We start from the raw sequence: 47,957 nt of genomic DNA, 5'->3' as shown, positions 1-47,957 counted from the left end.
GGTCATGGCCGGGGGCCGGGGGCCGGGTGCCGGGGGCCGGGGTCCGGGGGCCGGAGGACTGGGGGACTGGGGGACGCATGTGGGACGGCCCGTTCTACCGCGTGCGCGGGCAGGGGTACGAGATCTGCTTCGTAGCGGGCGAGGGGGAGGACCTCGACGAGGTGTGCGGTAACGACATGTGGGTGACCTTCCCCGACGGGCAGCGCTGGTCGGGGAGCGTCGTCACGCTCGACGAGGCGCGCCGCGTGATGGACCACCGGCAGGACACGGGGGAGTGCCTCGACGGCCGGTACTACTACGGCTGGGACAACCTCCTGGTCCGCCACCCCGGAATCCCGGCGATGACCGAGGTCATCGACCATCTCGTCGCGACCGGCGCCTACCGATCGGCCCTGCGGCCGATCGGGTGGGAGGACGACGGGGACGAGGACTGATCGGGAAACGCGCACCGGCTTCAGCGGCACCCGAACGCTTACCCCGAGCAGGTCCGTGAGGACGAAGCGCGGGGTGCCGTCAGGGCCAACCGCCGGGCGTCGGCGGACGGCGCGGCGTTTCCCCCGTCCCGCCCACCCGCCGGCACTCACGGTGTGATGATCGAGACCGTGATCGGCACGGGGAGCGGGCGAGCCGGGCGGAGTTCGTGGGCCGGGATAGCGGCGGCCGCGCTGCCGCTGTACCTGACGATGATCGCCGCGTCGGCCGGGGCCCTGGTCGACACCGCCCTGCTGGGCAACCACGCCACGGCAGCCCTGGCCGCCTTCGCCGTCACCCTGGCCGTGTTCAGCCCGGCCACCGCCACCGTGGCGGGCGCGCTGCGCGGGGTGATGCCGTTCGTCGCGCCCCGCAAGGACGATCCGGACCGGCTCCTGCCCCTGGTGCACAGCGCGATGTGGCTGGCTGTCCTCGTGGGTGGTCTGGGTGCGGCGGCCGTCGCGGCGGTGCCGCTGATCGGTCGGGTGGCCGGGGTGCCTCGCGCAACCCTCGAAGCGTTGGGGTGCTTCCCCTACCTGCTGGCGGCCGGCGTGCTCGCCATAGCGGTCACCTCAGCGGCGACGTCCGTCCTGGTCGCCCTCGGACGCTCGGCGTCGGTGATGCGGGCCGGACTGCTCGGCACCGCCGCGTCGGCCACGCTGCCCGTCCTCCTCGTGGGCGGGCCGGGCCCGTTGCCGAGCCTCGGCCTGACCGGAGCGGGCATCGCGATGCTCGCCTCCAGCCTCATCACCGCCGTCGCCAACCAACTGGCTCTCCGCCGGTGCGCCGCGCTGTCCGGCCGCTCACTCCGTCCGGGCCGGCCGGACCCGCGGCAGGTCTGGAAGGTGGGTGCCGTGGGCATCCCGCTCGCCGGCACCGTCCTCGTCAAGTTCGCCGTCCTCGGCGTCCTGACCTTCGCCGCGGCCCGGATCGGGACGGACGGCGCGGCGGCGCACAGCGTCGGGATCTCCCTGGTGAACCTCATCTTCACCGCCGCCGTGGCGGTCGGCCAGGCCACCGTCCCCCTGGTCTCCACGTACGCGGAGGAGCGCGACGGCGCGAACATCCGGCGCAGCGTCCGGGCCGGGACCTGGCTGGCCCTGGCCGTCGTGGGGTGCATCGGGACGGCGGTGATCGTCTTCAGCGCGTGGGTCGTCCCGCTGTTCACCGGCGACGCCGCCGTACGGCCGCGGATCACCGACCTCCTGCCGTGGGTGCTGGCCGTGGTGGTCACCGACGCCGCGCAGGCGGTCGTCGGCTTCGGGCTGATCGGCCTCAAGCGCACGGTGCCGAGCTTCGTGACGACCGCCGTCTGCTACGGAGTGCTGGCGGCGGTCGCCGCACCGCTCGCCGCAGCCGGGGGCCTCACCGCCCTCTGGGCGGCCCTGGCCCTCGCCAACTTCCTCCAGGCCGCCGGAAAGGCGTACTCCTTCCACCGGCACAGCGCATACGACGGCACGCCGCACGGTGCAGCCGATCCCAAGGTCCCGACGGGCCGGTGATCCGCCGCCGCGCACTACGATTCCCCCCATGATCCAGGACGGTGAGTCGGTGCGCGGTGGCCTTTCGACGGTGCGCCGGGCCGGGGAGACCATTCTCAGGCCGTGGCGCGTCTGGACCCCCGCGGTGCGGGAACTGCTGCGGCATCTGGAGCAGGTGGGATTCGCGGGCGCGCCCCGCGCTCTCGGCGACGGTCCCGTGGACGGCCACGAAGCCGTGTCCCTGCTGCGCGGCGAAGTCGGCCTGTACCCGTGGCCGCGGGCGCTCCTCACGGACGAGGGCGTCACCGCGCTCGGGAGGTGGCTGCGCGAGTACCACGACGCCGTACGCGACTTCCGGCCCTCGCTGGATGCCGTCTGGTGCGACCCGGAGGCCCGCTGGCGGCCCGGCCTGATCATGCGTCACGGCGACCTGACGACCTGGAACTCGGTCTGGGAGGACAACCGTCTGGTCGGCTTCATCGACTGGGACCTGGCCGTCCCCGGCCACGCGGTGGACGACCTCGCGCAACTGGCCTGGTACAGCGTGCCGTTGCGGCTCCCCGAACGTCAGCGCAAGGTCGGTTTCGGCCCGGACGGCGCCCCGTTGGCACGACGGCTCCGGCTCCTGTGTGACGCCTACGGCGCGGACCCGGCCGACGTACTGGACGCCCTGGCCCGGCTGCAACGCGACGAGACCGACCGCATAGCCCGCCTGGGCCCGCTCGGCGAAGACCCCTGGGCGTCGTTCCTGCGCCAGGACTTCATCCCGGACATCGAGGAGGAACGCACCTGGGCACTGTCCCACCGCGGGGAACTCCTCGGGCCCGCCTGACACCCCCGTCCGCCATGAGGCGGCCCGGCGTCGAACCGCCCCCCTCAGTCCGCTGAAGTCTCCTCGCGCTCCGCGCCCTCAGTACCCGACCACGGCTGTGGCGCGTTGAGGCCGGAGGAGCAGCTCCGCGCTGAAGCTGTCCGGGGGCGGGTGCCCCGGCGCTGCTGGACGCGGGAGGAGCCCGTCGAGCGGGAAGCGGCCCACGACGAGGGCACCCAGCCCTGTGACCTGGGCCCGCCTCAGTACCCGAAGAAGTGAAGGGCCGGGGCTCTCACCTGCGGCCGTATGACCGATCAACGCTGCGACCTGCGACTTAGCTGTCGGCGGTTGTCAGCGTTGGTCGTCGTTGAGCACCCTCCGACGGCCCCGGGACGGCCCGAACCGGGCCCGTGGCCGCCACGATGCGACTCACGGACGGGGAAGTCATCGAGGTCTGTCGAGCAACAGCTGCATAGTCCCCGCCAGCAAGCTGATGGGGACTATGCGCAACAACCGAACGCCAGGGTGGTCCTACGTGGACGCGGCCATGCTCTCTGAGGTACGCAAGGCGTGCCCGTACCTTCGTCCTTACGTGGACTTGGTGATGAACGCGGCCGACTTGAACTTGGTCAGGGCCGGGCAGAAGACCTGCGACCAGCCGCTGGTGCGCCAGCGCGGAGCATCGACGACGACGGTACCGCCCCCGTCCAGGCGCAAGCAGTTGGCGCTGGCCTTGTAGTGGCCGCCATTACTGTTCTTGCATTGAGCCATCGCGCCGTTGCTCCAGTTGGTCTGGGCTTCGCAGCCCGTTGGCCAAGCCCTCGCCCCCGTGGGCGCTGCGGAGGCTGCTCCCTGGACTCCGAGGGAGAAGGCGGCTATCACGCCACTCGTGACGAGAATCGACCATTTCTTCATCGACGTAAGTCCCTTCGCTGAATGATCATTTCGGAGGAGCGCTATGTACGGGAGGTGGCTGCCCCGAATTCAGGTCACCTTGGTTTCGATTCCAGCACTCTGAACTGCCGTAGCACCTTGGCAGTAGGCCTTGGAAAACGAGCCGTTGTTCCGCCAGTCGCCATCGAAGAGATAAACGCGACCATTGTCTGGGTCCTTGCATACCGCGACGGCGCGGTAATGGCCACCGTGCGAGTTGCTGCACTTCGCCACAGTCATTCGCACGTTTACTACCTGTTGTGTGCACCCTGTCGGTCGCGCCTGAGTGGCGGCCGCTGCCGCTGACGCCGCAGCGGGCATCGAGAATAAGAGGCCGATCGTGGCGGATCCTGCGAGGATAACTTTCGCTGCCGTGTGCACTCAGTTCCCCGTTTGTTGAATGCTGTCCCTTTGTTGGGCTGACACGCTTAACCTATGAGGCAACTCAAAAGCGTGTCAATTGAATTCGAAAAATTGAGGATCATTTGAGGTTCTATTTCGAGAGTGGCGAGATTCGGCCACTGACCTAATCGCATTGCCGGTCTGCGATTTTCCTCCAGGTGGGGGCGGCAATAGATCCGACTGTGATGGGGTGGGGGGTAACGTGCAGGCTGCTGTCCCCCAGAGCAGTGGAAACAGTTGCAGCGACGGAACGGTCAACACCGGTCGGTGGAGCGGCTTTGGGCTGGAGCTGCTTTGGGGCGAGTGATCATGGCCCCGTAAGCTTCCGGCGAGTCGGGCAGTCTGTGGACCTGCCCGTTGAAGCACGACGTTGGGGCCATGATCTTAGAGGCTCGCCCCAAAGTGGCTGCCTAAAGCCGTGGAGCCGACCGCCCCAGCCACGACGTGTTCTGACCTCATGCTCCGTCTGCCTGCCTCTTGGGCGGGAGTGGGCGGCCGGCGGTGCCGAGCGGGGCGGAGACATGAGCGCGGGCGCCGCCGGCCGCCCGCGCCCGCCCGGAGGAGCGAAGCGACGACGGGTGCTTGATGAGGTAGAGAAACCTGTAACTCGTGCCCTGTGGCGTCGTGCTCCCGGCTATGAGTGGTCCAGCTCCGATTGCAGAGTCTTGAGTACGGACTCGGGGTCCCCGTCGTAGACAAGGTGCGGTTCGTCGGGCTTCGGGGCGACGAATCGCTTCCGGTAGCGGATCAGGTCGCTCTCGGCGAAGTAGATCGAGTTCGGGTCGTCCTCGTGCCGGGCGTTGCGCTTGTTCACGCGGGACCACAGCTCCTCGTGGCTGGCCTCCAGGTAGACCAGTACCGAGACTGCGCCACCTTCGGCGGCGACGGATCGCCAGTGAGCGCGGTCTTCCGGCGTCCAGAAGCCGTGGTCCACCACTACGTCGTGTCCGGCCTGGAGCTGCTCGCGGAGCTGGACTGAGGTCTCTTCGAGGATCGGTCGCTCAAGCGTCGGGAAGGTCCCTCGGGGGAAGTCGACGCCGTATACGCCGTGTCGGCGGAACATCTCCTCGTCCGGGCAGAGCCTGAGGAAGCCGCGCGCTGTCAGCTCACGGGCAAGAGTGGTCTTCCCTGAGCCGGGCAGTCCTGCCATGAGGACGCAGAACGGTTGGCGAGCGGTGTTCACGTCCGTCACTGGGTGACTTCCGATTCCGTCTGCCACGTACGGCCGGGGCCGCCGAGGTCCACGCCGTACTCGACGACGGTGCCTTCGCTGTCGACGAACTTCGCGGTCATGACGACCACCGGTTCCCGCGGGGCCTTCGCGGGGTCCAGCTCCAGGAGCTCCGCGTCCTCGGGGGTGAGCAGTCGCGCGGATGCGGTGTCGAACCGGTGCGTGATGGGTCGGCCGGTGGCCTGCGCGATGAGTTGCAGCGACGTTCCGCCCGTCAGCCGCTCACTGCTGGTGAGTTGCGGGATCAGCTCTCCGTACCGGACCGGAATCCATGACGTCGAGTGGGCGACGATCCCGTGCCGGTCGCGGTAGACCCGGCTGCGCCGGATCACCTCGGAGCCCGGCTTGATGTCCAGTGCTTGTGCCACTTCTGCGGGCGCCGGCACAACCGATGCCCGGTGGGAGTCGGACCGTTCGCCGGTTCCCCAACTGGAGCCGGTGCGGCGCCCTCGGTCCTGGCGCTGCGATCCGGAGGACATCGGCGACGGGCGGTCCAGGACCTCGGTGCCGATGCCGTGAATGCCCCGGACAAGACCCTCGTTGCGCAGCTTCCGCAACGCCTTCTCGGCGGTCGCGGCGCTGACGTTCCACTCCTGCGAGAGGTTCTTGATGCTCGGCAGCAGCGAGCCGGGCTGGAGCTGCCCAGACGTGATCAGCTCCGCGTAGTGGGCGGCAATCTGCGCGTAGGGCGCCCGATTGTCTGCCTGGTCCGCCATTGCGTCGGCTCCCTTGTCTCTGTGACTACTTCCCTAGCGTACCGCTTGACACCCTAAGGTGCCCTAGGGAACCTTAGGGATGTACCGCCGCACGGATGAGAGAACTCGGCACGACCTCCGTCTGCCCAGGGACGGCGCCTCAACCGCCAAGAAGATTCGCCGCCCCTGGCTCCCTCGAAGGGAAGTCCCATCATGCCCGTGACGCTTGCTGACGCGCACCCGGCGCCGTTATCCGCCCCGCTCTCCCGCCACGATGACGCCGTAGTCCTGCCCTCGCCGTGCTGGGCCTGCGGCACGCTCCGAGGACTCGACTGGATCAACGTCGACGGCATCGGCGTCCTGGTCCACGGCCAGGAACGCTGCCCGGTGGCTATGCCCTTCATCTGGGAGACGGGCCAGCCGGTCACCTCGCTCACCGGGGCGGTGGCCGCATGACCGCCGCAACGCTCACCGGGAACGAGCGGCTGCGTGCCGCCATGGTCGCCGCGAACGTCACCATCGAGGGCCTGGCCGACCACCTGGGCATCGACCCGAAGTCGGTGGATCGCTGGCTCAACACGGACCGGACCCCACACGCCCGCAACGCCGAGGCCGCCGCCAAGTACCTGCGGGCGGACGCCTATCACCTGTGGCCCCGGCTCGGTGAGCGTCACCGCTCCGCGCCGACCGCTCAGGATGAGGTCGTCGCCTGCTACCCGATGCGCTCCACCGTCCCCTACGGCCTGTGGCGCTCCACCGTGGCTGGTGCCGCGACGGTGATCGACCTGGCGGTGGCCAACCTGCTGTTCCTGGCCGACGCGGTCTGGGACCTGCCGACCCTGCTGGCCGAGAAGGCATCGGCCGGCGTCCGCGTCCGCATCGTCACCCCAGAAGATCCGGCCGGACCGGTCACCGGACTGGGCGACGTCTTCCCCTCACTGCTGACGGTCCCCGACCTGCGCCTGTCGACGCACCCCGGGCTGCGGGCCGACGTGATGCGCGTGGACGATGACCTGTTGGTCACGACACCGGTCGACGGCCTCACCCCGGCTCTGGCTCCGGTCCTGCACTTGCGCCGGTTAGGCCCCGCCCCCATGACCGGCGGCTACCTGGCCACCCTGGACCACCTCTTCGCCACGGCCACCCCTACCCGGCCGGTCGCGCACCTGCGGGCGGTAGCCGCATGACCCACCTGCCCGTTCCCCCGGCTGCCGTCGCTGACGTGGCGGCAGCCGTGGGCACCGATCCGCTCACCCTGGCCGACCTGCTCCGGGTCGCCAACACGCCTGGCTTCGACCGCTGGCAGGAGCAGATCCGCCGCACGGGCGGCTGCTCCAACCCGATCCACCTGCAAGGCCAGACGGTCACCCGTGACGCCAAGACCGGCGACGTCCTGTACTCCTACAGCACCGACCAGGAGCCCGGCGGACGCCTGCGCGTGGCCTGCGGCAACCGGCGTGCCTCGCGGTGCCCGGCCTGCGCCTGGACCTACGCCGGGGACACCTACCACCTGATCCGCGCCGGGATCACCGGTGATGAGGGCAAGGACGTGCCCACGAGCGTGCGGGATCACCCGCGGGTCTTCGCCACCCTCACCGCCCCCTCCTTCGGCCCGGTCCACAACCGCCCCGCCTCGGGGCGCTGCCGCTGCGGTGTCCAGCACGCCGAGACTGCCCCGGCCCTCGGCACGGCCCTCGACCCGGAGCGGTACGACTACACCGGGGCGGTGTTGTGGAACAACCACGCCGGGGACCTGTGGCGCCGCTTCACCATCTACCTCCGCCGGGAGATCGCCGCCCGCGCGGGCATCACCCAAGCCGCCCTGCGCGAGGAATGCCGGGTCTCCTTCGGCAAGGTCGCCGAGTTCCAGAAGCGTGGCGCTGTCCACTTCCACGCCGTGGTGCGCCTCGACGGGCCGGACGGTCCCGAGGCCACCCCGCCAGCATGGGCCACCGTCGCTCTCCTGGATGCTGCGATCCGGGCCGCCGCCGCTCGCGTCGCTGTACCGATCCCGGCCGCTGGGGACTTCTCCGCTCGCACCCTGCGCTGGGGAGAGCAGGTCGATGTGCAGCCCATCGGCGCCCTGGGCCACGAGGAGCTGACCGAACAGGCCGTCGCCTCCTACGTCGCCAAGTACGCCACCAAAGCCCCGCCGCATCGGCGAACTGGCCGAACTCAACAAACTCGACCTGCCCGCGCACACCCGGCGGCTGATCGAAGCCTGTTACCAGCTCAACGACGCCTACCCCGACCGCCTCTTAGCTCGGTGGGCTCACATGCTCGGCTTCCGCGGGCACTTCTCCACCAAGTCCCGCCGCTACTCCACCACCCTCGGCGCCCTGCGCCAGACCCGCGCCGACTACCGCGCCCGCCAGGAACGCCGCGAACGCGGACTCCCCGAGGACCTGGACGACACAGACGGCTCGACCCTCGTCCTCGCCCACTGGACCTACGCCGGACACGGCCATAGCCCCGGCGAATCCTGGCTCGCCGCCAGCATCGCCAGGGACCTGCGTCTGAACCGGGAGACAGCACGCGAAGCACTCGCTGATCTGCACGACATGGACGACATGGAGGTGTGGGCATGAAGCGCTCGCTGCCCGACCGCTACCTGACCCCGGTCGACCTGGCCGACCTACTGGGGGTCCCGGTCGAGACCGTCTACCAGTGGCGCCGCAAGCACACCGGACCGCGCGGGTTCCGCGTCGGCCGGCACCTTCGCTTCGACCCCGAAGACGTCCGCGTCTGGGTCGAATCCCAGATGGAAAGGGCCGCCTGATGGCTGGACACGTCCAAGACCGCTGGTACAAGGTCGAGACCGGCCCCAACGGCAAGACCGTCAAGGTCAAGACCGAGCGCTTCGGCGTCGGCCTGCGCTACCGCGCCCGGTACGTCGGGCCCGACGGCTCCGAGAAGTCCAAGAGCTTCCCTGACAAGCAGAAGCGCAAGGCGGAGCAGTGGTTGGCCAACATCGAGGCCGACATGTCGCGCGGCGACTACGTGGACCCCGTGGCTGGCAAGGTCACGTTCGAGCAGTACGCCAATGAGTGGATGGCCTCGCAGGTCACTGACCCGCTGACCCGTGAGTCGGTGGAAAGCCGTCTCCGCCTGCACGCGATTCCGTACCTGGGCTCTCGGCCACTGGCCTCCTTCACACCGTCGCATCTGCGGGTCTGGCTGCGCACGCTGGAGGATCGTGGGCTCTCCGCTGGCTACCGGCGCGGCATCTTCGCCCACGTGTCCACGGTGTTCACCTCTGCCGTGGAAGACCGGATCATCCGCGCCAACCCGTGCCGTGCTCGGTCCGTGCGCGCGCCCCGTCTGGAACCTCGCAAGGTCAAGCCGTGGCCTGCCGAACGGATCATGGATGTGCGCTCGGCCCTGCCGGACCGCTATCAGGCGCTCGTCAACGTCGCGGCCGGATGCGGGCTGCGCCAGGGGGAGGCCTTCGGCCTGGCGGTGGAGGACGTCGACTTCCTCGGGGGAGTGGTCCACGTCGTTCGGCAGGTCAAGCTACTGCGCCTGCATCGGCCGGTGTTCGCTCCGCCGAAGGGTGGCAAGGAGCGTGACGTGCCTCTGCCGCAGTCCGTCGCCTTCGCCCTGGCCGCTCACCTCAAGCGCCACCCCGCGACGCGGATCACGCTTCCGTGGAAAAACCTCGACGGTCCACCGGTCACGGCATCGCTCATCTTCACCGGCCCTGCCGGGCTGCCGCTCGACCGGAACCGCTTCAACGATCGTGTGTGGCGGCCGGCGCTTCGGGCCGCGAGTGTCGAGACCGGTCGGGACAACGGCATGCACGCACTGCGGCACTTCTACGCCTCGGTGCTGCTGGACGCGGGGGAGAGTATCAAGGCTCTCAGCGAGTACCTGGGGCACCACGACCCCGGTTTCACGCTGCGGACGTACACGCACCTGATGCCGTCGAGCGGGACCCGCACCCGGGCCGCCGTCGATCGCGTCTTCTCCCACGAGGAGCCAGCCGCTGACGGCCCGGAGACGGCCCACGAGGGTGCTTAGCCGTCTGACCTGCGATTATCTCAGTACCCGAAGTCCTGCGTCCACCAAGGACCCCCCGCGCCCATGTGGACGCCTACTCCCAGGGTCTTGAAGTCGCAGTTCAGGATGTTGGCCTTGTGGCCGGGGCTGTTCATCCAGGCTTCCATGACCGCCGCCGCGTCCGCCTGGCCGCGGGCTATGTTCTCGCCGCCCAGGTCCGTGACGCCGGCCTTCGCCGCGCGGTCCCAGGGGGAGGCGCCGCTCGGGTCGGTGTGGTCGAAGAAGCCGCGCTGGGCCATGTCCTCGCTGAAGTCCTGGGCCAGGTCGGCCAGCGCGCTGTTGGCGGCCAGCGGGGTGCAGCCCACCTGGGCGCGCTCGTCGTTGACCAGCCGGAGGACCTCGGCCGCGGCGGCCGCCTCCGCGGAGACCGTCACCGGGGCGCTGGTGTGCTCCTCGGCCTTCGGGGGCTTCGCCGGCTTCTGCGGCGTCCTGGTCGCCGTACGCGACGGCGTGTCCTTCGGCTTCTCGCTCGGCGTGGCCGACGGCTTCTTCGACGGCGTCTTCGTCGGCGCGGACGACGTGGTGGACGGAGCGGGCGAGGAGGGCGAGGCGGGCCGTTCGGCGTCACGGCTCGTCGTGCCGCCGCTCTCGTGGCCCTCGGCGCTGCCCGACGTGCCGCCCAGCTCGTTCGGCGCGTTGGTCGGGCTGTCGGCGGACTGCACCCGGTCGGTGCCGTTGCCGCCGCCGAGCTGGTAGTTGTCGATGCCGGGAACCACACCGGTGGCGACCGCGACCGTACCCAGGGCCACCGCGGCCGAGACGCCCAGCAGGCCCGTCTTCACCGGGGCCGGGCCCTTCTTCCTGCGGCGGCGGTGCGAGCCGCCCGGCAGCCGGCTGCCGGCGTCGGGCGTGAAGCCCTCGCTGTGGAAGGCGGTGGTGTCGTCACCGGGGAAGGTGGTGGCCGAGGTGATCCGGTCGTAGCCCTCGTCCGTCGCGAAGAGGTAGGCGTCGCTCGCCGCGTAGGCCTCGGCGTACGCCTCCGGGTTCAGGTAGGGCGCGATGCCCATGGCGGGCCGGTCGCCCTGCGGGTTCAGCGGATCGTCGCCGTGCGTGTACGAGCCGTCCGTGTGTGTGCCCCCCGCGGCGCGGCCCGTGGCGGCGCGGCCGGCGGCGGAGCGTCGGTGGCGTCCCATGTCCTGGCCTTCCTGGTCCCTGCGGTCTTCATGCCCTCACGGAACTCACACGATCAGGTGAGTTTCAAATGAGATTCATTGGGTCGGGACGGTACCGCATGGCGTCAGGGGAGGACGTGCCCCGAGGGACATTGGCCCGTTAGGTTGCAGTCATGAGCGAGGATGTGCGGTTGGTCGCCTGGGTGCGCGGACGGGTCCAGGGTGTGGGTTTTCGCTGGTTCACGAGGGCCAAGGCGCTCGAGATCGGCGGCCTGAGTGGTTTTGCTCTCAATTTGGAGGACGGTCGGGTCCAGGTGGTCGCCGAGGGCCCCCGGAAGGGCTGCGAGGGACTGCTCGACTGGCTCCAGGGAGCCGACACGCCCGGGCGGGTGGACGGCGTCACCGAGATCTGGGACACACCTCGCGGCGGCTACGACGGATTCGCCATCCGGTGACACGAGGGCCGCGCGTCGGCCCCGCGGAAGCGGAGGGACATGCCACCGGCATCTGCCCGAAGCAGAAATGGGCAGGTGGTTGCCAAGAAGAGCATGGAGTGGCAAGCTCCGCTCTCACGGTGATCGTCACGCCCCCAGGGCCCCGCAGGAGTCGCCGCGTGCCGCCGTCCGGCCGTGTGCCCCCGGGTTCGCCCGCCAATACGGGGCGTGATCGTGTTGACCGTCAAACTTTTTGGTGAGACGCTGAAAGTCCCCGCGCACCTCGGCTGTTTGGCGTGGCTGAACGGCAGTACAACTCAAGCCCGTCAAGCATCCACGGGTGCGAATCCCTCACGACCCACACCGCATCGGTCGGTCACTCAGTGTGGAGGACCATCCATCATGGCAAAGGCGCTTCTCGGTTACGTCGGCGGCTCCGACCCGCGACTCCTCGCCGAGATGCGACGGCTCCAGCAGCGTGTCCAGGACCTGGAATCCGAGCTCGTACGGATCCAGGCCGAGAACGAGGCGCTGACGGCTGCCGCTTCTCACGACAGGATCATGGAGAGCATCGACGCACACCAGGCGGAGCCTGCGCTCACCTGATCACTGCATCGCTCCACGAAAGCACGGCAGTGGTCGGGCGGCCCGTAACCAACCGCTCGGCAGTTGTCGGACGACTGGGCTTCCAGTTGTCAGAAATTGCAAGGGACGCTTCGGCGTCCCTTCTTTCTTTCCCCCCGCCTTATTGCCCCGCGCATCCTTTCACCTTCTTCAACGTCTGGTGTGCCCTCAGCGTTCACCGGCGAAACCGCACGTTCATGGAGCGAGACATCGCCGGACGGTAGAGTCCGGCGGCGTGCACCTCAAGGCCCTGACCCTCCGCGGGTTCAAGTCGTTCGCCTCGGCGACCACGCTCCGGTTCGAGCCGGGGATCACGTGTGTCGTCGGGCCGAACGGCTCGGGCAAGTCCAACGTCGTGGACGCTCTCAGCTGGGTCATGGGCGAGCAGGGCGCCAAGTCGCTGCGCGGCGGCAAGATGGAGGACGTCATCTTCGCCGGCACCACCGGCCGTCCGCCGCTGGGCCGCGCCGAGGTGTCGCTGACCATCGACAACTCCGACGGGGCCCTGCCCATCGAGTACGCCGAGGTCACCATCACGCGGATCATGTTCCGCAACGGCGGCAGCGAGTACCAGATCAACGGCGACACCTGCCGCCTCCTCGACATCCAGGAACTGCTCTCCGACTCCGGCATCGGCCGCGAGATGCACGTCATCGTCGGCCAGGGCCAGCTCGACTCCGTGCTGCACGCCGACCCCATGGGCCGCCGCGCCTTCATCGAGGAGGCCGCCGGCGTCCTCAAGCACCGCAAGCGCAAGGAGAAGGCGCTCCGCAAGCTGGACGCGATGCAGGCCAACCTCGCGCGTGTGCAGGACCTCACCGAGGAGCTCCGCCGCCAGCTCAAGCCCCTCGGCCGCCAGGCCGCCGTCGCCCGTCGCGCCGCCGTGATCCAGGCCGACCTGCGCGACGCCCGGCTGCGCCTCCTCGCCGACGACCTCGTACGGCTGCGCCAGGCGCTGAACGCCGAGGTCGCCGACGAGGCCGCGCTCAAGGCCCGTAAGGAGGCCGCCGAGCAGGAGCTGAAGAAGGCGCTCCAGCGGGAGGGGGCCCTGGAGGACGAGGTGCGCCGGCTCGCCCCGCGCCTCCAGCGCGCCCAGCAGACCTGGTACGAGCTGTCCCAGCTCGCCGAACGCGTACGCGGCACGATCTCGCTGGCCGACGCCCGGGTGAAGAGCGCCACCTCCGCGCCGCCCGAGGAGCGCCGCGGCCGCGACCCCGAGGACATGGAGCGGGAGGCAGCCCGCATCCGCGAGCAGGAGGCCGAGCTGGAGGCGGCTCTGGAGGCGGCCGAGCGTGCCCTGGAGGACACGGTCGCCCACCGGGCGGAACTGGAGCGCGAGCTCGCCCAGGAGGAGCGCCGCCTGAAGGACGTCGCCCGCGCCATCGCCGACCGCCGCGAGGGCCTCGCCCGGCTGAACGGCCAGGTCAACGCCGCCCGCTCGCGCGCCGCCTCCGCACAGGCCGAGATCGACCGGCTGGCCGCCGCCCGCGACGAGGCGCAGGAGCGGGCCGTCGCCGCACAGGAGGAGTACGAGGCCCTGAAGGCCGAGGTCGACGGGCTGGACGCCGGCGACGCCGAACTCGGCGAGCGGCACGAGACGGCCAAGCGGGACCTCGGCGAGGCGGAGGCCGCGCTGACGGCAGCGCGCGAGGCCGCCACCGCGGCCGAACGCCGCCGCGCCGCGACCCAGGCCCGGCACGAGGCGCTGGCCCTGGGCCTGCGCCGCAAGGACGGCACGGGCGCGCTGCTGGGCGCACGGGAACGCCTGACGGGACTGCTCGGCCCGGCCGCGGAGCTGCTGACGGTGGCACCGGGACACGAGGTGGCGCTCGCCGCCGCGTTCGGGTCCGCGGCGGACGCCCTCGCGGTGACGTCCCCGTCGGCCGCCGCGGAGGCGATCCGGCTGCTGCGCAAACAGGACGGCGGCCGGGCCTCTCTCCTGCTGGCCGGCGACCCCGCCCCGGCACCGGAGCAGGCACCCGCGCCCGCCGGACGCCACGCCGCCGACCTCGTCACCGGTCCCGCCGAGCTCATGCCCGCCGTACGCCGCCTGCTGCGGGGGATCGTCGTCGTCGGCACCCTGGAGGACGCCGAGGACCTCGTGTACGCCCACCCCGGGCTGACGGCGGTCACCGCCGAGGGCGATCTCCTCGGCGCCCACTTCGCGCACGGCGGCTCCGCCGGCGCGCCCAGCCTGCTGGAGGTGCAGGCGTCCGTCGACGAGGCCGCCGCCGAACTGGACGAGCTGGCCGTGCGCTGCGAGGAGCTGACCGAGGCGCAGCACGCGGCCGCCGAACGGCGCCGGGAGTGCGCCGCGCTGGTCGAGGAGCTGGGGGAGCGGCGCCGGGCCGCCGACCGGGAGAAGTCGGCCGTCGCCCAGCAGCTCGGCCGGCTCGCCGGACAGGCGCGCGGTGCCGCCGGGGAGGCCGAGCGGTCCGTGGCCGCCGCCGCCCGCGCCCAGGAGGCGTTGGACAAGGCGCTCCAGGAGGTGGAAGAGCTGGCGGAGCGGCTCGCGGTCGCCGAGGAGATGCCGGTCGAGGAGGAACCGGACACCTCGGTGCGCGACCGGCTGGCCGCCGACGGCGCGAACGCGCGCCAGACCGAGATGGAGGCCCGCCTGCAGGTCCGTACGCACGAGGAACGCGTCAAGGGGCTCGCCGGACGGGCCGACTCGCTGGACCGGGCCGCCCGTGCCGAACGCGAGGCACGCGCGCGCGCCGAGCAGCGGCGGGCCCGGCTGCGTCACGAGGCGGCCGTCGCCGAGGCCGTCGCGTCCGGCGCCCGGCAGCTCCTCGCCCATGTGGAGGTCTCGCTGGGCCGCGCCGAGCAGGAGCGGGCCGCCGCCGAGGCCGCCAAGGCGCGCCGCGAGCAGGAGCTGGCGGCCGCCCGCACCGAGGGCCGGGATCTCAAGGCCGAGCTGGACAAGCTCACCGACTCCGTGCACCGCGGCGAGGTCCTGGGCGCCGAGAAGCGGATGCGGATCGAGCAGCTGGAGACCAAGGCCCTGGAGGAGCTGGGCGTGGAGCCGGCGGGGCTCGTCTCCGAGTACGGCCCCGACCAGCTCGTACCGCCGTCGCTGCCCGCCGAGGGGGAGCAGTTGCCGGAGGACCCCGACCATCCGCGCAACCGGCCCAAGCCGTTCGTGCGCGCCGAGCAGGAGAAGCGGCTCAAGACCGCCGAGCGCGCCTACCAGCAGCTCGGCAAGGTCAACCCGCTCGCCCTGGAGGAGTTCGCGGCGCTGGAGGAGCGGCACCAGTTCCTCAGCGAGCAGCTGGAGGACCTGCGCAAGACCCGCGCGGACCTGCTCCAGGTGGTCAAGGAGGTCGACGAGCGCGTCGAGCAGGTCTTCACCGAGGCGTACCGGGACACCGCGCGGGAGTTCGAAGGCGTCTTCAGCCGGCTCTTCCCGGGGGGTGAGGGACGCCTGGTCCTCACCGACCCCGACAACATGCTCACCACCGGCGTCGACGTGGAGGCCCGGCCGCCCGGCAAGAAGGTCAAGCGCCTGTCCCTGCTGTCCGGCGGTGAGCGCTCCCTGACCGCGGTCGCCCTGCTGGTGTCGATCTTCAAGGCCCGGCCGAGCCCGTTCTACGTCATGGACGAGGTCGAGGCCGCCCTCGACGACACCAACCTCCAGCGGCTCATCCGCATCATGCAGGAGCTGCAGGAGGCCTCGCAGCTCATCGTGATCACGCACCAGAAGCGCACGATGGAGGTCGCCGACGCGCTGTACGGCGTGTCCATGCAGGGCGACGGTGTGTCGAAGGTCATCAGCCAGCGCCTGCGCTGAGCGCTCTCCGCCTCCTGGCGAACCCCTCGCTGCCGCAGTTCATCCTCAACTCTTCAAGAAATGAACACATCGCGCCCGCAAGTGGTCTTCGAAGTCACACTCCTCAGCCTATTGACTTCGGAACTTGAAGGCATAGGGTCACCAGCGTTGCTTTTTCCTTCAGGTATCACGGCCTGAAGGGGCTGACCCCCCATCCGGCAGCGTTGCCGAGGGCCCGAGGAGTTACACGTGACCAGCACAGCGCAGGCGCAGCCCGCACGAGCCAGAACGGCTCACCCCGAACATCTCGGGCACGTCGTCTTCATCACCGCGGCGGCCGCCATGGGAGGCTTCCTCTTCGGCTACGACAGCTCCGTCATCAACGGGGCCAACGGTGGCATCCAGGCCCGGTTCGACCTCAGCTCCGGCGTCACCGGAACCGTCGCCGCCAGTGCCCTGCTCGGCAGCGCCCTGGGCGCCGCGATAGCCGGCCGCATAGCCGACCGCATCGGCCGTATCCGCGTCATGCAGATCGCGGCGGTGCTGTTCGCCGTGAGCGCCGTCGGGTCCGCGCTGCCCTTCGCCGCCTGGGACCTCGCCGCCTGGCGTGTGCTCGGCGGTATCGCCATCGGTATGGCATCGGTCATCGGCCCGGCCTACATCGCCGAGGTCGCCCCGCCCGCCTACCGCGGCCGGCTCGCCTCGTTCCAGCAGGCCGCCATCGTCATCGGCATCGCCGTCTCCCAGCTCGTCAACTGGGCCATCCTCAACATGGCCGACGGCGCCGAGCGCGGGCAGGTCGCGGGCCTGGAGGCCTGGCAGTGGATGCTCGGCGTGATGCTGGTGCCCGCCCTCGTCTACGGGCTGCTCTCCTTCGCCATCCCCGAGTCCCCGCGCTACCTGATCAGTGTCGGCCGCATCGCCGACGCCAAGAAGGTCCTCGCGGACGTCGAGGGCGACATCGACCTGGACGGCCGCGTCGCCGAGATCGACGACGCCATGCGCAGCGACCACAAGTCCACGTTCCGGGACCTGCTGGGCGGCCGCTTCGGCCTGCTGCCGATCGTGTGGATCGGTATCGGCCTGTCCGTCTTCCAGCAGCTGGTCGGCATCAACGTCATCTTCTACTACTCGAACCTGCTGTGGCAGTCCGTCGGCGTCGACCCGTCGAGCTCGTTCTTCTACTCGTTCGAGACCTCGATCATCAACATCCTCGGCACCGTGATCGCGATGATCTTCGTCGACCGCCTCGGCCGCAAGCCGCTCGCCCTCATCGGCTCCATCGGCATGGGTGTCTCGCTCGCGGCGGCCGCCTGGGCCTTCTCCTTCCAGCACGGCAACGACCCGCTGCCCACCGCGCAGGGCTACGTGGCGCTGATCGCCGCCAACGCGTTCGTCCTGTTCTTCGCCCTGTCCTGGGGTGTGGTCGTCTGGGTCATGCTCGGCGAGGTCTTCCCGAACAAGATCCGCGCCGCCGCCCTGGGTGTGGCCGCCTCGGCCCAGTGGATCGCCAACTGGCTGATCACGATCACCTTCCCGGACCTGGCGGAGTGGAACCTGTCGCTCACCTACGTCATGTACGCGGTGTTCGCCTTCCTCTCCATCCCCTTCATCCTCAAGTTCGTGCCCGAGACCAAGGGCAAGAAGCTGGAGGAGATGGGCTGACCGCCCCCGACCCGGGGGGAAGGGCCAAGTCCCCGCCGCCCCTCTCCCCGTAACCCGCCGCCGTCCCGGCTCGGCCACTGCCCGAGCCGGGGCGGCGCCGTCGTGTCCGGCCTCAGTCACCGAGGGCGGGCAGCACCCGCTCGCAGAACAGGGTGAGGCTGCGCCACCCCTCCTCCGGCGGCATCCCGCCGGCCAGGGGGTGCAGGACGTGATGGCCGAGGCCCAGCGCCAGGCACTCCTCGGGCGTGACGATCCGGTACACGCCCTCGGCCCGCAGCTCGGACACCGTCGTCGCCGCCGACCGCACCGCCGAGCGGATGTCCCCGGACTGCCAGGAGGCGTAGGTGCGGGCCTCGTGCAGGAAGTGCCGCCCGTACTCGGCCCAGGCCCGGTCGGGGTCCTCGGCGAGGTGCAGCAGCGGCGTCCCGGCCGCGGGCATCATCACCCAGCCCTCGGTGCCGTACTCCGCCAGCCGCTCGGTGTAGTACGTCTCCAGCTCCGGCAGGTGCGCGCTCGGGAAGAACGGCAGTCCGAGCCGGGCGGCCCGGCGCGCGGCGGCCTTCGAGGAGCCGCCGACCAGCAGCAGGGGGTGCGGCTCGCTGAGCGGGCGCGGGGTGACCCGGACCGTACGGCCCCGGTACGCGAAGGGCTCGCCGGTCCACGCCCGCGGCAGCGTCTCCAGCAGTTCGTCCTGGAGCCGGCCGCGCCGCTTCCACTCCACGTCGAACATGGCGTACTCCTCAGGCCGGTACCCGATCCCGGCCACCGTGACCAGCCGGCCCCCGCTCAGCAGGTCCAGGACCGCGATCTCCTCGGCGATCCGCAGCGGATCGTGCAGCGGGCCGATGATCGCGGAGACGGTGACGGCGATGCTCCGGGTGGCGCCGAAGACCGCGGAGGCGAAGGCGAACGGGGACGGCAGCCAGTTGTTCCCGGCGCCGTGGTGCTCCTCCGTCTGGACGGTGGTCACGCCGTGCGTGTCGGCGTAGGCGGCCATCTCCAGGGCGGCCCGGTAGCGGGCGGACAGCGAGGCGGGGGTCGCATGGGGCTCGACCAGGTTGAAACGCACGACCGTGACGGGCATGGGGGACCCCCTTCGCCGGGCGGGTGGCAGGGCGGACCCTAGCTGACGGTGTGTCAGACATCCATAGGGGTGTCGCGGCACTCCATGGCCGATACTGGTCGGGTTATGGACATCGTCATCCTTGCTGTAGTCATCGCCGTGGTCGTGCTCGGCGCGATCAGCGGGCTCGTCATCGGCACCCGCCGCAAGAAGCAGCTGCCCCCGCCGCCGCCCGCCGCCCCCGACATCACCGCCCCACCGGCCGAGCCGCACGTCGGCGACGAGGCCGAGACACCGCGCGACGAAGAGCGCCGGACCATAGAGGAGGTGGATCTCCCGGGCGGCGGAGCGACGGCCGTCGAGGAACCGCCCGTCGTCGAGGAGCTCCCGCCGACCGCGATCGAGGTGCCGGAACCGACCGCCGGCCGCCTGGTCCGGCTGCGCGCCCGGCTCTCCCGCTCCCAGAACGCCCTCGGCCAGGGGCTGCTCACGCTCCTGTCCCGCGAGCACCTGGACGAGGACACCTGGGAGGAGATCGAGGACACCCTGCTCACCGCCGACGTCGGCGTGGCCCCCACCCAGGAGCTGGTCGACGGCCTGCGCGAGCGCGTCAAGGTGCTCGGCACCCGCACCCCCGACGAGCTGCGCGGACTGCTGCGCGAGGAGCTGCTCAAGCTCGTCGGCACCGACATGGACCGCACGGTCCACACCGAGCCCGAGGCGAGCAAGCCCGGCATCGTGATGGTCGTCGGCGTCAACGGCACCGGCAAGACCACCACCACCGGCAAGCTCGCCCGCGTCCTCGTGGCCGACGGCCGCAGCGTGGTCCTCGGCGCCGCCGACACCTTCCGGGCCGCCGCCGCCGACCAGCTCCAGACCTGGGGCGAGCGCGTCGGCGCCTACACCGTGCGCGGACCCGAGGGCGGCGACCCCGCCTCCGTGGCCTTCGACGCGGTGAAGGAGGGCAAGGAGATGGGCTCCGACGTCGTCCTCATCGACACCGCCGGGCGCCTGCACACCAAGACCGGTCTCATGGACGAGCTCGGCAAGGTCAAGCGCGTCGTGGAGAAGCACGCCCCGCTCGACGAGGTGCTGCTCGTGCTCGACGCCACCACCGGGCAGAACGGCCTCGTGCAGGCCCGTGTCTTCGCCGAGGTCGTCGACATCACCGGCATCGTGCTCACCAAGCTCGACGGCACCGCCAAGGGCGGCATCGTCATCGCCGTCCAGCGTGAGCTGGGCGTCCCGGTCAAGCTGATCGGGCTCGGCGAGGGCGCCGACGACCTGGCGCCGTTCGAGCCCGAGGCGTTCGTCGACGCCCTGATCGGGGAGTGACACCACCGGCCGCGGACCCGCCGCGCCGCGCGAAGAAGCGCCCGCCACCCAAGGTGCAGTTGGGGGCGGGCGCTTCGCTGTGTACGGCGAGGTGCCGTGCCGGGCAGCGGGCCGGACGGGACTTCCCGAGCACGCCCTACGCGCGCGAGCGGTGGGCCACGTAGGCCAGCGTGCCGAGGAGGAGGCGGGCCGCCGGCGGCTTCGTCGCCGTGTCCAGGGACGGCGGCCGCAGCCAGCGGGCGGGGCCCAGGCCGCCCCGGTCGGAGGGGGGCGCGGTCACATGGCTGCCGGGGCCGAGGCCGTGCAGATCGAGGTGGGTGCGGTCGTCCCAGCCCATGCGGTAGAGCAGGTCGTGCAACTCGTCGGCCGCTCCCGGGGCGACCAGGAACTGGGCGCGGCCGCCGGGGGTGGCGACGACCGGGCCGAGGGGGAGACCCATGCGCTCCAGCCGGGTCAGCGCCCGCCGGCCGGCCGGCTCGGCCACCTCGATCACGTCGAACGTGCGCCCGACCGGGAGCAGGACCGAGGCGCCGGGGTACTCCGACCACGCCTTGCTGACCTCGTCGAGCGTGGCCCCGGCCGGGATGACGGGGGCGAAGTCCAGGGGGTGCGCGCCGGGGGCCTCGCAGCCGGAGCGGCCGCACGAGCAGACGCCGCCCGTGGCCCGCGTGCCGGGCACCACGTCCCAGCCCCACAGTCCGGTGAACTCGGCCACAGTGGTGCACTCCGAGGAGCGGCCGCGCCGACGCGCCCCGGATCGGATCTCCCGGATACCGCCGATCGTGAAACCCATGCCCCCTCCAACGGGTCCAGCACACCGCTGGTTACGGCGTGAAAGCGGATCGTGACCCTCTGTGTTCCCAGGATGGCCGGATGTCCCCGGCGTCGCGTCGTCCATTGCGGCGCACTGGAGTGTGCGGGGTGGTGGAGCGCGTGATGCGCGCCCCTGAGTGCTCCGCTCCGCTACTTCCGGCCGTCCTATGTCAAGTGAATCGCGTTGTGGCGTCCGTGAGTTCATTCGAAGGGGTGGCGAATGGTGGCGATTCCGCGAACGCCATGGCTGCGCCAGTGATCGTAGGATTACCGTGTGTGCACGGAGCCTCGGGGCACATGCACTTGTGGGTATGCCGCGGGCAAGTCGGCTTTCCGTTCGAAGGGTGACAACTGCCGGACGAGCGACAGTGTTTACCGGCATTCTGATAGGGCTTGGCGCACTCGGTGACAAGTGGTCCAAGGGATGGGGGCGTTCCAGTGAGCGGCAACGGCGGAAGCGGTACGAGTGCCACCGGCGCGTCGCACGCTGACAAGCGCCCGAACGACCTCCTCTCGTCCTGGTTCGTGCGCAGCGGCTGGTCCAAGGGCGAGCTGGCCCGCCAAGTGAACCGCCGCGCCCGCCAGTTGGGCGCCAACCACATTTCGACCGACACCTCCCGCGTCCGCCGCTGGCTGGACGGCGAGAATCCTCGCGAGCCGATCCCGAGGATCCTGTCCGAGCTCTTCTCCGAGCGGTTCGGCTGTGTCGTCTCCGTCGAGGACCTCGGCCTGCGCGCCGCCCGCCAGTCACCGTCCGTGTCCGGCGTCGACCTGCCCTGGACCGGCCCCCAGACGGTCGCCCTGCTCAGCGAGTTCTCCCGCAGCGACCTCATGCTCGCGCGGCGCGGCTTCCTCGGAAGCTCGCTCGCCCTGTCCGCGGGCCCGGCGCTGATCGAGCCGATGCAGCGCTGGCTGGTCCCGGCCCCGGCCGCCGAGCGCGAGTCCCGTGCCGTCCCGTCCTCCCGGGCCCGCGGGCGCCTGTCCAAGCCCGAGCTGGACCTGCTGCAGTCCACCACCGTGATGTTCCGGCAGTGGGACGCCCAGTGCGGGGGCGGCCTGCGCCGCAAGGCCGTCGTCGGGCAGCTGCACGAGGTGACCGACCTGCTCCAGGAGCCCCAGCCCGAGGCCACCACGCGGAAGCTGTTCAAGGTCGCGGCCGAGCTGGCCGAGCTGGCCGGCTGGATGTCGTACGACGTCGGGCTCCAGCCCACCGCGCAGAAGTACTTCGTCCTCGCGCTGCACGCCGCCAAGGAGGCCGGCGACCGGCCGCTCGGCTCGTACGTCCTGTCCAGCATGAGCCGCCAGATGATCCACCTCGGCCGGCCCGACGACGCCCTGGAGCTGATCCACCTCGCGCAGTACGGCAGCCGGGACTGCGCGAGTCCGCGCACCCAGTCGATGCTGTATGCGATGGAGGCCCGCGCCTACGCCAACATGGGCCAGCCCGGCAAGTGCAAGCGGGCCGTCCGGATGGCCGAGGACACCTTCGCCGAGGCCGACGAGTGGGACGAGCCGGACCCCGACTGGATCCGCTTCTTCTCCGAGGCCGAGCTGTACGGGGAGAACTCCCACTCCTTCCGCGACCTCGCCTACGTGGCCGGCCGCAGCCCCGCGTACGCCTCCCTCGCCGAGCCCGTGATGCGGCGGGCCGTGGACCTGTTCGCCCAGGACAGCGAGCACCAGCGGTCGTACGCGCTCAACCTCATCGGCATGGCCACCGTGCACCTTTTGCGGCGCGAGCCCGAGCAGAGCGTCGGCTACGCCGAGCACGCCATGCGGATCGCCAAGAAGGTCCGCTCCGAGCGTGTGAACACTCGTATCCGAAAGACGGTCGACACGGCCGTCCGCGACTTCGGGGAACTGGCCGAGGTCGTGGACCTGACCGAGAAGCTCGCCGTGGAGCTGCCCGAGACCGCGGAGGCGGTCTGACCACGCGCGGCTGCCCACGACACCCCTGACCCCGGCCGCGGCCGGCCCTCCCGAACTGCCCGACTCGGCTCCCCCATGCCAGGTCATCGGAAGGCCGACCGCGGCCGGTTTGCATCCCTCCACGAAGGTTGCGCCACGATAACGATCCGGCGGACCCGGATCCGGCAGTTCATCGACGCGTAACACGCGGGATGCCTTCGTCACGGCGGCGAAACAACGAGGGGCTTCCACCGAAACCGCGCTGCGCCAATCTCTTGGCCCATACCGGCCCACCCCTCACTCCGCTCAGGCTTCGCCCGCACGGGGCCGCCGTACCTATGACGAGGAGACGCCGATGGCATCAGCCATCACGCTTGCGGCAGACGCTCCCGAGCTGTCCGCCGCCAACACAGGTTTCATGCTCATCTGTTCCGCCCTGGTGATGCTCATGACCCCGGGCCTGGCCTTCTTCTACGGAGGCATGGTCCGCGTCAAGAGCACACTGAACATGCTGATGATGAGCTTCATCAGCCTGGGGATCGTCACCATCCTGTGGGTGCTGTACGGCTTCTCCCTGGCGTTCGGCACCGACTCCGGCAGCCTCATCGGCTGGTCCTCCGACTTCGTCGGACTGAGCGGCATCGGGCTGACCGAGCTCTGGGACGGCTACACCATCCCGGTCTACGTCTTCGCCGTCTTCCAGCTCATGTTCGCCGTCCTCACGCCCGCCCTGATCAGCGGCGCCCTCGCGGACCGCGTGAAGTTCAGCGCCTGGGCCCTGTTCATCACGTTGTGGGTCACGATCGTGTACTTCCCGGTCGCCCACTGGGTCTGGGGCGCCGGCGGCTGGGCCTTCGAGCTCGGCGTGATCGACTTCGCCGGCGGTACGGCGGTCCACATCAACGCGGGTGCCGCGGCGCTCGGCGTGATCCTCGTCATCGGCAAGCGCGTCGGCTTCAAGAAGGACCCGATGCGCCCGCACAGCCTGCCGCTGGTCATGCTCGGCGCCGGCCTGCTGTGGTTCGGCTGGTTCGGCTTCAACGCCGGTTCGTGGCTCGGCAACGACGACGGCGTCGGCGCGCTGATGTTCGTCAACACCCAGGTCGCCACCGGTGCCGCCGTCCTCGGCTGGCTCGCCTACGAGAAGATCCGCCACGGCGCGTTCACCACCCTCGGTGCCGCCTCCGGCGCGGTCGCCGGCCTCGTCGCGATCACCCCGGCCGGTGGCGCGGTCTCCCCGCTCGGCGCCATCGCGGTCGGTCTCATCGCCGGTGTCCTGTGCGCCATGGCGGTCGGCCTGAAGTACAGGTTCGGCTACGACGACTCCCTCGACGTGGTCGGTGTCCACCTCGTCGGCGGCGTCCTCGGCTCGCTGCTGATCGGCTTCTTCGCCACCGGCGGCGGCCAGTCCGACGTGGCCGGCCTCTTCTACGGCGGCGGCCTCGACCAGTTCTGGAAGCAGTGCGCCGGTGTCTTCGGTGTCCTCGCCTACTCGCTGATCGCCTCCGCGGTCCTCGCCTTCCTGCTCGACAAGACGATCGGGATGCGCGTCTCCGAGGACGAGGAGATCGCCGGCATCGACCAGGCCGAGCACGCCGAGACCGCATACGACTTCAGCGGTGCCGGTGGCGGTGCCGCCCGTACCGCCGCGGCCCCGGCCCCGGTCGCCGCGGCCGAGAGCAAGAAGGTGGACGCATGAAGCTCATCACCGCCGTCGTCAAGCCCCACCGGCTCGACGAGATCAAGGAAGCCCTCCAGGCCTTCGGAGTACACGGCCTGACGGTCACCGAGGCCAGCGGTTACGGTCGTCAGCGGGGCCACACCGAGGTCTACCGCGGTGCCGAGTACACCGTCGACCTGGTCCCGAAGATCCGCATCGAGGTCCTGGCCGAGGACGACGACGCCGAACAGCTGATCGACGTCATCGTCAAGGCGGCCCGCACGGGCAAGATCGGTGACGGCAAGGTCTGGTCCCTGCCGGTCGAGTCGGCCGTACGGGTCAGGACCGGCGAGCGCGGCCCCGACGCGCTCTGATCAGCAGAAGAACAGGAGCTGCCGGGTGTCGAGTACGGACGTGCGTGACCAAGCAGAGGACTCGGGACCCAGCGGCTACGCGGCGGCCCGGCTGCGCCTCCTCACCGAGGGGGCGCGGTCCGGGCCGCCGCGCCGCTCCGCCCTCGCCCAGCTCACCGACGAGTGGCTGACCGGCCTCTTCGCCGCGGGCGCCGAGGGGGCCCGGGGCGTCGCCCTGGTCGCCGTCGGCGGCTACGGCCGGGGCGAGCTGTCCCCGCGCAGCGACCTGGACCTCCTCCTGCTGCACGACGGAGGGGACGGCACGGCGGTCGCCGCCCTCGCCGACCGGATCTGGTATCCGGTCTGGGACCTCGGCCTCGCCCTCGACCACTCCGTGCGCACCCCCGCCGAGGCCCGCAAGACCGCCGCCGACGACCTGAAGGTGCAGCTGGGCCTGCTGGACGCCCGGCACATCGCCGGCGACCTCGGCCTCACCACCGGACTGCGCACCGCCGTCCTCGCCGACTGGCGCAACCAGGCCGCCAAACGGCTCCCCGAGCTCCAGGAGCTGTCCGCCGAGCGCGCCCAGCGCCAGGGCGAACTCCAGTACCTGCTGGAACCCGACCTCAAGGAGGCCCGCGGCGGACTGCGGGACGCCACCATCCTGCGTGCCGTCGCCGCCTCCTGGCTGGCGGACGCCCCCCGCGAGGGCCTCGCCGAAGCCCGGCGCCGCCTCCTCGACGTCCGGGACGCGCTGCACCTGGCCACCGGACGGGCCACCGACCGGCTCGCCCTCCAGGAGCAGGACCAGGTCGCCGCCGAGATGGGCCTGCTCGACGCCGACACCCTGCTGCGCCAGGTCTACGAGGCGGCCCGCGTCATCTCGTACGCCAGCGACGTCACCTGGCGCGAGGTGGGCCGGGTGCTGCGGGCCCGCGCGGTACGGCCGAGGCTGCGGGCCATGCTGGGCGGCGGGAAACCCACCGCGGAACGCTCCCCGCTGGCCGAGGGCGTCGTCGAACAGGACGGCGAGGTGGTGCTCGCCCGCGCCGCGCGCCCCGACCGCGACCCCGTGCTCCCGCTGCGCGCCGCGGCCGCCGCCGCCCAGGCCGGGCTCCCGCTCTCCCTGCACGCCGTGCGGCGCATGGCGACCGGGGTGCGCCCGCTGCCCACCCCCTGGCCCGCCGAGGCCCGCGAACAGCTCGTCACCCTGCTGGGCTCGGGCCGGCCGACCGTGGAGGTCTGGGAGGCCCTGGAGGCCGAGGGGCTGATCACCCACTTCCTGCCCGACTGGGAGCGGGTGCGCTGCCGCCCGCAGCGCAACGCCGTCCACATCTGGACCGTCGACCGGCACCTCATCGAGACCGCCGTCCGCGCCTCCGAGTTCACCCGCCGCGTCCACCGCCCCGACCTGCTGCTCGTCGCCGCGCTGCTGCACGACATCGGCAAGGGCTGGCCCGGCGACCACTCCGTGGCCGGCGAGATCATCGTCAAGGACATGGCCGCCCGGATCGGCTTCGACCGCGACGACGTGGCGGTCCTCTCCACCCTCGTCCGCCACCACCTGCTCCTCGTCGAGACGGCGACCCGGCGCGACCTGGAGGACCCGGCGACCGTCCGCGCCGTCGCCGACGCCGTCGGCACCCCCGGCACGCTGGAGCTGCTGCACGCCCTGACCGAGGCGGACGCCCTGGCCACCGGCCCTGCCGCCTGGTCCGCCTGGCGCGGCTCCCTCGTCGCAGACCTGGTCAAACGGGTCGGCGCGGTCCTCGCCGGGGACGTCCCGGACGAGCCCGAGACCGCCGCGCCCACCGCCGAGCAGGAACGCCTCGCGCTGGAGGCGATCGCCGTCGGCAGCCCCGTCCTGGCCCTGCGCGCCCAGACCGAGCCACCAGCCGAGGACGGGCCCGCCGGTGACCCGGAACCACTGGGCGTGGAGCTCCTGATCGCCGTCCCCGACCAGCCGGGCGTGCTGCCCGCGGTCGCCGGCGTCCTGGCCATGCACCGGCTGACCGTCCGCACCGCCGAACTGACGGCCCTGGACCTGCCCGACGGCGTCGACGGCTCGGTCCTGCTGCTGAACTGGCGGGTCGCCGCCGAGTACGGCTCCCTGCCGCAGGCGACCCGGCTGCGCGCCGACCTCGTCCGCGCCCTGGACGGCTCGCTGGACATCGCCGGGCGGCTCGCGGAACGGGACGCCGCCTACCCGCGCCGGCGGGGCGTCGTCGCGCCGCCGCCCCGGGTCACCGTGCATCCCGCGGCGTCCCGGCTGGCCACCGTCATCGAGGTGCGCGCCCAGGACGCGCCGGGCCTGCTGTTCAGGATCGGCCGCGCGCTGGAGGACGCGAGCGTGCGGGTGCGCAGCGCGCACGTCAGCACCCTGGGCGCGAACGCCGTCGACGCGTTCTATGTCACAGGCCCCGAGGGCGCGCCCCTGCCCGGTGAGGAGGCCGTGTCCGTGGCCCGCAAGCTGGAGGAGACACTGCGGGGCTGACCGGGGGATCCCGGCCACCTGTGTCGCCGGGATACCCTGGAGGGCGATTCCCAGCTGCCACCGACCCCGAGGACCGCGAGCGCCGTGTTCGATACTCTTTCCGATCGCCTCTCAGCGACCTTCAAGAACCTGCGTGGCAAGGGACGGCTCTCCGAAGCGGACATCGACGCCACCGCGCGCGAGATCCGTATCGCGCTCCTCGAAGCCGACGTGGCGCTGCCCGTCGTGCGGACGTTCATCAAGAACGTCAAGGAGCGCGCGCTCGGCGCCGAGGTCTCCAAGGCGCTGAACCCGGCCCAGCAGGTCCTGAAGATCGTCAATGACGAGCTCGTCACGATCCTCGGCGGCGAGACCCGCCGGCTGCGCTTCGCCAAGCAGCCGCCCACCGTGATCATGCTGGCCGGTCTGCAGGGTGCCGGTAAGACCACCCTCGCGGGCAAGCTCGGCCGCTGGCTGAAGGAGCAGGGCCACTCGCCGCTGCTCGTCGCCTGTGACCTCCAGCGCCCCAACGCCGTGAACCAGCTCAGCGTCGTCGCCGAGCGCGCCGGTGTCGCGGTCTACGCGCCCGAGCCGGGCAACGGCGTCGGCGACCCGGTCAAGGTCGCCAAGGACTCCATCGACTTCGCCAAGGCCCGCGTCCACGACATCGTGATCGTCGACACCGCCGGCCGCCTCGGCATCGACCAGGAGATGATGCAGCAGGCCGCGGACATCCGCGACGCCGTCTCCCCGGACGAGATCCTCTTCGTCGTCGACGCGATGATCGGTCAGGACGCGGTCAACACCGCCGAGGCCTTCCGCGACGGCGTCGGCTTCGACGGCGTGGTGCTCTCCAAGCTCGACGGCGACGCCCGCGGTGGTGCCGCCCTGTCGATCCGGCAGATCACCGGCAAGCCGATCATGTTCGCCTCCAACGGCGAGAAGCTCGACGAGTTCGACGCCTTCCACCCCGACCGGATGGCCTCCCGCATCCTCGACATGGGTGACCTGCTCACCCTGATCGAGCAGGCGGAGAAGACGTTCAGTCAGGAAGAGGCCGAGAAGATGGCCTCCAAGCTGGCGTCCAAGAAGGGCCAGGACTTCACCCTGGACGACTTCCTGGCCCAGATGGAGCAGGTCCGGAAGATGGGCAGCATCAGCAAGCTGCTCGGCATGCTGCCCGGCATGGGCCAGATCAAGGACCAGATCAACAACCTGGACGAGCGGGACGTCGACCGCACCGCCGCGATCATCAAGTCGATGACCCCGGCCGAGCGCCAGGAACCGACGATCATCAACGGCTCCCGCCGCGCCCGTATCGCCAAGGGCTCCGGCGTCGAGGTCAGCGCCGTCAAGAACCTGGTCGAGCGGTTCTTCGAGGCCCGCAAGATGATGTCCCGCATGGCCCAGGGCGGCGGAATGCCCGGCATGCCGGGGATTCCGGGCATGGGTGGCGGCCCCGGCCGCACCAAGAAGCAGCCGAAGAAGGCCAAGGGCAAGCAGCGCTCCGGCAACCCGATGAAGCGCAAGCAGCAGGAGCAGGAGGAGGCCGCCCGCCGCGCCGCCGCCGCGCAGGGCGGCGGGGCCTTCGGGGTGCCCGGCCAGCAGCCCGGCAAGGACTTCGAGCTCCCGGACGAGTTCAAGAAGTTCATGGGCTGACCGCTCCCGTACGTCGCAGAGGGCGCCCCTCCTCCGGGAGAGGCGCCCTCTGCGCATGCCGAGGCCCGGCGACTGCCGTAACGTCCAGATATGAGCGATACCGCGCCACGACGGAAGGCTCCGGACCAGCCGTGGCGCACCGAGGGCACACCGGAGGAGCCGCCCGCGCGGTCCGGCGGGCGCAGGATGCGCGGCCGCTGGTGGGGGCTGGCCGTCACCGTGGTGGTCGTGTTCCTGCTGGCCTACGTGGGGCTGAACTACCTCGACCGGGGTGACGAGCCGACCATCTCGTACACCGAGTTCAGCCGGCAGGTCGAGGCGGACAACGTCTCCAAGATCTACTCCAAGGGCGACGCCATCCAGGGCGAGCTGAAGAAGGCCCGGGACGCCCCCGGCGACGGCGGGACGTTCACCAAGTTCCGCACCCAGCGCCCGGCGTTCGCCGAGGACGACCTGTGGCAGGAGCTGAACAGCCGCGGGGTCACCGTGACCGCGGAGCCGGTCGTCAAGGAGCGCAGCGCCCTCACCAACCTGCTGATCTCCCTCGCGCCGATCGTCATCATCGTCGCGGTGTGGATCTTCATCGCCCGGCGGTTCGGCCCGGGCCGCGGCGGCGCCGGCGGCATGTTCGGACGCAAGCCGCCGCCCAAACCGGTCGAGCTGCTGCCGGGCCGGCACCGCACCACCTTCGCGGACGTCGCCGGCATCGACGAGGTCAAGGGCGAACTCGACGACGTCGTCGACTTCCTGGAACACCCGGACGCCTACCGCGCGATGGGCGCGAAGATGCCGCGCGGCGTCCTCCTCGCGGGCTCGCCCGGCACCGGCAAGACCCTGCTCGCGCGGGCCGTCGCGGGCGAGGCCGGAGTGCCGTTCTTCTCCGCCTCCGCCTCCGAGTTCATCGAGATGATCGTCGGCGTCGGCGCCTCACGCGTCCGGGAGCTGTTCGCCGAGGCCCGCAAGGTGGCCCCGTCGATCATCTTCATCGACGAGATCGACACCATCGGCCGGGTCCGCAGCGGCGGCGCCTCGGTCAGCGGCCACGACGAGCGCGAGCAGACCCTGAACCAGATCCTCACCGAGATGGACGGCTTCACCGGCTCCGAGGGCGTCGTCGTCATCGCGGCCACCAACCGCGCCGACATCCTCGACCCCGCCCTGACCCGGCCCGGCCGCTTCGACCGCGTCGTCAACGTCTCCCCGCCGGACCGCCGCGGCCGCGAGGCCATCCTGCGCATCCACACCCGCGACATCCCGCTCGCCGACGACGTCGACCTGACCCAGCTGGCCCGCACCACCCCCGGCATGACCGGCGCCGACCTGGCCAACCTCGCCAACGAGGGCGCGTTGCTCGCCGTGCGCAGGGGCCAGTCCCAGGTGACGGCCACGGACCTGTCCGAGGCACTGGAGAAGGTGCAGCTCGGCGCCGAACGCACCCTCGTGATGCCCGAGGAGGACCGCCGCCGCACCGCCTACCACGAGAGCGGCCACGCCCTGCTCGGCATGCTCCAGCCCGGCGCCGACCCGGTCCGCAAGGTCACCATCGTGCCGCGCGGCCGGGCCCTCGGCGTCACCATGTCCACCCCGGAGGTGGAGCGGTACGCGCACTCCGAGGAGTACCTGCGCGGCCGCATCATCGGCGCCCTGGGCGGCATGGCCGCCGAGGAGGAGGTCTACGGCGTCGTCACCACCGGCGCGGAGAACGACCTCGAACAGGTCACCGCCATCGCCCGCGGCATGGTCGCCCGCTGGGGCATGAGCGAACGCGTCGGCCGGCTGTCCGCCCTGCCGAGCGACGCGCAGCAGGCGTACGGGCTCTCCGCGGCCCCTCGCACCCTGGACGTCATCGACGCCGAGATGCGCCGCATCGTCGACGACTGCTACGACGAGGCCCGCCGCAAACTGCGCGAGCACCGCGGTCGGCTGGACGCCCTCGCACAGGCCCTGCTGGAGCAGGAGACCCTGGAGGAGGCCGAGGCCTACCGGGTCGCCGGCATCACGCGGCTGGCGAAGGGCGACACGGCGTAGCGGACCGGGGCGGCCGCGTTCACGGCACGCGCGCGACGAGGTACCGGAAGACGTTCGGCATCCACACCGTCCCGTCCCGCCGCTGATGCGGATGCAGCGCCTCCGTCAGCTCCTTGTCGACCTGCACCTGGTCCGTCGCCGTGATCGCCGCGTCGAACAGCCCCGTCGAGAGCAGCCCGCGCACGGCGCTGTCCACGTCCGCGTACCCGAACGGGCAGGCCACCCGCCCCGAGCCGTCGATCCGCAGCCCCGCCCGCTGGGCGACCTCCTCCAGGTCGTCCCGCAGCGCCGGACGCCAACTGCCCGCGCCCCGCAGCGGATCGGCCAGCTTCGTGGCGACCCGCAGCACCGACGAGGTCGCACAGCGCTCGGGCGGCCCCCAGCCCGCCAGCACCACCGGCGCGCCCCGCCCGGCGAGCGGCGTCGCGGACGCCAGCAGACCGGCCAGCCCCTCCCCGTCGCCCGCCAGGCACCCGATGGGCTCGAAGGCGGTCACGACCGTGAACGCCGGCGACCCCGCCTCCCGCGCGTCCTCCAGGGTGTCGACGAGCCGCGGTGCGCTCCGCGCGTGTGCGTCCCCGTTCGCGGGGAGCAGCCGCTGCCGCGCCAGAGCCAGCCGCTCGGGGGCGGACGTCTCGACGCCGGTGACGGCGGCGCCTCTGGACGCCGCCGTCAGCAGGGCGAGTCCGCTGCCGCAACCCAGGCCCAGCAGCCTGCTGCCGGGACCCACCTCCAAGCGCTCGTAGACCGCCTCGTGGAGCGGGACCAGCATCCGCTCCTGGATCTCGGACCAGTCACGCGCGCGTGCACACGGGTCCACGCGAGGTGCCCGGCCCGCGCGAGGCAGACGCTGCCGCACGAGCGTAGGTGTCATGTAAAGCGCCCCAATCCGCCGAGAGTTGTCGCGATGCCCGCTTCCGTCGCCCCCGTGGCATGCGCTCGCGCTCCCCCCGTATGCCAGGTAACTCCGCGCCCGTCCCCGCGTCCAGGGGTTGCGGGGCCCTGCTTGTGGCTTCCCCGTGTCCGTGGCCAAAATTCACATTCCGGTAATCGGAGGCCGTACGATCCCGTCATGGTGAAGGCACCCGTACTCACGCCCCGGGCCGACGACTTCCCGCGCTGGTACCAGGATCTGGTCGCCAAGGCGGAGCTGGCCGACAACGGACCGGTGCGCGGCACCATGGTCATCAGGCCGTACGGGTACGGCCTGTGGGAGCGCATGCAGGCCGAGATGGACGCCCGCATCAAGGCGACCGGCACGCAGAACGCGTACTTCCCGGTGCTGATCCCGCAGTCCTCGCTGGCCCGGGAGGCCGACCACGTCGAGGGGTTCGCGCCCGAACTCGCGGTGGTCACGCACGGCGGCGGCAAGGAGCTGGAGGAGCCCGCCGTGGTCCGCCCCACCTCCGAGATGATCGTCAACGAGTACTTCGCCAAGTGGGTGCAGAGCTACCGCGATCTGCCGCTGCTGATCAACCAGTGGGCGAACGTGGTGCGTTGGGAGCTGCGCCCGCGCCTGTTCCTGCGCACGACCGAGTTCCTGTGGCAGGAGGGCCACACCGCGCACGCCACCTACGAGGAGGCCCGCGACTTCGCCGCCCGCATCCACCGCGAGGTCTACGAGGACTTCATGGTGAACGTCCTCGCCATGGACGTCCTCCCCGGCCGCAAGACCACGAAGGAGCGCTTCGCCGGAGCCGTCAACACCCTCACGCTCGAAGGCATGATGGGCGACGGCAAGGCACTCCAGATGGCCACCAGCCATGAACTGGGCCAGAACTTCGCCAAGGCGTTCGACACGCGCTATCTCTCCGCGGAGGGCCGGCAGGAACTGGTCTGGCAGACGTCCTGGGGCTCGACCACCCGCATGATCGGCGCGCTGGTGATGATGCACGGCGACGACGACGGCCTGCGCGTCCCGCCGAGACTCGCGCAGACCCAGGTCGTCGTGGTCGCGGTGAAGGGTGACGAACCGGTTCTGGCCACGGTCCGGGAGGTCGGCGCCCGGCTCGCCGCGGCCGGTCTGCGGGTCCAGGTCGACGACCGCACGGACACCCCCTTCGGCCGCCGGATCGTGGACTGGGAGCTCAAGGGCGTACCGGCCCGCGTCGAGATCGGCCCCCGTGACCTGGAGAACGGCACGGCGATGCTGGCCCGGCGCATCCCCGGCGGCAAGGAGCCGATCGCGCTCGACGCGCTGCCGGTCCGGCTGCCCGCGCTCCTGGAGGAGGACCAGGCGCTGCTGCTGACGCAGTCGCGTGAGCGCCGCGCCTCGCGCACCGCGGACGTGGCGAGTGCCGAGGAGGCCGTCGAGGCGGTGGCGGGCGGCGGCTGGGCACGCCTGTCGTGGGCCGCGCTAGGCCCGGAGGGCGAGGCCAGGCTGGCCGAGCAGGCGGTGACCGTACGGTGTCTGGTCGCCGGGGACGGGTCGGTGCCGGACGCCGAGGACGCACCCGGTAACGTCGCGGTAGTCGCGCGCGCTTACTGAGATGACGCCGGGGGAGCGACAGCGGCCGAAACGCCTCTTGCGCATACGCCCATCACAGGGGTGACCGCGTCTGGATCCGCCCTACGCGCCGGGTCGTACGTCAGGCTACGCACCGGCTTGGTACGAGCTGTAAGGCTTTCTCCGCAGATCAGCGCACCCGCCCTCGTCGGTGCGCATCATTCCCGACTGACGGGTACGTGCAAATTATTTGGGATGCCCTGGAATCGGAACACAGCGGCACCCCGGCTCGTTGTCATTACGTGAGCACGACACAGACACCACCTGTTCTCGCCGCGGAGCTGGCGCAGGCGTGGGCCGACATTCAGCGGTACCACCCCGAGCTGCCGGATCTCGCCGCGCCAGAGTCCCTGATCGGGGAGTCGTCGTCCGCCTGCGGTCACGAACTCTCCTTCGAGCGACTGCTCCATGAGGCAGTCCATGGCATCGCCGCCGCGCGCGGCATCCGGGACACGTCCCGGGCCGGCCGCTACCACAACCGCAGATTCCTCACCATCGCCGAGGAGCTGGGCCTGGACCATCCCGAGGAGCCGCACCCGAGCAGCGGTTTCTCCCTGGTCACGCTCAACCCCGAGGCCAAGCGCCGGTACCGCCCGACCATCGAGCGCCTCCAGCGGGCGCTCAAGGCCCACACGGCGGCGACCTCCTCGGACACCGGCAGGACCTTCCGGGGCCCGGCCGCCCGGCACGGCTCCTCCGGAGGCGGCGTCCGCGTCAAGGCGGTCTGCGACTGCGGCCGCAACGTCCGCGTCGTCCCCTCGGTCCTCGCCCAGGCCCCCATCGTGTGCGGCGGCTGCGGCAAGCCGTTCCGCATCCCGGAGGTCATGGGAGCGGCGTGACGCGCTCGCACGGCGTCCGGCACCGGCATCTCGTGGCTGCCGGTCAGGGACGCGGGGCGAGGCGGGTGCCGCCGTGAGCCGGGCTGCCGTCCCGTCGAGGACGGCACGGCCGGGTCACGGCGGCACCCCGCGGCGTCGGGCTGTTCGTGGCCGATGCTCACGGCACCCGGACCGCCGGGTGCCCCTTCGGCATGCCCGCGCGGGGCCGGCCGCCCGCGGCCGGAAGCGACCCGCCGGGTGTGGCACAATGGCTAGCTGTACTCGACAGCCGCACAGGACCCCTCTCTCCTCCGGCTGACGCGTCCATCGGGCACTCGGGTACCGCAACCCCACGCGGCAGTCCTGCCGTGCCCAACCACGTCAAATCCAGGAGAACCCACTCCAGTGGCAGTCAAGATCAAGCTGAAGCGTCTGGGCAAGATCCGTTCGCCTCACTACCGCATCGTCGTCGCCGACTCCCGTACCCGTCGTGACGGCCGTGCGATCGAGGAGATCGGCAAGTACCACCCGACCTACAACCCGTCGGTCATCGAGGTGGACGCCGAGCGCGTGGCGTACTGGCTGGGTGTCGGCGCGCAGCCGACCGAGCCGGTCCTCGCCATCCTGAAGAAGACCGGCGACTGGCAGAAGTTCAAGGGCGAGCCCGCCCCGGCTCCGCTGCTGACCGCCGAGCCCAAGAAGGCGCGCCCGTCGTTCGAGGCCCTCGGTGGCGACGACGAGGGCAAGGGTGAGGCGATCACCCAGAAGAAGAAGGCGGAGAAGAAGGACGAGGCCCCGGCCGAGTCCGAGTCGGCCGAGGCCTGAGCATGCTCGAGGAGGCTCTCGAGCACCTCGTGAAGGGCATCGTCGACAACCCTGACGATGTGCAGGTCGCCTCGCGCAACCTGCGCCGCGGGCGCGTGCTGGAGGTCCGGGTCCACCCCGACGACCTCGGCAAGGTGATCGGCCGCAACGGCCGCACCGCACGCGCTCTGCGCACCGTCGTGGGCGCCATCGGCGGCCGCGGTGTCCGCGTCGACCTCGTCGACGTGGACCACGTCCGCTGACGCCGAACACAGCACCGGCTCGGGCCGGGGAGGGCCACTCGGCCGTCCCCGGCCCGTAGTCGTATACGCAGTCATGCCGCAGGCACACGACAGGAGATTGGACACGTGCAGCTGGTAGTCGGACGGATCGGCCGGGCCCACGGCATCAAGGGCGAGGTCACCGTCGAGGTACGCACCGACGAGCCGGAGCTGCGGCTCGCGCCCGGAGCCGTGCTCGCCACCGATCCCGCCTCCACGGGACCCCTCACCATCGAGAGCGGCCGCGTCCACAGCGGACGCCTCCTGCTGCGCTTCGAGGGCGTACGCGACCGCACCGGCGCCGAGGCCCTGCGCAACACCCTCCTGATCGCGGACGTCGACCCCGACGAGCTGCCCGAGGAGGAGGACGAGTACTACGACCACCAGCTCATGGACCTGGACGTGGTCACCGCGGACGGCGTCGAGGTCGGCCGCATCACCGAGATCTCGCACCTGCCCACCCAGGACCTGTTCATCGTCGAACGGCCCGACGGGAGCGAGGTGATGATCCCCTTCGTCTCCGAGATCGTCACCGAGATCGACCTGGAGGAGCAGCGGGCCGTCATCACCCCGCCGCCCGGTCTCATCGACGACCAGGCGGAGATCGCCTCGTCCCGGGACGCGGAGGCCGAGAGCTGATGCGGCTCGACGTCCTCACGATCTTCCCGGAGTACCTGGACCCGCTGAACGTCTCGCTCGTCGGCAAGGCCCGCGCGCGGGGGCAGCTGAACGTCCAGGTGCACGACCTGCGCGGGTGGACCCACGACCGCCACAACACGGTCGACGACACCCCGTACGGCGGCGGCCCCGGCATGGTCATGAAGACCGAGCCCTGGGGCGACGCGCTCGACTCCGTCCTGGCCGACGGCTACGAGAGCGGCGCCGGCGAGCCCACCCTGATCGTCCCCACCCCCAGCGGGCGGCCCTTCACCCAGGAACTCGCCGTCGAACTGTCCGAGCGGCCCTGGCTGATCTTCACCCCGGCCCGCTACGAGGGCATCGACCGCCGCGTCATCGACGAGTACGGCACCCGGATGCCCGTGCACGAGGTGTCCATCGGCGACTACGTCCTCGCCGGCGGCGAGGCGGCCGTCCTCGTGATCACCGAGGCCGTGGCCCGGCTGCTGCCCGGCGTCCTCGGCAACGCCGAGTCGCACCGCGACGACTCCTTCGCGCCCGGTGCCATGGCGAGCCTGCTGGAGGGCCCCGTCTACACCAAGCCGCCCGAGTGGCGCGGCCGGGACATCCCTGAGGTGCTGCTCAGCGGCCACCACGGGAAGATCGCCCGCTGGCGCCGCGACGAGGCGCTGCGGCGCACCACGGCCAACCGCCCTGACCTGATCGAACGCTGCGAGCCCGCCGCCTTCGACAAGAAGGACCGCGAGATGCTCTCCATCCTGGGCTGGATGCCCGACCCGGACGGTGAGCGGTTCGGCCGATTTTGGCGCAGGACCGAGGCCGTGGAAGAATAGGCCGCTGTTGTGCGCCGTCCGGCGTGCGCCCCTGCCACAGGGGGACACGACGTCCGCCCCGGCGGGCACAGCACTCTCATCTCGAACACCTAGTTCCGTTGATGACCTGTGGCATCAGCGAAGAAAGCAGACGAAATGTCTCACCTGCTCGACTCCGTCGACTCCGCGTCGCTGCGCAGCGACGTCCCGGCCTTCCGCCCCGGCGACACCGTCAACGTCCACGTGCGCGTCATCGAGGGCAACCGCTCCCGTGTGCAGCAGTTCAAGGGCGTGGTGATCCGCCGCCAGGGTGCCGGCGTGCGCGAGACCTTCACGGTCCGCAAGGTCTCCTTCTCCGTCGGCGTCGAGCGCACCTTCCCGGTGCACACCCCGATCGTGGAGAAGATCGAGCTCGTCACCCGCGGTGACGTGCGTCGCGCCAAGCTGTACTACCTGCGCGAGCTGCGCGGCAAGGCCGCGAAGATCAAGGAGAAGCGCGAGAACTGAGCGCTTCCGGGGGCTCGCCCCCGAGGGGTCCGCGGCGGGGCCGGATAGCATCTGGCCTCGATGGACACCGAAGCACAGCACACGGAGCGCGACCGCTCCTCCCGCCCTTCCGGCACCGGGTACGCACCGGATCCGGAGAGCCGGGAGGGACGGTCGCGTTTCGCGTTGACGGGCCGGATCACAGCGTGGCTGCCTGGTGGCCGGTACAGCCTCGCCCTGCTGCTGGTCCTGGTCGGAGTCCTGCTGCTCAACCTGTTCGTCGCGCGGCCGTTCGAGATTCCGAGCGGATCGATGGAGCCCGCGTTGAGGATCGGCGACCGCGTACTCGTAAATAAGTTGGCGTACCGTTTCGATGCCGGGCCGCGGCGCGGCGATGTCGTCGTGTTCGACGGAACCGGGTATTTCGGGGACGCGGACTACATCAAACGCGTTGTGGGTGTGGGGGGAGACCACGTGGTCTGCTGTGACAAGGAGGGGAGGATCCAGGTGAACGGCCGCCCGGTCGACGAGTCGGCCTTCGTGCACCCCGGCGACCGCCCGTCCGCCGTGCGGTTCGACGTCGTCGTCCCCGACGGCAGGCTCTTCGTCCTCGGCGACCACCGCGGCGCCTCCAGCGACTCCCGCGACCACCTGGGCTCACCCGGCGGCGGCATGATCCCGGTCGACGACGTCATCGGCCGCGCCGAGGCCGTCGTCTGGCCCGCGGACCACTGGACCCGACTGCACCGTCCGGACGCCTACGCGCGCGTGCCCGCCCCGGACGGCGCCCATGGGTAACCGCGGCAGGCCTCGCGGCCTCCCCAGCAGCGCCGCCGACAATCTGCTCCCCACCGGCTCCCGGCGCGCCTCCGGCCCCACGGGCGGCCGCAGCCGCGCCGAGCGACGCAAGCTCCAGCGCAAGGTCAAACGGCGCCGAAGGCGCTCCGCGATCAAGGAGATACCCCTCCTCGTCGGCGTCGCCGTCCTGATAGCACTCGTCCTGAAGACCTTCCTCGTCCAGGCCTTCGTGATCCCGTCCGGCTCCATGGAGCAGACGATCCAGATCGGCGACCGCGTCCTCGTCGACAAGCTGACCCCCTGGTTCGGCAACAAGCCCGAGCGCGGCGACGTCGTGGTCTTCAAGGACCCGGGCGGCTGGCTCAAGGACGAGCAGACGACCGTGAAGAAGGAGGATCCCGTCGTCGTCAAGCAGGTCAAGGAGGCCCTGACCTTCATCGGCCTGCTGCCGTCCGACGACGAGAAGGACCTGATCAAACGCGTCGTCGGCGTCGGCGGCGACCGCGTCAAGTGCTGCGACGCGCAGGGCCGGGTCACCGTCAACGGCGTCCCGCTGAACGAGGACTACCTGTACCCGGGCAACGCCCCCTCCAAGGCGCAGTTCGACATCACCGTCCCCCAGGGCCGGCTGTGGGTGATGGGCGACCACCGGGCGAATTCCGCCGACTCCCGCGCCCACCAGGACCAGGAGTACGGCGGCACGGTCTCCGAGGACGAGGTCGTCGGACGCGCCAAGTGGATCGCCTGGCCCCTCGGCCACTGGACCAGCCTCGACGAGCCGAACACCTACTCCTCCGTGGCCGACTCGGTGCCCGGGTCGACCGCGTCCGTCCCGCTGTCGCATAGGGTTGCCCCGGACGAATCGAACGGAACGCTCCAGCTCCCGAGCCCTGCGGAACTCCCGCTCGTTATGGGAGTGGTGGGCCTGCGCCGCGCATGGGGCAGGCAGCGGCACAGAGTAAGGAGTTGGCGTGGGGGATGTGGCGGTTGGCGCACGGTCCGGGCACGACGGCGAGGAGCACCGCGGACACCCCGTGGGCGCGGCCGACCCGGCCGCGGACGGCGCCGTGACCTCCGGGAACGAGCCCGGATCCGGCGATGACGGAGGACGGTCGGGCGGGCAGCCCCCGACCGGCGGCCAGGGGTCGGGCGGGGCCGCCCCCGAGAAGAAGCAGCGCTCCTTCTGGAAGGAGCTGCCGATCCTGATCGGGATCGCGCTCGTCCTCGCGCTGCTGATCAAGACGTTCCTGGTGCAGGCGTTCTCGATCCCCTCCGACTCGATGCAGAACACCCTCCAGCAGGGTGACCGCGTCCTCGTCGACAAGCTCACCCCGTGGTTCGGCTCCGAGCCGGAGCGCGGCGAGGTCGTCGTCTTCCACGACCCCGACCAGTGGCTCGCGGGGGAGCCCACCCCCGACCCGAACGCCCTGCAGACCTTCCTCAGCTGGATCGGCCTGATGCCGTCCTCCGAGGAGAAGGACCTGATCAAGCGCGTGATCGGCGTCGGAGGCGACACCGTCGAGTGCAAGGGCACCGGCCCGCTGACGGTCAACGGCAAGGCGCTGAACGAGCCCTACGTCTACCCGGGCAACACCCCGTGCAGCCAGGACGACCAGGGCGGCCAGTTCAAGGTGAAGGTCCCCGAGGGCTTCATCTGGGTGATGGGCGACCACCGGCAGAACTCGCGGGACTCGCGCTACAACCAGTCCGACAAGAACCACGGCATGGTCCCCGTCGACAAGGCCGTCGGCCGTGCTGTCGTGATCGCGTGGCCGGTCGGCCGCTGGAGCACCCTGCCGGTTCCGGACACCTTCGACCAGGACCTCAGCACGCGGTCCGCGGCCCTGACGGTCGCGCCGCCGAGCCTCGCGCTGGCCGGCGCGGTGCCGCTGGTGCTGTGGCGCCGTCAGCGCGTCAAGGCCGAGCGCACGCGCTGAGCCGCCGGGACACCGCGGACGGGACCGGCCCGGGCAGCCGCGCCGGGCCCGCCGCGGAGTACGGCGGCAGTCGTTCCGTTTCGCACCCGCAGCTGGGGAAAGCTTTGCCGAGCCGCCGGTCCGCGGGCTCCTGAGGGGCTGCCCGGCGTCGGTACCGCCGGGTAGGGTGCGGGTCCATGGGTGGCGAGAGCACGACACGTACGGCGCCGCGGGCCGGCGCGAGCAAGAACCCGGCGGGCAGCCGGACCGGACAGGTGCTGTCCGGGCTGGCCGTGGCGCTGGGTCTGCTGCTGTTCCTGGGCGGCTTCGCCTGGGGAGCGGTCGTGTACCGGCCGTACACCGTCCCCACCAGCTCGATGGCGCCCACGATCAACGCCGGCGCCCGGGTGCTCGCCCAGCGCGTCGACGGCGGCGACGTCCACCGCGGTGACGTCGTCGTCTTCACCGACAAGACCTGGGTGAGCAACGCCCCCGTCGTCAAGCGGGTCGTCGCGGTCGGCGGCGACACCGTCGCCTGCTGCACCGACGGCAGGCTGACCGTGAACGGCAAGCAGATCGAGGAGCCCTACCTGGCCGACGACGGCCTCGCCGAGCTCCAGGGCTTTCCGTCCGTGAAGGTCCCCGAGGGCCGGATCTTCCTCCTCGGCGACGAGCGCAGCGGCTCTCTCGACTCCACCGCCCACCTCACGGACGCCGCGCGCGGCACGGTCGCGCGCAGCGCCGTCTCGGCCCGTGTGGAGGCCGTCGTATGGCCCATGGACGGCATGCTGGAGCAGGCGACCGGCTTCGAGAAGCTCGGCGCGCTGTCGCCGCAGGGGCCGCTGCGTACGCAGGGCCTCATGATCCTCGCCGGGGCCGTGCTCGTCCTGGGCGGCGGGGCGTACGGCCCGATCGCCAAGCTCCTCGGGGGCCGCTCCCGCAAGCCGGAGCCCGCGCGTGCCGGCTGAGACCGACGGCCCGCACGGGGACGGGGTGGCTGGCCCGCGCGAGAGCGGGGTGCGCAGGGTCGCCCGCGTCGTGCTGCTCGACCCCGAGGACCGCATCCTGCTGCTGCACGGCCACGAGCCGGAGGACCCCGCCGACGACTGGTGGTTCACGCCCGGCGGGGGAGTCGAGGGCGACGAGACGCGCGAGGAGGCCGCTCTGCGGGAACTCGCCGAGGAGACCGGCATCACGGAGGTCGATCTCGGCCCCGTGCTGTGGCGCCGCCGGTGCTCGTTCCCGTTCGCGGGCCGCCGCTGGGACCAGGACGAGTGGTACTTCCTGGCCCGTACGAGCCAGACGGCGGTCAGGGCCCTGGCCCTCACCGAGCTGGAGCGGCGCAGCGTAGCCGGAGCACGCTGGTGGACGTGTCGGGAACTCGCCCGGGCACATGAGACGGTGTATCCGACCAGACTCGCCGAGCTGCTGCGGAGGCTGCTCGACGAAGGTCCCCCGGCCGGGCCCGTGACCCTCGACACCGAAATCGTCTAGGGGCCGACGGGACTGGCGCACAATGGGGGGATCGCACGGCTGAAGGGGAACATGCCATGAGCGCCGAGGACCTCGAGAAGTACGAGACCGAGATGGAGCTGAAGCTCTATCGGGAGTACCGCGATGTCGTCGGTCTGTTCAAGTACGTGATCGAGACCGAGCGGCGCTTCTACCTGACCAACGACTACGAGATGCAGGTGCACTCGGTCCAGGGTGAGGTGTTCTTCGAAGTGTCCATGGCGGACGCCTGGGTCTGGGACATGTACCGGCCGGCCCGGTTCGTGAAGCAGGTGCGCGTCCTCACGTTCAAGGACGTGAACATCGAGGAGCTGAACAAGAGCGACCTCGAACTGCCCAGTGGGTGAGGTTCACCCGCCCGGGTGACGGAGTTGTCCACAGCACCGTAGTCGTCCACCAAGATCCAACAACGTCGTGAGGCGGGCTCATCGTTGGCGCCGGAGGTGGTGCCGACATGAACGCACGCAGGGCACTCGGCAGGTACGGCGAGGATCTGGCCGCGAGGCGGCTGACCCAGGCCGGGATGACGGTTCTCGGGCGCAACTGGCGCTGTGGCAGGACCGGAGAGATCGACATCGTCGCCCGCGACGGCGACGTCCTCGTCGTCTGCGAGGTGAAGACCCGCCGGGCCGGCGGCTTCGAACATCCGATGGCAGCCGTGGGACCCGAGAAGGCACGGCGCCTGCGCGGCCTCGCGGAACGCTGGATCCACGCGCACGGCGGAGCACCGCCCGGAGGCGTCCGCATCGACCTCGTCGGCATCGTCCTGCCCGACCGGGGCGCCCCCGTGGTCGAGCACGCGCGAGGGGTGGCCTGACATGGGGTTCGCACGCACCTGCTCGGTGGCGCTCGTGGGCGTCGAGGGAGTCGTCGTCGAGGTCCAGGCGGACCTCGAACCGGGCGTCGCCGCCTTCACCCTCGTGGGCCTGCCCGACAAGAGCCTGACCGAGAGCCGCGACCGCGTCCGGGCGGCCGTCGTCAACTCCGGCGGCGAGTGGCCGCAGAAGAAGCTCACCGTCGGGCTCAGCCCGGCCTCCGTTCCGAAGGCCGGCAGCGGCTTCGACCTGGCCGTCGCCTGCGCCGTCCTCGGCGCCGCCGAGCGCATCGACCCACGGGTCCTCGCCGACATCGTGATGATCGGCGAACTCGGGCTCGACGGCCGTGTGCGCCCCGTCCGGGGCATCCTCCCCGCCGTGCTGGCCGCCGCCGACGCCGGGTACGAACAGGTCGTCGTCCCGGAGTGCGCGGCCGCCGAGGCGTCCCTGGTGCCGGGCGTCTCCGTGCTCGGCGTGCGCAGCCTGCGCCAGCTGATCGCCGTCCTCGCCGACGAACCCGTCCCCGACGAGGAACCCGATGACCACGGCCGCCCCGACCCGCTGCTCGCCGGACTGCGGATGCCGGGGACCGGCGCGGCCACCGGCATGCGGAACCTGGGCGCCGTGGCCTGCGACCACGGCCACGACCTCGCCGACGTCGTCGGGCAGACCTCGGCACGCACCGCCGTGGAGGTCGCCGCCGCCGGCGGGCACCACCTCTTCCTGGAGGGGCCGCCCGGCGCCGGCAAGACGATGCTCGCGGAGCGGCTGCCCGCCATCCTCCCGCCGCTCGGCAGACAGGAGTCCCTGGAGGTCACCGCCGTGCACTCGGTCGCGGGGCTCCTGCCGCCGGGCAAGCCCTTGATCGACGCGGCCCCCTACTGCGCCCCGCACCACTCCGCGACCATGCAGGCCCTGGTCGGCGGCGGACCCGGCTTCGCACGCCCGGGCGCGGTGTCGCTCGCCCACCGAGGCGTGCTCTTTCTGGACGAGACCCCGGAGTTCAGCGGCCGGGCGCTCGACGCCCTGCGCCAGCCCCTGGAGGCAGGCCATGTCGTGATCGCCCGCAGCGCGGGCGTCGTCCGCTTCCCGGCGAAGTTCCTCATGGTCCTCGCGGCCAACCCGTGCCCCTGCGGGCGCTTCTCCCGGACCGACGACCTGTGCGAGTGCCCGTCCTCCGCCGTCCGCCGCTACCAGGCCCGGCTGTCGGGGCCGCTCCTCGACCGCGTCGACCTGCGGGTCGAGGTGGACCGCGTCACCCGGGCCCAGCTCGCCGAGCGCGACGCCCGTGGAGAGCCGACGGCGACCGTCGCCGACCGGGTGCGCGCCGCCCGTGAGCGGGCCGCCGCACGGCTCACCGGCACCCCGTGGCGGACCAACAGCGACGTCCCCGGACGCGAGCTGCGCAGCCGCTGGCACCCCGTGAGCGGCGCCATGGACGAGGCCGAGCGGAACCTGGAGCGGGGTGTGCTCACGGCCCGCGGACTCGACCGTGTCCTGCGCGTCGCGTGGACCGTCGCCGACCTCGCCGGCCACGACCGGCCCGACGCCACGGACGTCGCCCTCGCCCTGCAACTGCGCACCGGCGTCCCCCGCGGCGTCCCCATGGCGATCGGGGCCCCGGCATGAGCGGCGCCGGGCCATCGCGGAAGGTCCCCCCGGACGCCCTGCTCGACCGGGTCTTCCTCAGCCGCGTCGTCGAACCCGGCGACGAGACCGCCGGTCGCTGGGTGCGCGAGCACGGCGCCGGCGCGGTCGTACAGCGGCTGCGGCGGGACTCCGAGCCTCCCCTGCCGGGCATCGGCCCCCGGCGCTGGGAAGGGCTGCGTGCCCGGGCGAAGCGCGCGGACCCCGCCCGGGACCTGGCCGTGGCCCAGGACGCCGGAATGCGGTTCGTGTGCCCGGGGGACACCGAATGGCCCGGCCAGCTCGACGACCTCGGCGACGCGCGGCCCCTCGGACTCTGGGTGCGCGGACCGGCCGACCTGCGCATGTGGGCGCTGCGTTCCGTCGCGCTGGTCGGAGCGCGGGCCTGCACGGAGTACGGCGCGCACATGGCCGCCACCCTCGCCGCAGCGCTCGCCGAGGAGGGCTGGGTGGTCGTCTCCGGCGGCGCCTACGGGGTCGACGGCGCCGCCCACCGGGGCGCCCTCGGCGCCGGCGGAGCCACCGTCGCCGTCCTCGCCTGCGGCGCCGACCGGCCCTACCCGCGCGGGCACGCCCAGCTGATCGACCGGATCGCGGAGCAGGGCCTGGTCGTCGGGGAGCTGCCACCGGGGGAGCACCCCACCCCCAGCAGATTCATCGTCCGCAACCGCGTGATCGCCGCGCTCACCCGGGGCACGGTCGTCGTGGAGGCCGCCCACCGCAGCGGCTCCCTGTCCACCGCTCGGGCCGCCCGGCGGCTCGGCCGGCACACCATGGGCGTCCCCGGCCCCGCCACCAGCGGCCTCTCCGCCGGGGTGCACGACCTGCTGCGGCAGGACGCGGTGCTGGTCACCGACGCCGCGGAGATCATCGAACTCGTCGGGGACATGGGGGAGCTGGCCCCCGAGCGACGCGGACCCGTCCTGCCGCGCGACCTGCTCGAACCGAGAGCACGGGCGGTCCTGTCCGCCCTGCCCGGCCCGCGCGCCGCCCGGGCGGACGAGATCGCGCGCGGCGCGCAGACCACGGAGGACGACGCCGTCGCGAGACTGTACGAACTCCGCTCACTCGGCTGGGTCGAACGACACGGCGACGGCTGGAAGTTGACACGCCAGGCGATGATGACGACCCGCACCGGGCGACGTCCATGCTGACCGAGCGTGTTCGGCCGTACGGGGGAACACGGACGCCCTTGTGAATTCCCCCAGTTGGGGTGTTCGTGTGATCACGCAGCGCGACCGCCATGCCCCGGCGGGGCGTCCAGCGGAACGTATCTGCGTACGGCTCGGCCTCCGCCCTTCGCGCACCGCGACACGTCAGTCACGCTACGCTCACGGAGTTCCGGCTCGGACCGGCCCCGCGACACGGAAAGCGAACACAGCGACCACGACGACCTCCAGACCGACGGCTCACCAGGCACCCCGCTTCACGGCAGAACGGCACTAGGCAACGAATGCCCCAGCACACCTCCGGGTCCGACCGGGCGGCGATCCCCCCAGCCGCCCGTGACGGTGGCAGCGCGCGGCCGCCCGCTCCCTCGACACTCGACGAGCTGTGGCGGTCGTACAAGGCGACGGGGGACGAGCGGCTGCGCGAACAGCTGATCCTGCACTACTCGCCCCTCGTCAAGTACGTGGCGGGCCGGGTCAGCGTCGGCCTGCCGCCCAACGTCGAGCAGGCGGACTTCGTGTCGTCCGGGGTGTTCGGCCTGATCGACGCGATCGAGAAGTTCGACGTCGACCGCGAGATCAAGTTCGAGACGTACGCGATCACCCGGATCCGCGGCGCGATGATCGACGAACTCAGGGCGCTGGACTGGATCCCGCGCTCCGTCCGGCAGAAGGCGCGCAACGTCGAGCGCGCTTACGCGACGCTGGAGGCACGGCTGCGGCGGACGCCGACCGAGTCCGAGGTCGCCGCCGAGATGGGCATCGCGGTGGACGAACTCCACTCGGTGTTCAGCCAGTTGTCACTGGCCAACGTCGTGGCCCTGGAGGAGCTGCTGCACGTCGGCGCCGAGGGAGGCGACGGACTCAGCGTGATGGACACGCTGGAGGACACCGCCGCGGACAACCCCGTCGAGGTCGCCGAGGACCGGGAGCTGCGGCGGTTCCTGGCACGGGCGATCAACACGCTCCCCGAACGGGAGAAGACCGTCGTGACGCTGTACTACTACGAGGGCCTCACCCTCGCCGAGATCGGCAACGTCCTGGGCGTGACGGAGAGCCGGGTCAGCCAGATCCACACCAAGTCCGTGCTCCAGCTCCGGGCGAAACTGGCCGGCTTCGGCCGGTGACCTGCCCCGACGACCGTGGTGTTCGGCGCAGACACTCCCGTCGGGCGAACGGCGTCCGTACAGTGGACGGGTGCCAAGGATTCGAGCGGCCTCCGTGGCCGAGCACCGGTCGATGCAGCGAGCCGCCCTGCTGGACGCGGCTCGTTCCCTGTTGTCCGACGGCGGGACGGAGGCGCTGACCTTCCCGGCCCTCGCCGAGCGCACGGGACTCGCGCGGTCGTCCGTGTACGAGTACTTCCGGTCACGGGCCGCCGTGGTCGAGGAGCTGTGCGCGGTCGACTTCCCGGTCTGGGCCGCGGAGGTCGAGGCCGCGATGGCGGAGGAGACGACACCCGAGGGCAAGGTCGAGGCGTATGTGCGCCGCCAGCTCGCGCTGGTCGGCGACCGGCGGCACCGGGCCGTCGTGGCGATCTCCGCGAGCGAGCTGGACGCCGGCGCCCGGGAGAAGATCCGGGCCGCGCACGGCGGGCTGATCGCGATGATCGTCGAGGCGCTGCGGGACATGGGCCACGCCGAGCCCCGGCTCGCCGCCATGCTGCTCCAGGGCGTGGTGGACGCGGCGGTCCGCAGGATCGAGCTGGGCGCCGCGGAGGAACCGGCGGCGATCACCGACGCGGCCGTCTCGATGGCGCTCGGGGGAGTGCGGGGCTGACTTGATGGCGCTCGGGGGAGTGCGGGGCTGACTTGACGGCGTCAGGGGTGTGCGGGGCTGACTCGATGACGCTCACGGGTGTGCGGGGCTGAGACCCCGTCCGGTGGGCGCCGGCACCCCCAGGACCGGCAGCAGGCGGGACGGGCCGTGCAGGAGCCAGGGCGGGAGCAGCGACAAGGGGTTCAGATAGGCGTCGCCCCGGCGCAGGCCCCAGTGCAGGCAACCCGTCGTACAGTGCGAGCCGGCCTGCTCCGCCATCCCGACGACGTCGCCCGCCGTCACCTCGTCGCCCTTCCCGACGGACGCCCGCACCGGCTCGTACGTCGTGCGCAGTGGTGGATCGCCCGTCCCCGCCAGATCCACCGACACCACCCCCTTGCCGGCCACCCTGCCCGCGAACGACACCCGTCCGGCCGCCACCGCCCGGACCGGTGTGCCGGCCGGGGCCGACAGGTCCACGCCCCGGTGGCCGCGGCCGTACGCCGTCGCCGGGGGCTCCCAGGCGCGCAGGACCGGTGGGCGTGACCCCACGGGCCAGGCCCGGCCGAGCCTCGGGACCTCGGGGTCCGCGGCCGGTGCCGCGCGCACCCGTGCCGCGGTCGGGGTCAGGTCCGGCGCCGGTGCCAGCAGGACGGCGGCCGTCAGCAGAAGCAGCAGGACCAGCCGCCCGGCCGCCCTCGCCGCCTTCCTGGATCGCCTCTGTGATTGCTTCTGTCGCATGCCCGAACAGTGGCGCAATTCCGTCGATCATGGCCGGTATCTGTGGACAACCCCCGTGCTGTGGACAGCGGCGTCACCCGGGACCTCGAAGGTCCCGTACACTTCTTCTGGCGATCCGGGTCACCGGGTCGACTTCGCACGCCCCGACATCCCGCCGGAAACGGTCGGTGTCAGCGCCCCTCGGTCCTTAGTGGCACGGCGCACGCGGGCGTCAGGCGCGGGAGCCGTCCGGCCCCCGCGGCACAACCGAGAACCAAGGAGAACACGGCCATGGCC

Annotated in this window: 45 protein-coding genes and 1 pseudogene (1 of these 46 only partly in view); 38 read left to right on the top strand and 8 right to left on the bottom strand. The window is 71.5% G+C overall.

The window, feature by feature from the left end:
• From ADL34_RS24985 to ADL34_RS24975, 3 genes are all read left to right on the top strand, one after another.
• On the top strand, positions 1–434 hold a 434-nt coding region (locus ADL34_RS24985; protein WP_234375103.1), incomplete at its 5' end, for a hypothetical protein.
• Between the two features lie 156 nt (positions 435–590).
• Positions 591–1,973, top strand: a complete 1,383-nt coding sequence (locus ADL34_RS24980; RefSeq protein WP_062666672.1) for an MATE family efflux transporter — start codon at positions 591–593, stop codon at positions 1,971–1,973.
• A 28-nt stretch (positions 1,974–2,001) separates the two neighbouring features.
• Positions 2,002–2,784 (top strand): phosphotransferase, encoded by a 783-nt coding sequence (locus tag ADL34_RS24975; protein ID WP_062666674.1) that lies wholly within the window; start codon positions 2,002–2,004, stop codon positions 2,782–2,784.
• A gap of 567 nt (positions 2,785–3,351) precedes the next feature.
• On the opposite strand, the gene ADL34_RS36210 is transcribed toward ADL34_RS24975, so the two are convergent.
• The 3 genes from ADL34_RS36210 to ADL34_RS24960 all read right to left on the bottom strand — a co-directional run bounded on the left by ADL34_RS36210 (position 3,352) and on the right by ADL34_RS24960 (position 6,045).
• On the bottom strand, positions 3,352–3,534 hold the full coding sequence (locus ADL34_RS36210) for a hypothetical protein (RefSeq protein WP_159038974.1): 183 nt from the start codon (positions 3,532–3,534) through the stop codon (positions 3,352–3,354).
• A gap of 1,198 nt (positions 3,535–4,732) precedes the next feature.
• Complete coding sequence (locus tag ADL34_RS24965) at positions 4,733–5,248, bottom strand: ATP-binding protein (protein WP_079034090.1); 516 nt, start codon at positions 5,246–5,248, stop codon at positions 4,733–4,735.
• Positions 5,249–5,286: 38 nt separating this feature from the next.
• Positions 5,287–6,045 carry a GntR family transcriptional regulator gene (locus ADL34_RS24960; RefSeq protein ID WP_062666676.1) on the bottom strand — a complete coding sequence of 253 codons (759 nt, stop codon included), beginning with the start codon at positions 6,043–6,045 and terminating at the stop codon, positions 5,287–5,289.
• Between the two features lie 198 nt (positions 6,046–6,243).
• Between ADL34_RS24960 and ADL34_RS24955 the strand changes: the two genes are divergently transcribed.
• The 5 genes and pseudogenes from ADL34_RS24955 to ADL34_RS24935 all read left to right on the top strand — a co-directional run bounded on the left by ADL34_RS24955 (position 6,244) and on the right by ADL34_RS24935 (position 10,044).
• Positions 6,244–6,480, top strand: coding sequence for a hypothetical protein (locus tag ADL34_RS24955; RefSeq protein ID WP_159038973.1), 237 nt, complete (start codon positions 6,244–6,246; stop codon positions 6,478–6,480).
• Entirely contained in the window at positions 6,477–7,211 is a 735-nt protein-coding gene (locus ADL34_RS24950; protein ID WP_062666680.1) for a helix-turn-helix domain-containing protein, read from the top strand. The genes ADL34_RS24955 and ADL34_RS24950 overlap by 4 nt, the downstream gene beginning before the upstream one ends.
• Positions 7,208–8,612 (top strand): annotated as a pseudogene (gene repSA / locus ADL34_RS24945) (replication initiator protein RepSA). The gene ADL34_RS24950 and the pseudogene repSA overlap by 4 nt, the downstream one beginning before the upstream one ends.
• Positions 8,609–8,803 (top strand): helix-turn-helix domain-containing protein, encoded by a 195-nt coding sequence (locus ADL34_RS24940; RefSeq protein WP_062666683.1) that lies wholly within the window; start codon positions 8,609–8,611, stop codon positions 8,801–8,803. Before repSA ends, ADL34_RS24940 begins: the two are co-directional and overlap by 4 nt.
• Positions 8,803–10,044: a tyrosine-type recombinase/integrase gene (locus tag ADL34_RS24935; protein ID WP_062666684.1), complete on the top strand. Its 1,242-nt coding sequence runs from the start codon at positions 8,803–8,805 to the stop codon at positions 10,042–10,044. The genes ADL34_RS24940 and ADL34_RS24935 overlap by 1 nt, the downstream gene beginning before the upstream one ends.
• Before the next feature lie 20 nt (positions 10,045–10,064).
• On the opposite strand, the gene ADL34_RS24930 is transcribed toward ADL34_RS24935, so the two are convergent.
• Positions 10,065–11,216, bottom strand: coding sequence for a CAP domain-containing protein (locus ADL34_RS24930; protein WP_062666686.1), 1,152 nt, complete (start codon positions 11,214–11,216; stop codon positions 10,065–10,067).
• Positions 11,217–11,368: 152 nt separating this feature from the next.
• Between ADL34_RS24930 and ADL34_RS24925 the strand changes: the two genes are divergently transcribed.
• From ADL34_RS24925 to ADL34_RS24910, 4 genes are all read left to right on the top strand, one after another.
• Entirely contained in the window at positions 11,369–11,650 is a 282-nt protein-coding gene (locus tag ADL34_RS24925) for an acylphosphatase (protein WP_062666689.1), read from the top strand.
• A 381-nt stretch (positions 11,651–12,031) separates the two neighbouring features.
• On the top strand, positions 12,032–12,235 hold the full coding sequence (locus tag ADL34_RS24920) for a hypothetical protein (protein WP_055623302.1): 204 nt from the start codon (positions 12,032–12,034) through the stop codon (positions 12,233–12,235).
• 253 nt (positions 12,236–12,488) lie between these two features.
• On the top strand, positions 12,489–16,043 hold the full coding sequence (gene smc / locus ADL34_RS24915) for a chromosome segregation protein SMC (RefSeq protein ID WP_062666690.1): 3,555 nt from the start codon (positions 12,489–12,491) through the stop codon (positions 16,041–16,043).
• 228 nt (positions 16,044–16,271) lie between these two features.
• Positions 16,272–17,687 (top strand): sugar porter family MFS transporter, encoded by a 1,416-nt coding sequence (locus tag ADL34_RS24910; RefSeq protein ID WP_062666692.1) that lies wholly within the window; start codon positions 16,272–16,274, stop codon positions 17,685–17,687.
• Between the two features lie 112 nt (positions 17,688–17,799).
• On the opposite strand, the gene ADL34_RS24905 is transcribed toward ADL34_RS24910, so the two are convergent.
• Positions 17,800–18,771, bottom strand: coding sequence for an LLM class flavin-dependent oxidoreductase (locus ADL34_RS24905; protein ID WP_062666694.1), 972 nt, complete (start codon positions 18,769–18,771; stop codon positions 17,800–17,802).
• Positions 18,772–18,876: 105 nt separating this feature from the next.
• On the opposite strand from ADL34_RS24905, the gene ftsY reads away from it, so the two are divergent.
• Positions 18,877–20,085 carry a signal recognition particle-docking protein FtsY gene (ftsY, locus tag ADL34_RS24900; RefSeq protein ID WP_062666696.1) on the top strand — a complete coding sequence of 403 codons (1,209 nt, stop codon included), beginning with the start codon at positions 18,877–18,879 and terminating at the stop codon, positions 20,083–20,085.
• Between the two features lie 136 nt (positions 20,086–20,221).
• Here the strand turns inward: ftsY and ADL34_RS24895 are convergent, their stop codons facing one another.
• Positions 20,222–20,878, bottom strand: a complete 657-nt coding sequence (locus ADL34_RS24895; protein WP_062666698.1) for a bifunctional DNA primase/polymerase — start codon at positions 20,876–20,878, stop codon at positions 20,222–20,224.
• Between the two features lie 458 nt (positions 20,879–21,336).
• Between ADL34_RS24895 and ADL34_RS24890 the strand changes: the two genes are divergently transcribed.
• The 6 genes from ADL34_RS24890 to ftsH all read left to right on the top strand — a co-directional run bounded on the left by ADL34_RS24890 (position 21,337) and on the right by ftsH (position 30,979).
• Positions 21,337–22,827: a hypothetical protein gene (locus tag ADL34_RS24890; protein ID WP_062666700.1), complete on the top strand. Its 1,491-nt coding sequence runs from the start codon at positions 21,337–21,339 to the stop codon at positions 22,825–22,827.
• Between the two features lie 334 nt (positions 22,828–23,161).
• The gene (locus ADL34_RS24885; RefSeq protein ID WP_062666702.1) at positions 23,162–24,505 is read left to right on the top strand and encodes an ammonium transporter; all 1,344 of its coding nucleotides are present in this window, start codon (positions 23,162–23,164) and stop codon (positions 24,503–24,505) included.
• Positions 24,502–24,840, top strand: coding sequence for a P-II family nitrogen regulator (locus ADL34_RS24880; protein WP_062666705.1), 339 nt, complete (start codon positions 24,502–24,504; stop codon positions 24,838–24,840). The genes ADL34_RS24885 and ADL34_RS24880 overlap by 4 nt, the downstream gene beginning before the upstream one ends.
• A 25-nt stretch (positions 24,841–24,865) precedes the next feature.
• A complete protein-coding gene (locus ADL34_RS24875; protein ID WP_062666707.1) occupies positions 24,866–27,313 on the top strand; it encodes a [protein-PII] uridylyltransferase in 2,448 nt (815 codons plus the stop codon).
• An 84-nt stretch (positions 27,314–27,397) separates the two neighbouring features.
• A complete protein-coding gene (gene ffh, locus ADL34_RS24870) occupies positions 27,398–28,951 on the top strand; it encodes a signal recognition particle protein (protein WP_062666709.1) in 1,554 nt (517 codons plus the stop codon).
• A 90-nt stretch (positions 28,952–29,041) separates the two neighbouring features.
• Positions 29,042–30,979, top strand: coding sequence for an ATP-dependent zinc metalloprotease FtsH (gene ftsH / locus ADL34_RS24865; RefSeq protein ID WP_079034082.1), 1,938 nt, complete (start codon positions 29,042–29,044; stop codon positions 30,977–30,979).
• Between the two features lie 19 nt (positions 30,980–30,998).
• Here the strand turns inward: ftsH and ADL34_RS24860 are convergent, their stop codons facing one another.
• Positions 30,999–31,853, bottom strand: coding sequence for a class I SAM-dependent methyltransferase (locus ADL34_RS24860; protein ID WP_079034083.1), 855 nt, complete (start codon positions 31,851–31,853; stop codon positions 30,999–31,001).
• A 198-nt stretch (positions 31,854–32,051) separates the two neighbouring features.
• Here ADL34_RS24860 and proS point away from each other — a divergent pair, with 198 nt between their 5' ends.
• The 18 genes from proS (at position 32,052) to ADL34_RS24770 (ending at position 46,961) form a co-directional block, all read left to right on the top strand.
• A complete protein-coding gene (proS, locus tag ADL34_RS24855; protein WP_062666715.1) occupies positions 32,052–33,467 on the top strand; it encodes a proline--tRNA ligase in 1,416 nt (471 codons plus the stop codon).
• A gap of 260 nt (positions 33,468–33,727) precedes the next feature.
• Positions 33,728–34,324 carry a hypothetical protein gene (locus ADL34_RS24850; RefSeq protein ID WP_055623289.1) on the top strand — a complete coding sequence of 199 codons (597 nt, stop codon included), beginning with the start codon at positions 33,728–33,730 and terminating at the stop codon, positions 34,322–34,324.
• A 384-nt stretch (positions 34,325–34,708) separates the two neighbouring features.
• A complete protein-coding gene (rpsP, locus tag ADL34_RS24845; protein ID WP_055623288.1) occupies positions 34,709–35,128 on the top strand; it encodes a 30S ribosomal protein S16 in 420 nt (139 codons plus the stop codon).
• 2 nt (positions 35,129–35,130) lie between these two features.
• On the top strand, positions 35,131–35,370 hold the full coding sequence (locus tag ADL34_RS24840) for an RNA-binding protein (RefSeq protein ID WP_003973401.1): 240 nt from the start codon (positions 35,131–35,133) through the stop codon (positions 35,368–35,370).
• A gap of 105 nt (positions 35,371–35,475) precedes the next feature.
• Complete coding sequence (rimM, locus tag ADL34_RS24835) at positions 35,476–36,027, top strand: ribosome maturation factor RimM (RefSeq protein WP_062666717.1); 552 nt, start codon at positions 35,476–35,478, stop codon at positions 36,025–36,027.
• A complete protein-coding gene (gene trmD, locus ADL34_RS24830; RefSeq protein WP_062666719.1) occupies positions 36,027–36,860 on the top strand; it encodes a tRNA (guanosine(37)-N1)-methyltransferase TrmD in 834 nt (277 codons plus the stop codon). The genes rimM and trmD overlap by 1 nt, the downstream gene beginning before the upstream one ends.
• Before the next feature lie 135 nt (positions 36,861–36,995).
• Entirely contained in the window at positions 36,996–37,346 is a 351-nt protein-coding gene (rplS, locus tag ADL34_RS24825) for a 50S ribosomal protein L19 (RefSeq protein ID WP_004924850.1), read from the top strand.
• Positions 37,347–37,406: 60 nt separating this feature from the next.
• A complete protein-coding gene (gene lepB / locus ADL34_RS24820) occupies positions 37,407–38,123 on the top strand; it encodes a signal peptidase I (RefSeq protein ID WP_062666721.1) in 717 nt (238 codons plus the stop codon).
• The gene (lepB, locus tag ADL34_RS24815) at positions 38,116–39,225 is read left to right on the top strand and encodes a signal peptidase I (protein WP_062666723.1); all 1,110 of its coding nucleotides are present in this window, start codon (positions 38,116–38,118) and stop codon (positions 39,223–39,225) included. The genes lepB (ADL34_RS24820) and lepB (ADL34_RS24815) overlap by 8 nt, the downstream gene beginning before the upstream one ends.
• Positions 39,158–40,060 (top strand): signal peptidase I, encoded by a 903-nt coding sequence (gene lepB, locus ADL34_RS24810; protein ID WP_062666816.1) that lies wholly within the window; start codon positions 39,158–39,160, stop codon positions 40,058–40,060. The genes lepB (ADL34_RS24815) and lepB (ADL34_RS24810) overlap by 68 nt, the downstream gene beginning before the upstream one ends.
• 176 nt (positions 40,061–40,236) lie before the next feature.
• Positions 40,237–41,007, top strand: coding sequence for a signal peptidase I (lepB, locus tag ADL34_RS24805; protein WP_062666725.1), 771 nt, complete (start codon positions 40,237–40,239; stop codon positions 41,005–41,007).
• Positions 40,997–41,533 carry an NUDIX hydrolase gene (locus ADL34_RS24800; RefSeq protein ID WP_062666727.1) on the top strand — a complete coding sequence of 179 codons (537 nt, stop codon included), beginning with the start codon at positions 40,997–40,999 and terminating at the stop codon, positions 41,531–41,533. The genes lepB (ADL34_RS24805) and ADL34_RS24800 overlap by 11 nt, the downstream gene beginning before the upstream one ends.
• 56 nt (positions 41,534–41,589) lie before the next feature.
• Positions 41,590–41,898, top strand: coding sequence for a DUF2469 domain-containing protein (locus ADL34_RS24795; RefSeq protein ID WP_003993268.1), 309 nt, complete (start codon positions 41,590–41,592; stop codon positions 41,896–41,898).
• Positions 41,899–42,005: 107 nt separating this feature from the next.
• Entirely contained in the window at positions 42,006–42,368 is a 363-nt protein-coding gene (locus tag ADL34_RS24790; protein ID WP_062666729.1) for a YraN family protein, read from the top strand.
• 1 nt (position 42,369) lies between these two features.
• Positions 42,370–43,995, top strand: coding sequence for a YifB family Mg chelatase-like AAA ATPase (locus ADL34_RS24785; protein WP_062666731.1), 1,626 nt, complete (start codon positions 42,370–42,372; stop codon positions 43,993–43,995).
• On the top strand, positions 43,992–45,167 hold the full coding sequence (gene dprA / locus ADL34_RS24780; RefSeq protein ID WP_062666732.1) for a DNA-processing protein DprA: 1,176 nt from the start codon (positions 43,992–43,994) through the stop codon (positions 45,165–45,167). Before ADL34_RS24785 ends, dprA begins: the two co-directional genes overlap by 4 nt.
• 299 nt (positions 45,168–45,466) lie before the next feature.
• Positions 45,467–46,309, top strand: coding sequence for an RNA polymerase sigma factor WhiG (gene whiG, locus ADL34_RS24775; protein WP_062666734.1), 843 nt, complete (start codon positions 45,467–45,469; stop codon positions 46,307–46,309).
• A 94-nt stretch (positions 46,310–46,403) separates the two neighbouring features.
• Positions 46,404–46,961 carry a TetR/AcrR family transcriptional regulator gene (locus tag ADL34_RS24770; protein ID WP_062666736.1) on the top strand — a complete coding sequence of 186 codons (558 nt, stop codon included), beginning with the start codon at positions 46,404–46,406 and terminating at the stop codon, positions 46,959–46,961.
• Positions 46,962–47,033: 72 nt separating this feature from the next.
• On the opposite strand, the gene ADL34_RS24765 is transcribed toward ADL34_RS24770, so the two are convergent.
• Complete coding sequence (locus ADL34_RS24765) at positions 47,034–47,681, bottom strand: murein hydrolase activator EnvC family protein (RefSeq protein WP_062666738.1); 648 nt, start codon at positions 47,679–47,681, stop codon at positions 47,034–47,036.
• Between the two features lie 270 nt (positions 47,682–47,951).
• Here ADL34_RS24765 and rpsB point away from each other — a divergent pair, with 270 nt between their 5' ends.
• Positions 47,952–47,957, top strand: the 5' end (the start) of a protein-coding gene (gene rpsB / locus ADL34_RS24760) for a 30S ribosomal protein S2 (protein WP_062666740.1). Its footprint extends 903 nt past the window's final position; the window shows 6 of its 909 coding nt (coding positions 1–6); the start codon lies at positions 47,952–47,954; its stop codon lies beyond the right edge, outside the window.

This window comes from Streptomyces sp. NRRL WC-3605, assembly GCF_001509795.1.
GTDB lineage: Bacteria > Actinomycetota > Actinomycetes > Streptomycetales > Streptomycetaceae > Streptomyces > Streptomyces viridochromogenes.
This window is presented reverse-complemented; position numbering and strand designations above follow the sequence as displayed.

Bases quoted from the DNA above. Each gene is read 5' to 3' on its own strand.
- ADL34_RS24980 (WP_062666672.1), top strand. From the start codon at position 591: ATGATCGAGACCGTGATCGGCACGGGGAGCGGGCGAGCCGGGCGGAGT.
- ADL34_RS24975 (WP_062666674.1), top strand. From the start codon at position 2,002: ATGATCCAGGACGGTGAGTCGGTGCGCGGTGGCCTTTCGACGGTGCGC.
- ADL34_RS36210 (WP_159038974.1), bottom strand. From the start codon at position 3,534: ATGGCTCAATGCAAGAACAGTAATGGCGGCCACTACAAGGCCAGCGCC.
- ADL34_RS24965 (WP_079034090.1), bottom strand. From the start codon at position 5,248: ATGGCAGGACTGCCCGGCTCAGGGAAGACCACTCTTGCCCGTGAGCTG.
- ADL34_RS24960 (WP_062666676.1), bottom strand. From the start codon at position 6,045: ATGGCGGACCAGGCAGACAATCGGGCGCCCTACGCGCAGATTGCCGCC.
- ADL34_RS24950 (WP_062666680.1), top strand. From the start codon at position 6,477: ATGACCGCCGCAACGCTCACCGGGAACGAGCGGCTGCGTGCCGCCATG.
- ADL34_RS24940 (WP_062666683.1), top strand. From the start codon at position 8,609: ATGAAGCGCTCGCTGCCCGACCGCTACCTGACCCCGGTCGACCTGGCC.
- ADL34_RS24935 (WP_062666684.1), top strand. From the start codon at position 8,803: ATGGCTGGACACGTCCAAGACCGCTGGTACAAGGTCGAGACCGGCCCC.
- ADL34_RS24930 (WP_062666686.1), bottom strand. From the start codon at position 11,216: ATGGGACGCCACCGACGCTCCGCCGCCGGCCGCGCCGCCACGGGCCGC.
- ADL34_RS24925 (WP_062666689.1), top strand. From the start codon at position 11,369: ATGAGCGAGGATGTGCGGTTGGTCGCCTGGGTGCGCGGACGGGTCCAG.
- ADL34_RS24920 (WP_055623302.1), top strand. From the start codon at position 12,032: ATGGCAAAGGCGCTTCTCGGTTACGTCGGCGGCTCCGACCCGCGACTC.
- ADL34_RS24905 (WP_062666694.1), bottom strand. From the start codon at position 18,771: ATGCCCGTCACGGTCGTGCGTTTCAACCTGGTCGAGCCCCATGCGACC.
- ftsY (WP_062666696.1), top strand. From the start codon at position 18,877: ATGGACATCGTCATCCTTGCTGTAGTCATCGCCGTGGTCGTGCTCGGC.
- ADL34_RS24895 (WP_062666698.1), bottom strand. From the start codon at position 20,878: ATGGGTTTCACGATCGGCGGTATCCGGGAGATCCGATCCGGGGCGCGT.
- ADL34_RS24885 (WP_062666702.1), top strand. From the start codon at position 23,162: ATGGCATCAGCCATCACGCTTGCGGCAGACGCTCCCGAGCTGTCCGCC.
- ADL34_RS24880 (WP_062666705.1), top strand. From the start codon at position 24,502: ATGAAGCTCATCACCGCCGTCGTCAAGCCCCACCGGCTCGACGAGATC.
- ftsH (WP_079034082.1), top strand. From the start codon at position 29,042: ATGAGCGATACCGCGCCACGACGGAAGGCTCCGGACCAGCCGTGGCGC.
- ADL34_RS24860 (WP_079034083.1), bottom strand. From the start codon at position 31,853: ATGACACCTACGCTCGTGCGGCAGCGTCTGCCTCGCGCGGGCCGGGCA.
- proS (WP_062666715.1), top strand. From the start codon at position 32,052: ATGGTGAAGGCACCCGTACTCACGCCCCGGGCCGACGACTTCCCGCGC.
- ADL34_RS24840 (WP_003973401.1), top strand. From the start codon at position 35,131: ATGCTCGAGGAGGCTCTCGAGCACCTCGTGAAGGGCATCGTCGACAAC.
- trmD (WP_062666719.1), top strand. From the start codon at position 36,027: ATGCGGCTCGACGTCCTCACGATCTTCCCGGAGTACCTGGACCCGCTG.
- rplS (WP_004924850.1), top strand. From the start codon at position 36,996: ATGTCTCACCTGCTCGACTCCGTCGACTCCGCGTCGCTGCGCAGCGAC.
- lepB (WP_062666721.1), top strand. From the start codon at position 37,407: ATGGACACCGAAGCACAGCACACGGAGCGCGACCGCTCCTCCCGCCCT.
- lepB (WP_062666723.1), top strand. From the start codon at position 38,116: ATGGGTAACCGCGGCAGGCCTCGCGGCCTCCCCAGCAGCGCCGCCGAC.
- lepB (WP_062666725.1), top strand. From the start codon at position 40,237: ATGGGTGGCGAGAGCACGACACGTACGGCGCCGCGGGCCGGCGCGAGC.
- ADL34_RS24795 (WP_003993268.1), top strand. From the start codon at position 41,590: ATGAGCGCCGAGGACCTCGAGAAGTACGAGACCGAGATGGAGCTGAAG.
- ADL34_RS24790 (WP_062666729.1), top strand. From the start codon at position 42,006: ATGAACGCACGCAGGGCACTCGGCAGGTACGGCGAGGATCTGGCCGCG.
- ADL34_RS24785 (WP_062666731.1), top strand. From the start codon at position 42,370: ATGGGGTTCGCACGCACCTGCTCGGTGGCGCTCGTGGGCGTCGAGGGA.
- dprA (WP_062666732.1), top strand. From the start codon at position 43,992: ATGAGCGGCGCCGGGCCATCGCGGAAGGTCCCCCCGGACGCCCTGCTC.
- whiG (WP_062666734.1), top strand. From the start codon at position 45,467: ATGCCCCAGCACACCTCCGGGTCCGACCGGGCGGCGATCCCCCCAGCC.
- ADL34_RS24765 (WP_062666738.1), bottom strand. From the start codon at position 47,681: ATGCGACAGAAGCAATCACAGAGGCGATCCAGGAAGGCGGCGAGGGCG.